We start from the raw sequence: 57,671 nt of genomic DNA on the forward strand, positions 1-57,671 counted from the left end.
GGCGAGGGGCGCGGTTTCATGGCCGGCGCCGACATCAAGGAATACGCCGCGCAGACCGCCGCCGAGTTCGACACGTTCCAGGCTGCCGGGACGCGCATGTATGCGGCGATCGAGAACAACCGCAAGCCGGTGATCGCCGCGGTCAACGGCTTCGCGCTGGGCGGCGGCATGGAGCTGGTGCTGTGCTGCGACATCGTGATCGCCAACCAGTTCGCGAAACTCGGCTTGCCGGAAATCAAGCTCGGGCTGGTCCCCGGCGGTGGCGGCACGCAACGCAGCGTCGCCAAGCTCGGCCGCAACCGCGCCAATCTACTGCTGATGACCGGCGCCATCGTGCCCGCCTCCGAATTCGTAAGCGCCGGACTCGTCAACGAGATCGTCGATGTCGAAAGGCTGATGCCGCGCGCGCTGGAACTAGCCGGAATGATCGCCGCCGAGCCTGCTGCCGCGATCGAAGGCCTGAAGGCCCTGACGGCCCATGCCGTGTCCGGCGATCTGGCCGATGGCCTTGCCATGGAGCGCAACATATTGGGCGGTCTCTACCGCAGCGAAATCGGCCAGCGGCGAGTCAAGGAGTTTGCCGAGAGGAGCGCCGTGAAGAAGGCCGGCTCATGAGTGGTGGCGACGATTATCGCGGCCTCGGCTGTGCGCATGGCGCACTGACCGTGCAGCGGCTCGGCGCTGTGACAGATCGCAGGTCAGTTTCCCTCGTCAAGTCGAACCGGCCCCGCTTCACCGATATCGAGGGGCTGGCGGCGATGGTCGGCCACGGCGACGCGTTCGGCGTCGGCGGCCACCACTTCGCCCGGCTGCCGGTCGCCTTGCTGCGCGCGATCACCAGGTCCGGCGTCAAGGAACTGCGTTACGTTTCCTGGGCTGGCGGCTTGCCGCTCGAGCTGCTGCTCGAGGCGGGCGCGGTGGCGGAAATCGAGCTGTGCTTTTCCAGCCTCGACATCTTCGGGCTGCCGCCGAGGTTCCGCGCGGCGGCCGAGAACGGCGCGATCCCCGTCCGCGACTGGACGGCTCTGGCCATGATCCAGGCGCTGCGGGCGGCTCAGCAGAACCTGCCGTCGATGCCGTTCCAGTTGCCTCAGGGCTCCGACATGCTGGCGCGCGTGCCGGGTGCGGTCGCCAGGCCCGCTCCGCTTGCCGGGACCGATACGGGGTTCGTCCCGCCGCTCAGGCTCGATACGTTTGTCGTCCACGCCCAGCGCGCCGACGAAAGCGGCAATGTCGAGATCATCGGGCCGCGGGCGCTGGACTTCGCCATGGCGGGCGCGTCGCGCCAGGTGCTGGTCACGGTCGAGGAGATCGTTCCGGTCGGAGCGCTGCGGCGGGACGGTCGCCAGAGCATCCTCACGCGCAACCAGGTTTCGGCGATCGCCCTGGCGCCGGGCGGCGCCTATCCAGCCTCGTGCCTGCCGTTCTACGTCACCGACTATCCGGCATTGTCGGAGGCATTCGCGACCAAGGATGCAGCTTTGTCGGAAAAGCTCCGCGTACCAGCGGCCGGCCTGCCGGAACGGCTTCAAAAAGCAGCCAAGGTCACCGCCGAGACGGTCCTTGCGATGCCTGCATTGGCGCAGGACGAGGGGGAAGCATCCGTCGACGAGATCATTGCGGCGCGCATCGCCGCCGAACTCGACAATGAGAGCTTCGCCAGCGCCGGCGCAGTGTCGCCGCTCGCCAATGTCGCCTACCGGCTGGCCAAGGCGACGCACGCGCCGGACATGATCATCGCGACGATGAGCTGCGGCCACCTCGACATCGCGCCGAGTCCAATGGTGCTGTCGCTGATCGAAAGCCTCGATTGCGAGACGGCCGTGGCTCATGCCGGCGGCGACGATACCTATTCGACCTATTACCAGGCGGGGGCGGTGACGCATGAGATCGTCGGCGCGGCGCAGGTCGACCGGCGCGGCGGCGTCAACACCATCGCCTTGCGCAAGCCGAGCGGCGGCCTCATCCGGCTACCCGGGCAGGGCGGCATGGCCGACGTCGCCAACATGCATCGCGACTACCTGCTCTATGTCCCACGTCATTCGGTCCAGTCGCTGGTGGACGCGGTCGAGATCGCAAGTTCCGCCCGCGGGCTGCTGACGCCGGCCGAACGCGAGCCGATGGGCTATCGGACAGGCAAGGCTCTGGTCTTCACCGATCTCTGCGTCTTCCGGCTCGACCAGACATCGCGGGAATTGACCGTCGTCGAGACCATGCCCGGAATCACGCGCCAGCAAATCCGCGATGCAACCGGCTTTGCGGTGACATTCGACGCCGATTGCCACGAGGTGCCGGCGCCCTCCAGCGATACGCTTGCCGTGCTGCGAAACCGCATCGACCCGCTTGGCCTGCGTCGTCTGGAATTCGTCAGCGCCAAGGAGCGCGGCGCGCTGATCGCCGAAATCCTCGCGGCCGACCGCGCGATGGTCGAGCGCTGCATCGCCGCGCAGAGCTCGCCTGCCGCAAGCTGAGGAGCGTTCCATGGCAAAGCCGTTGCTCGACATGTCCGCCGCCCGCGTCTTTTTCGACGGCATCTTCACCAATCCGCGCGTCGCGCATCCGGAGGGCGTGGCGGTCCATCGCGACGGATCGATCTGGTGCGGCACCGAAGCCGGCGATCTGCTGAGGCTGGCGGCCGACGGCGGCTCGGTCGAGCGCATGGGCGGCACCGACGGTTTTCTGCTCGGCATTGCCTTCGACCGTGCCGGCAACTGCTTTGCCTGCGATCTCAGGCATGCCGCGATCTTCCGCTGGGATTCCGCGACAGGTCGCATGACGCGCTTTGCTTCGTCCGGTATCCGCGTGCCCAACTATCCGATCGTCGACGAGGCGAGAGGCTGGCTCTTCGTTTCGGACAGCGTCGGCCAGGACAATCGCTCGGGCATCTTCCGTTACGATCTCAAGACGGGCGAGGGCGGCCTGTGGTTTCAGGAGCCGATGTCGTTCGCCAATGGCATGGCCATGGCGCCGGATGGCAACGGCCTCTACGTGGTGGAAAGCAACGCGTCTTGCGTCAGCTTCGTGCCGATCCTTGGCGATGACAGTGCTGGGGGCCGTGAGGTCGTGGTCGAAGGCGTGCGCAACGTTCCCGATGGTGTCGCCTTCGCTCGCGATGGCTCGCTGCTGATCTCATGCTACGAGCCGAGCCGCATCTACCGCTGGCGAAAGGAGCAAGGTCTCGAAGTGCTGATCGAGGATCCGGCGGCGACGACGCTGGCGCATCCCACCAACGTCGCCTTCAAGGGAGACAAGCTCTACACCGCAAACCTTGGCCGCTGGCACATCACCGAGATCGATCTGGCAGCGATTCCGGGCCTGAGCGGCGCTTAAACCGACAAAGGACAAAAGGCGCTATCGCCAAGGTGAGGGTACCCTTTGGGCAGCCGGCGGGTAGGCTCAGGCGCGCCTCTCCGCTTTTGAGCCCATCGAGCTCACCCCGGCATTGTCGTGTGCGCGCATAAAATTCCGCCCAGATTGGCAACAGGAAATCGGTGCTCGAGCTGGCAAAAGCTCGTCCAAGCGATTCATCTTGGGTGAACCGTCCTACTTGCAAGGCCTCTTGGTCAGCAAGCCGTCCACGGTCATTGGCGCATCTGCCGGCGCCAGCGGAACCGCCGTCGCTTTGCGCCGTCTGTTCAAGCTCATCGGTCAAGCTCAGCCCGCTGCTTCGGTTTCGGCGAAGCAAAGGACAGAAAAAGACTTCTTTTTGCGATCCGGGCCGGATGCTCTCTTACGGGACCTAGAACAAGGCCCGCCTGGGAGGGCGACGCATAACAAGAGAGCGGCTGCCGAAACGACAGCCTGGCATACGCCACTCGAACGAGGTCGATGCCGGTAACAGCCATAGGGGAACCACGATAATGAAGACATTCCGAAATCGCCTGATGACCGCGGTCAGCGCGGGCCTGCTGGGCCTGGGGCTTGCCGCTCCCGCCAACGCCGGCGCCATTCGCCTCGGCATGACCACCTGGGTGGGCTACGGGCCGCTGTTCCTTGCCCGCGACCTTGGCTACTTCAAGGAGGCCGGCGTCGATGTCGACCTGAAAGTCATCGAAGAATCAGCGCTTTACATGGCGGCGGTGGCCGGCGGCGATCTCGACGGCGCCGCCTCCACCGTCGACGAGCTGATGAAGTACCGCTCGGACGAGCTCTGCTTCAAATACGTGGTGGCGCTTGACGACAGCCATGGCGGCGACGGTGTCGTCACGCAGGCCGACGTCAAATCGCTCAAGGATTTGAAAGGCCAGCCCGTCGCCCTGAACGAGGGCTCTGTTTCCGAATTCTGGTTCAACGTGCTCCTGAAAAAGGAAGGCATGACCGAGGACGATGTCAGCGTCACCAACATGACCGCCGACGACGCGGCGACCGCGTTCATCGCCGGCCAGGTTCCCGCCGCCGTGACCTGGGAGCCGCACCTCACCGAAGTCCGCAAGGGCGGAAAGGGCAAGGTGCTGATCGATTCCACGACCACGCCTGGCCTGATCGTCGATGTGATCGCGCTCAAATGCGACCTGATCGAGAAGCACCCCGAGGACGTGAAGGCCCTCATCAAGGGCTATTACAAGGCGGTCGACTACATCAAGGCCAACCCGGAAAAGGCCTATGAGATCATGGCCAAGGGCATTGGCGGCTATCTCGAGAAGCCTGAGGATTTCGCGGCCGGCGCCCAGGGCGTGCGCTATTACGACCGCGCCCGCAACCTGGAGTTCTTCGGCACGCCGGAGAAGAGCGAAGCGTCCGACCTGGTGAACTTCGCGCAGGACATCTGGGGCAAGGCCGGCAAGCTCAAGATGACGATCGACTCGAAGACCATCCTCGACACCGATTTCATCAAGGAACAGTGAGCCTTCGGGATCGTCGGGGTCGGCCCGCCCGGGCCGATCCCGGTTTCTCGAACGCCTGAGCTTCGCGCCTGGGTCGGTTCACCGTTTCACCGAAACGGCGAACCTTTCTATCTCTTGTTTTGACGCAATTCCGAACGGAAAACCGCCCTCACTTTTGGTGGAATTGCTCTAAAATCAACGGAGGCCATCTTATGGCACAAAGGCGGACGGCGTGGACACGCCTGACGACCCCATTCGCCAACATCCCCGCCAGCACGGCAACGACACTCGCGCTGGCGATGTGGGTGGTCGTGATCGGCGGCTGGGCGTTGCTGTCCTATGGCCGCGTGGTGCCGAACATGTTCCTGCCGACGCCCGGAACGGTGCTGCAGACGACCTATCGCATGTCGCTGGACGGCAGCCTCTTCTACCACACTTTGACCAGCGCCAAGGTGGTGCTTCTAGGCTTCATCGTATCCTCATTGATCGCGGTGCCGCTGGGACTGTGGATGGGGACCTACCGGGCGGTGCAGGCGCCGCTGGAGCCGCTGGTCAATTTCATCCGCTACCTGCCGGTAACCTCCTTCGTGCCGCTGTTCATCCTTTGGATCGGCATCGGCATCGAGCAGCGCATCGCGGTCATCTTCTTCGGCACATTCTTCCAGCAGCTGGTGATGATCTCCGACTGCGCGCGCGGCGTGTCCAGGGATCTGGTCAACGCCTCCTACACGTTGGGCACCAAGCGCTCAGAGGCGGTGTGGCACGTCATTTTTCCTGCAGCGCTTCCCTCGATACTCGACACACTTCGCGTCACCATGGGCTGGGCCTGGACATATCTCGTCGTGGCGGAACTCGTCGCGGCGTCGAGCGGCCTCGGCTATATCAGCCTCAAGGCGATGCGTGGCTTCCAGGTCGATGTGATCTTCATGGCGATCGCCGCGATCGGGCTTCTCGGCCTGATCACCGACACGGCATTCCGCATTCTCCGGGCAAGGGTCGCACCATGGGCACCTTGATGTTGAACGCATCCTCGCAAACCGCAGCCGGATCAAGGGTAGTGATGACCGAAACCGTCAAGGCGAACACTCCGGCCGGCACGGCCCATGCGACCGGCGATCCGCATGCGACCGGCACCACGATGGCCATCGAGGACGTGACGCTGCGCTATGGCGACGCCAACGGCGTGCTGGCGCTGGACGATGTGTCGCTGAAGGTGGCGAAGAACGAATTCTGCGTCATCGTCGGCCCTTCGGGATGCGGCAAATCCAGCCTGCTTTATCTCGCCGCCGGCCTCAATGACGCGACCTCCGGCACCATCAAGGTGGACGGCAGGGAGGTGATCGAACCGGGTCCCGACAGAGGGATGGTGTTCCAGAGCTACACCTTGTTTCCCTGGCTCACGGTGCGCGCCAACATCGAATACGGGCCGAAGCGCAAGGGCCTGCCGGCGGAGCAGCGCAAGCAGATCGTCGACCAGTATCTCAACGAGGTCGGCCTGGCACCCTTTGCCGACCACTATCCGGCGCAGCTCTCGGGCGGCATGAAGCAGCGCGTGGCGATCGCCCGCGCGCTCGCCAATGATCCGGCCGTCCTCTTGATGGACGAGCCGTTCGGCGCGCTCGACAGCCAGACGCGCGGCACCATGCAGAAACTGCTGTTGCGGGTCTGGGAGCGGCAGCAGAAAACGGTGCTGTTCGTCACCCACGACATCGACGAGGCGCTGGTGCTCGGCGATCGCGTTCTGGTGATGACGGCCAGGCCCGGCAAGATCAAGGCCGAGATCAAGGTCGACATCCCGCGGCCGCGCTCGATGGACGTGATCCTCGAACCCGACTTCATCGCGCTCAAGCGCCGCATCCTCGGCCTCCTGCACGACGAGATCGACGAGGATCACTAATGCATGTCGCCCAAAACCGCGCGGCGGTTTTGGGCGAACGACATCCATAGACAGAGACCTAAGCGCGTGACGCGCTTCAAGAGCAATCTCAAGCAATCACAAATGGTTGGGGGTAGTCCTGCGTGCAAACGCTGAACTGCCCTCAAACGTCAAAGGCCGAGGCGATCTTCTACGTTTTGGCCGCGATGCGCCGAGCCGAGGATCATCTCCGAAGCCTTCTGCCCGATCATCATGCTTGGCGCGTTGGTGTTGCCGCCGATCAGCTTCGGCATGACCGAGGCATCGGCGATCCGCAGCCCGTCCACGCCGCGCACCTTGAGCGTCGCCGGATCGACGACAGCCATATCGTCGGTTCCCATCTTGCAGGTTCCGACGGGGTGATAAACCGTCAGCGCCTCGGCGCGCAGATAGGCGAGGATCTCGTCGTCGCTGCGGACATCTTTGCCCGGCAGCATCTCCGTGCCGCGCACCGCGTCGAACTCGGGCGAGGCAAAAATCTGGCGCGCGATCTTGATTCCTTCGACAAGCACCATGGCGTCGTCTTCATGCGTGAAGAAGCGGTGGTCGATCAGGACGTCCCGGCGGGAACTGTCGCGCGACAATTTGATCTCGCCCAGGCTTTTCGGCCGAAGCACGCAGGTGTGAATGGCGTAGCCGTGGCCGTATTCGATCAGCCTGCCGCGATGGCTGCGATAGCCCGGCACGAAGTGGAACTGGATGTCGGGAAGGCCGTTCGCGTGCCTGGTCTTCGCGAAGCCGCCGGCTTCGACATAGTTGGTGGTGAGCATACCCTTGCGGCGCGCGAAATACTGGAAGGGTGCCGCCGCCATGCGCGGCAGGTTGGCGATCGACAGGCCGAGCGTCCTGGTGCTCCTGGAGCGCACCGTGATCATGCCGTCGACATGGTCCTGCAGGTTCTTGCCGACGCCGGGCCGGTCGAGCACCGGCGTGATGCCGATCTGCTGCAGCTCAGCCGCCGGACCGATCCCGGAGGCCATCAGGATCTTGGGCGAGTTGATGGCGCCGGCCGAAAGCACGATTTCACGGCTGGCCGAGAGCCTCTTCTGTTGGCCCTCGTGTCGCACGCGCATCCCTATGGCGCGGCCCTCGGCAATGACGAGATCGATCACCTCGCATTCGCTGAGCAATGTCAGGTTCCTGCGATCGAGCACCGGACGCATGAAGGCGCTGAAGCTGCTGAAGCGCTGTCCGCGGTCCTGCGTGACGTTGTAGATTCCGAGGCCGAACTGGCTTTCGGCATTGAAGTCCGCGTTGGCGGGCAGGCCGGCGTTCCTGCCGGCCTTGACGAACATGCTGGAAAGCAGGTTCGGATCGCGCGGATTGTCGACCAGCAATTCGCCGTCGCCGCCATGATAGCGCGGGTCCTGTCCGAGCAGATTGCGCTCCAGTTTCCTGAACACCGGCAGCACGTCGCGATAGGCCCAGCCGGCGCAGCCGAGTCCTGCCCATTCGTCATAGTCATCGGCCGCGCCGCGAATATAGACCATCGAGTTGATCGAGCTCGATCCGCCCAGCGCCTTGCCCCGATTGACCGGAATGCTGCGGTTGTTGAGATGCGGCTGCGGCACGCCGACGAAACAATAATCGTAGCCCGGGTTGCCGTAGAGCGAGAGGATACCCGCCGGCACCTTGACCCGCAGGTTGTTGTCGCTGCCGCCGGCCTCGATCAGGCACACTTTGACCGACGGATCAGCGCTCAGCCGATTGGCGACCACGCAACCGGCCGAACCCGCGCCGACGATGATGTAGTCAAATTCAGCCGCTTCCATCCAACCCTCAAGACGCGGCCTCAAGCCGCGGGTTCGTCCCAGACCGATCTGCCGCCGACGATCGTTTTCAGCACCTTGATGTCCGCGATTCTGTCCGGCCCGACCTGCAGCGGATCATCGGAAAGGACGATGAAGTCGGCGAGCTTTCCCGCCGCCAAACTGCCCTCGTCGTTTTCCCGGTGGCCGGCAAGGGCCGCCCCCAGCGTATAGGCATGAACCGCCTGCGCGACGCTGATCCTCTGCTCAGGGACCCAACCGCCTTCCGGCTGGTGGTCCCGGCTCTGGCGCAACACCGCATTGCGAATGCCGATGAGTGGATTGAGGTCGACGATGGGCCAATCGGTTCCGAAGGCGACGGCGCCGCCGGCCTCCAGGATGGAACGAACAGGAAAGGCCCGCGGAAGAGATCCGGAGCCGACACGCACCTCCCAAAGCCCTTCCATTCCGAGCCATTGGTCTCGTGGATAGATCATGGCGGGCTGGAAGCTGGCTATCGCTCCTATCTCGCTAAAACGCTCGATGTCGCGCGCGGTGGGTATTTCGCAATGCTCCACTCGCGGCCGGCGCTGCCGCGAGCGTTCCCCGTCCGCGGCATAGGCGTCGAGGGCCATTTCGATGGCGCCCGTCCCGATCGCGTGTGTCCAGACCTGAAATCCTTCCTGCTGCGCACGGCTGACGGCCGCGTTGTAGGCGGTCGCCTTCCATAGGCATGTTCCAGTTTCGCCCGGTTTGTCGGCATAGCCCAGAGGCATGAAGCCGGTGTGGGATTCCAGCACGCCGTCCAGGAAGAATTTGATGACGCGCCCGTCGAGAAAATCAGGGTCGAGGTCACCCCTCCATCCGGATACGCGCGCAATCACCTCGTCGAGGTTCGACTCCGGGTTTGCAATGCTCGAAAGCGTGAACCGCAGGCTAAGCTCACCGTTCGCGAATATCTCCGCCAGCAAGGGGACTGCTTCGTCATCCATCCCCGCGCTTTGGACCCGCGACAATCCCAAACGGTTTGCTTCCTTGATGGCGCGAAGCAGCGCCGATCGCATATCGGATTTCGAGGATTGGGGAACCAGGGTTTCAAGCTGGGACCAGGCTCTCTCCTTCAACCATCCGGTCGGCTCGCCGCTCGCGTCTCTCACGATCTCGCCACCTTCCGGGTCGGGCGTGTCCCGTGTGATGCCGGCAAGTTCCAGCGCCTTGCTGTTCACCCAGGCCGCGTGCGCCATGCCGGAGCGGAAGAAAACGGGGCGATCGGCAACAACCTGATCGAGAAGCGATTTGTGGAAGCCGCCTTCGGGGAGATCGGGGTAGCCGTAACTGAATTCGCTGCCCACGATCCATGCGCGGTCGGGATGGGTTTGCGAATAGGCCTTCAACCGGGCGAGGACGTCGCTAAAGGTCTTTGCCTCGCGTAACCGTACTTCATCGAGATATTTGCTCCCCCAGGCAAAATGGACATGGGAGTCGATGAAGGCCGGCATTGCGAACCGACCCTGGAGATCGACGATTTCGGCGTTCGCCGAGGCCTGCGCCCTGACGGAAGACCAAGAGCCGACAGCAACGATGCGGTCGCCGCGAACCAGCATCGCCTCAGCAGCGGGATTCGCCGCATCGACCGTGTATAGCGCGCCGTTTTTATAAAGGGTCTCTCGCGCCATTTCACTCTCAGCGGTCGTCGCTCTGATGCGGTTGACGTAGGGAACCACCAAATCCAAGGCGCAAGAATTATTTTTTCCAGCACCCTTGCTTAGGGTCCGCCTAAGCTTTTCCCGATGTCCGGAGGCGGGATTGGGTGCCCCTCGGCGATCCCGTTCCAGCGTTTAGGGATAAGCTAAGCACTGACACATGAAATCATAATTTTCGCTCCGCCAGCCCGTCACTAAAAGCAAACCGGACCTCCATCGCAGCGGCGAAAGCCCTATCGAAAGAGACGTGGATATGTCGGTTGAGAAGGTAGACACGCTCGTCGTCGGCGGCGGCCAGGCCGGGGTGGCCATGAGCGAGCATCTGAGCAAATGCGGAGTGCCTCATCTCGTGCTCGAACGCGGCCGGATCGCCGAACGCTGGCGCTCGCAGCGGTGGGACTCCCTGGTCGCCAACGGTCCGGCCTGGCATGACCGGTTTCCGGGCATGGAGTTTCCCGTGACTGGTCCCGATGGCTTTCCTTCCAAGGAGGAGGTCGCCGACTATTTCGTCGCCTATGCAAAGCAGATCAACGCGCCGATCCGCTGCGGCGTGGAGGTCAAGCTCGTGCAGAGAAATGTCGGCCGTCCGGGATTTCGCGTCGAGACGTCGCATGGCGTGATCGAAGCCAACAGCATTGTTGCCGCGACCGGACCTTTCCAGGTCCCCGTCATCCCGCCCGTCGTTCCTGCAGATGCCGGCATCCTGCAAATCCACTCCAGCGCCTACCGCAACCCGGCGCAGCTGCCAAAGGGTGCGGTGCTGGTGGTCGGCGCGGGATCCTCGGGCGTGCAGATTGCCGACGAGCTGCAGCGCTCAGGCAGGCACGTCTATCTCTCGGTCGGCCCGCACGATCGCCCGCCGCGCGCCTATCGCGGTCGCGACTTCTGCTGGTGGCTGGGCGTTCTCGGCAAATGGGACTTGGAGACCCCGGGACCCGGCACGGAACATGTCACGATCGCGGTCAGCGGCGCGCGCGGGGGCGAGACGATCGATTTCCGCCGTCTGGCCGCGCAGGGGCTTACGCTCGTCGGCATGACAAAGACGTACCAGGACGGCGTGATGACCTTCGCGCCGGACCTTGCAAAGAACATTGCCCGCGGCGACGCCAATCTGATGTCGCTGCTGGACGAAGCCGACGCCTATGTTGCCCGCAACGGTCTCGACCTTCCGGAAGAACCCGCTCTGCGCAAGATCGACCCTGATCCGGACTGCGTGACCAATCCGATCCGCGAACTCGACCTGGCCGAGGCCGGGGTCGCGACGATCATCTGGGCAACGGGCTTTGCCGTCGATTACAGTTGGCTGAAGGTCGACGCTTTCGACGAGAAGGGCCGGCCAAGGCATCAGCGCGGCGTCTCGGTCGAGCCCGGGATCTACTTCCTGGGACTGCCCTGGCAGTCGCGAAGAGGGTCGAGCTTCATATGGGGCGTCTGGCACGATGCCAAGCATGTGGCCGACCGTATTTCGACGCAGCGCAAATATCTGGCCTATCACGCCGCCGCGACCCGCGAGCCCGTGGACGCCTGACCAAAGCTGCGAGCCCGACCCTTATGGAGACCAAGATGGCGCATACGCGAATTCGCAAATTCAATACCAAGGACACCTATCCCGAGCAGAAGCTCGACAATGATCTCTGCCAGGCGGTCGTCACGCGTGGCGGCCGGACCGTCTATCTGCGTGGGCAGTGTCCGCAGGACCTCGATACGGCCAAGAACATCGACAGCCACGATCCGGTCGAGCAGACCCACAAGGTCATGCAGAACATCAGGCAGCTCATCGAGGAATGCGGCGGCACGATGGAGCATCTGGTGAAGGTGGTTATCTACATCACCGACGTCCGCCACCGCGAAGCCGTCTACCGGACGATGGGCGAGTACATCAAGGGCGTCCATCCGGTTTCCACCGGGCTGGTCGTATCGGCCCTGGCGCGGCCGGAATGGCTGGTCGAGATCGACGGCACCGCCGTCATCCCGGACTGAACGCCATGACCTTTTCCATCGTTGCACGGTGCCGGCGCACGGGCATGTTCGGCGTGGCGGTGTCCTCGTCGTCTCCGGCGGTCGCGGCGCGTTGCGCCTACGCGCAAGCCGGCGTCGGCGCGGTCGCCAGCCAGAACGTCACCGACCCGACGCTCGGGCCACGGGCGCTGGAGTTGATGGCGCGCGGCGCATCGGCCACGGAGGCCGTCGCCATCCTGAAGCGCACGGGCGCTTTTATCGAATACCGGCAGATACTGGCTGTCGACGCCGCGGGCGTCAGCGCGATCCACTCCGGGCCGAAAGCGCTCGGCATCTGGGCCGAGGCGCGCGGCGAGGACGTGGCCTGCGGCGGCAACCTGCTTGCAAACGACGGCATCCCGCGTGCCATGGTCGACGCCTTCCTTGCCTCCGAAGGCGATCTCGGCGATCGGCTGATCGCCACGATGCGCGCCGCGCTCAAAGCAGGCGGCGAAGCGGGGCCTGTCCGCTCCGCCGGCATGAAGCTGGTGCGCGATGTGTCCTGGCCCGTCGCCGACCTGCGTTGTGACTGGACCGAGGACTGCCCGATTGAGCAACTGGCAGGGCTGTGGGACATCTACAAGCCCCAGCTCGATGCCTACGTGACCCGCGCCCTCAACCCATCCGGCGCGCCGAGCTATGGCGTTCCCGGTGACGAGTAGTACCGGCAGTCTGGAGCCAGCATGAGCGAACTCAGCCATAAGGAATGGATCGGCAAGGCGTCCGCGATCCGTTTTCGCGACAAAGCCTTCATCGACGGCAAGGCCGTGCCCGCGCGCTCCGGCCGTACCTTCGCCAGCATCAATCCGGCCACGGGAGCGACGCTCGCCGAGGTCGCTTCCTGCGGAGAAGAAGACATCGATCTGGCCGTCGCCGCTGCCCGGCGCAGCTTCGAGGCCGGCGTATGGTCGCGAATGGCCCCCGCGCATCGCAAGCAGGTGCTGCTCAGGCTGGCGGAGCTGCTGCGCGAGAACCTGCAGGAGCTCGCGCTGCTGGAATCGCTGGATATGGGCAAGCTGGTCAAGGACGCGGCCACCATCGACGTGCCGGGCTCGGCGGCGATCTTCCAGTGGTATGCCGAGGCGATCGACAAGGTCTATGACGAGGTGGCGCCGACCGGCCATGGCGACTTGGCACTGGTACGACGCGAGCCGCTTGGCGTCGTGGGTGCCGTGGTGCCGTGGAATTTCCCGCTCGACATGGCGACCTGGAAATGCGCGCCGGCGCTGGCGGCGGGCAATTCGGTGGTGCTGAAACCGGCCGAGCAATCGCCTTTCTCTGCGCTCAGGCTGGCGGAGCTCGCCATGGAGGCGGGCTTGCCCGCCGGCGTGCTCAATGTGGTGCCCGGCCTCGGCGAGACCGCCGGCCAGGCGCTTGGCCGGCACATGGACGTCGATTGCCTCGCCTTCACCGGGTCCACCGCCGTGGGCAAGCTGTTCCTGCAATATTCCGGCCAGTCGAACATGAAGCAGGTCTGGCTGGAGACTGGCGGCAAGAGCCCCAATCTGGTGTTCGCCGATTGCGCCGACCTGAACGCGGCGGCCGACAGGGCCGCCTTCGGCATCTTCTTCAACCAGGGCCAGGTGTGCTCGGCCAATTCCCGGCTTCTCGTGGAGCGCGGCATCAAGGATGTGCTGGTCGAGAAGCTGGCCGAGCGCGCAGCGGCGACCCAGCCCGGCGACCCGCTCGATCCGGCATCCAGGATGGGGGCGATGGTCGACGCTCGGCACGCCGCGACCGTCATGCGTTTCATCGACGGCGGCAGGAAGTCGGCCCGGCTGGTCACCGGCGGCGGCCGGATCTCGGTCGACGGGCGCGGCAGCTTCGTGCAGCCCACCATCTTCGACAATGTTGCGCCTGAGGATCCGCTTGCCCGCGACGAGATATTCGGCCCGGTGCTTTCGGTCATCGCCTTCGACACCGAAGAGGAGGCGCTTCAGATCGCCAACGACAGCATCTACGGGCTGGCGGCATCGCTTTGGACCGATAGCCTGTCGCGGGCACACCGCATCGCGGAGCGGTTGCGCGTGGGCACGGTTTCGGTGAACACCGTCGATGCGCTGAGCCCGATGACACCCTTCGGCGGCTTCAAGCAGTCCGGCTTCGGTCGCGACCTGTCGCTGCACGCGCTCGACAAATACACGGCGCTGAAGACCACCTGGATCAAGTACTGAGGGCCGTGACCTTGATCACCGGGTGCAAACCGGCAACATAGGACCATGCCGCTCCGTTTCACACTCAGACAGCTCGAATACTTCGTCGCCGTCGGCGAAGCGGGTTCGATTGCCAAGGCGGCCGAGCAGGTCAATGTCTCGCCGCCCTCGATCTCGGCCTCGATCGCCCAGCTCGAAGCGGAGTTCGGCGTCCAGCTCTTCGTGCGCAAGCACTCGCATGCCCTGGCGCTGACTGCAGGCGGACGCCTGTTCCTCAAGGAAGCCGCGCGCCTGCTCAACGACGCCGACGCGCTGCATGACATTGCCGGCGATATCGCGGAAAAAGTGCGCGGACCGCTGGCGATCGGCTGCCTGCTGACCTTCGCGCAGATCGTGCTGCCGGCACTGCGCCGGAAATTCGAGGACGCTTATCCGGATGTGCGCGTCAGGCAGTTCGAGCGCAACCAGGGGCAGTTGTTCGAGATGCTGCAGCGTGGCGAAATAGACGCCGCACTGACCTACGACCTCGAATTGTCGCAGGACATGACCTTCGAGCCGCTGATGCAGTTGCCGGCCTATGTGATGCTGCCGGCCGCGCATCGCCTGGCGGGGAGGGCGGGTATCACGCCCGAGGAACTGGTCGACGAGCCGATGGTGCTGCTCGACCTGCCTTACAGCCGGGAATACTTCCTCTCGGCGTTCCAGGGCCTGCGCCCCAGGATCGTCGAGCGCACCGGCGACATCGCCGTGATGCGCTCGATGGTCGCCAACGGCTTCGGCTACGGCATCGCCAATATGCGGCCGCTCAACACCATGTCGCCGGACGGCAAGCTGCTGGTCTTCGTGCCCTTGCTGGGGGACCTCCGGCCGCTGACCATGGGCATCGCGCTGCCGAACGCCGAGCACCGCACCCTGACGGTGCAGGCCTTCATCGACCATTGCCGCCGCTTCGTGGTCGAGCAAGGCGTTTTCGGCACCGAACGCATCGTCAAGTGAGCGACATCACGGCCAGCCGTCGGCGAGGCGCGACAGCAGCCTCTCCAGCATCTCGTCGCAACGCCGCAGCTGTTCGACGCTGACGAATTCGTCCGGCTTGTGCCCCTGCGCCATCGAGCCCGGTCCGCAGACGACGGCGGGCGTGCCGAGATCGCGGCTGAACAAGCCGCCTTCCGTGCCGAAAGCGACCTTCATGGTGCTATTGGCGCCGGTCAGCGATTTGACGAAGGCGACGGCTTCCGAAGCGGCCGGCGTGTCGAGACCCGGATAGGTGTTGGTGATCTCGATGTCGATCGCCGCTTCGGGCGCGATCGAAGCAGCGTCGGCGGCAATGCGCGCCGCAGCACTGCGCAGCCTGTCGAGAATGCCGGCGGCATCGTCGGCGGCGACGTTGCGGATCTCGAAATCGACCTGGCAAAGGTTGGGCACGATGTTGAGCGCCACGCCGGCATTGATCTTGCCGACATGCACGGTCGTGTAGGGAATGTCGTAGTCGCCGTCGCGAGCGCCGTCGCGGGCCAGCCGATCCTGTTCGTCGCGCAAGGCGCGCACGAAGTCGCAGCCGAGATGGATGGCGTTGAGCGCCAGCGGGGCGAGCGCCGAATGGCCTTCGCGTCCCTTGCAGAGAGCGCGCGCTGCAAGCTTGCCCTTGTGCCCCGTCGCCACCTGCATGTCGGTCGGCTCGCCGACGATGCACAGCAGCGGCCGCTGGGGCGCTGCATTCAGCATTTCGATCAGGTCGCGCACGCCGAGACATCCGACTTCCTCGTCGTAGGAGAGCGCCAGGTGCAAGGGCGTGCGCAGCGCCGTCTTCCGGGCCTTGAGACAGGCCGCGAGAGCTGAGGCCACGAAACCCTTCATGTCCGCCGCGCCGCGCCCGAAAAGCTTGCCGTCGCGCTCGGTCATCGCGAATGGCGGCAGGGTCCAGTTCTGGCCGTCGACGGGAACGACGTCGGTATGGCCGGACAGCATGATGCCGGGCTTGTCGGCCGGTCCGATGGTGGCAAAGAGATTGGCCTTGTGGCCGTCCGCGCTGTGGATGATCTGGCTGGCGATGCCGCTCGCTCCGAGCAACTCCGCCGCATAGCCGATGAGGTCGAGGTTCGAGTCGCGGCTCACCGTCGGGAAGGCGATCAGCTTTTCGAGGATCCTGGTGCTGTCCATATCTCTTGTTCCGTTGCCGCAGCCGGCTGTTTACATCGCGCCGTAGCGGTCCTGAAGTCGCATTTGGCTCAGCCCCGATTCATCGCAGGCTAATCCATGCAAGGGCGATTAGGCGCGTCCTAATCCGCGCAGAAGAAATCCATAGTTTTCCCGCGCCGGCGCCAACTTATGAGTAGTCTCGGCAACTGCGGCAGCGCCAAAGCCGACAGGAAGGAAGCACCATGCGCGACCCACGCTACGACATTCTGTTCGAGCCGATGAAGATCGGGCCGGTGACGGCCAAGAACCGCTTCTACCAGGTCCCCCATTGCAATGGCGGCGGTTATCGCGATCCGTCGGCCGCGGCCGAGATGCGCCGGATGAAATCCGAAGGTGGCTGGGGCGTCATCTTCACCGAGCAGACGGAGATGCACCACACCTCCGAGATCACGCCCTTCATCGAGCTCAGGCTGTGGGACGACGCCGATATCCCGGCCTTGGCCAAGATGGCCAAGGCCATGCACGAGCACGGCGCGCTGGCCGGCGTCCAGCTCGCCTATTCCGGCATCAATGGTCCCAACCTCTATACCAAGGAAGTCCCGCGCGGCCCGTCGCCCCTGCCGATCCGCACCTTCACCAACGATCCGGTGCAAGCCCGCGCTATGGACAGAGAGGATATTCGCGATTTGCGCCGCTGGCATCGCAACGCCTTCAAGCGTGCGAAGCAGGCGGGCTTCGACCTGGTCTGCCTCTACGGCGCGCACGGCTTCGGCATCATCCAGCACTTCCTGTCCACCGCCACCAACCAGCGCAGCGACGAATATGGCGGCTCGCTGGAGAACCGCTCGCGGCTGATGCGCGAGCTGATCGAGGAAGGGCGCGACGCGATCGGCGACACGTGCGGCCTGACGCTCAGGCTGTCGCTGGACGAGATGATCGGCGAGCTTGGCTTTGCCAATTCGGAAGTCCGCGACATGATCGAGATGCATGCCGAGCTGCCTGATCTCTGGGATCTCGCTCACGGCGCCTGGGAGGATTGCTCGGGACCGTCGCGCTTCAAGGAAGAGGCGGCGCAGGAAAGCCTCGTCTCCGGCATCAAGAAGCTGACCTCGAAGCCGGTCGTCGGTGTCGGCCGCTTCACCTCGCCGGATGTCATGGTCAGGATGATCAAGTCGGGCACGCTCGACTTCATCGGCTGCGCCCGCCCGTCGATCGCCGATCCCTTCCTGCCGAGGAAGGTCGAGGAAGGCCGCATCGAGGATATCCGCGAATGCATCGGCTGCAACATCTGCATTACCGGCGACATGACGATGTCGATCTCGCGCTGCACGCAGAACCCGACCTTCATGGAGGAATGGCGCAAGGGCTGGCATCCGGAGCGCATGCAGGCAAAGGGCGACAGCGACAGCGTGCTGATCGTCGGCGCCGGGCCCGCCGGACTGGAGGCCGCCCGAGCGCTCGGCCTGCGCGGCTACCAGGTGGCTTTGGCCGAGGCTGGCACCGAGCTTGGCGGCCGCGTGGCGCGTGAGTGCCTGCTGCCAGGCCTGTCGGCCTGGCGCCGGGTGCGCGACTACCGGCAGTACCAGCTCAGCCAGATGCCGAATGTCGATATCTATTTCGAGAGCCGGCTGTCGGCGGACGACATCCTGTCCTTCGGCTTCCAGAACGTCGCCATCGCCACCGGATCGACCTGGCGGCGCGACGGCGTGGCACGCGCCCATGTCGTGCCGATGCCAATCGACGCCGCCATGCCGATCTACACGCCCGACGATCTGATGGGCGGCAATGTGCCCTCCGGCAACGTCGTGCTGTTCGACGACGACCACTATTACATGGGCGGCGTGCTGGCCGAGCTGATGGCGCGCCAGGGCGCGAAAGTAACCCTGGTGACCCCTTCGGCCTATGTCTCGGACTGGACCCGCAACACGCTGGAGCAGGGGGCCATCCATCGCCGACTGGCGGAGTTGGGGGTCGATATCGTCCTCAACAGGACCGCCACGAGCATCGTTTCGGGCGGCGTCGCGACTGCCTGTGTCTATACCGGCGCGAATGTGGACATGGCCGCCGATGCCGTCGTCCTGGTGACGTCGCGCAATCAGGACGACGCCGTCTGGCACGCGCTGAAAGCCCGGGAAAACGAGTGCGCCAACAATGGCATCCGTTCGGTCAAGGTCATCGGCGATGCGGAAGCGCCGGGGCCGATCGCCTGGGCTACCTATGCCGGCCATCGCTTTGCCCGTGAGCTGGACGAAGCCGATATCGGTGACGCGCTGCCTTTCCGGCGTGAGGTGACGGCGCTGGCGGACGGGTAGCGCCGCTCAACTGGGATTCGGTTCGGAGTTGATCGTTTCTTATTTCGACAAGTAGCTGGAAAAACAAAAACGTCGGCCGTCATGATTTTCCTTGAGGCTGGCGCGCGGATTGATCAGTTTGTCCCCCACTTGCCAGGCGGATAGTCGCGGCGGACAGGGAGAAAAAAGCAATGCGCACCAAAACCAGCATCCGCGTCGTCGGCTGCCACGCCGAGGGCGAGATCGGCGATGTCATCGTGGGCGGCGTGTTGCCGCCCACGGGCCGCACGATGATGGAAAAGATGATCACGATGGAACGCGATCACGACCATATCAGGCGCATGCTGATCTGCGAGCCGCGCGGCAGCGTTGCCCGGCATGTCAATCTCCTGGTGCCCTCGACGCGCGAGGATTGCGCCGCGGGCGCCATCATCATGGAGCCGACCGAATATCCGCCGATGTCCGGCTCCAACACGATCTGCGTCGCCACGGTGTTGCTCGAGACCGGCATGGTGCCGATGCAGGAGCCCGAGACGCGCTTCAAGCTGGATATGCCCGGCGGCGTCATCGAGGTGCGCGCCGAATGCAGCGACGGCAAATGCCTGTCGATCACGCTGCGCAATGCCCCCGCCTTCGCCGAGCGCCTCGATGCCGATATCGAGGTGGAAGGGCTTGGCACGATCAAGGTCGATATTGCCTATGGCGGCATGTTCTACGCGATTGTCGATGCGCCTGCGCTCGGCTTCTCGGTCACCCCCGACGAGGCCCGCGAATTGGCCGTGGCCGGCGAGAAGGTCCGCCGCGCGGCGCGCGAGCAGCTCGATGTCGTGCATCCGCAGTTCGACAATGTGCGCGGTGTGTCGATCGTGCAGTTCGCCATGCCGTTCCAGGGGCCAGGCAACGTCACGCGCAACACCTGCATCGTCTCGCCAGGACGCTCGGACCGCAGCCCGACAGGAACCGGCACCTCGGCCCGCATGGCCGTGCTGCAGGCGCGAGGCCAGATGAAGGCCGGCGAGGTGCTGATCCATGAATCGATCATCGGCTCGCGCTTCACCGGCAAGATCCTCGAACTCACCGAAGTCGCCGGGCGCAAGGCGATCGTGCCGCAGATAACCGGCAGGGCCTGGATCACAGGAGAGCACAATTACTATCTCGATCCAACGGATCCCTATCCGCAAGGCTATGTGCTGTCGGACACCTGGGGCACCTCGACTTCGGTGACGCAATAGAATTTCTTGCAGCGCGCCGGCTCGGATCACTCGAGCGCCCAGACGCTTCCAGCTCTTGGCCGGGGCGTTTGCGCTTGCAGAATGTCAGCGGACCTTGCAGGGAGGCGCCTGCTCTGATTCCCTGCGGTTGGTGGGGGTCGCCTGATTCGTGTGCTTGCTTCGGCTCCGCATGATCGTGCGGCGGAGCCGCAGGTGCCTTCGGTAGAAAGATGAGAACATGACCGCCAAGCCGGAAATCCTGGAGATGAGACCCAAGATCACCGTTGTCGGGGTCGGCGGCGCCGGCGGAAACGCCGTCAACAACATGATCGCCGAAGGGCTGCAGGGCGTCGAGTTCGTCGTCGCCAACACCGACGCCCAGGCGCTCACCATGTCGAAGTCGTCGCGCCTGATCCAACTGGGCGCGCATGTGACCGAGGGGCTGGGCGCCGGGTCCTTGCCCCAGGTCGGGAGCGCTGCCGCGGAAGAATCCATCGACGAGATCATGGATCACCTTGCGGGAACGCATATGTGCTTCATCACCGCCGGCATGGGCGGCGGCACGGGGACGGGTGCGGCGCCCGTGATCGCGCGCGCCGCGCGCGACGCCGGCATCCTGACGGTGGCCGTCGTCACCAAGCCTTTCGTGTTCGAGGGCAAGCGCAGGACGCAGGCGGCCGAGGAAGGCATCGAACGCCTTCGCGAGAGCGCCGATACCGTGATCGTCATCCCGAACCAGAACCTCTTCAGGGTCGCCGACGCCAGGACCACGTTCGCCGACGCCTTCGCCATGGCGGATCGCGTTCTCTACGCGGGTGTAGGCTGCATCACCGATCTCATCGTCAAGGAAGGCCTGATCAATCTCGATTTCGCCGACGTGAAGTCGGTGATGCGGGACATGGGCCGGGCGATGATGGGAACCGGCGAGGCCTCCGGGGAGGGGCGCGCCAAGATCGCGGCCGAGGCGGCGATCGCCAATCCGCTCCTCGATGAAGCTTCCATGTCCGGCGCCAGGGGGCTGCTCGTGTCGATCTGCGGCGGCATGGACATGACGCTGTTCGAGGTCGACGAAGCCGCGACGCGGATACGCGAAGAGGTCGACGCCGATGCCGACATCATCGTCGGCGCCATCTTCGACCAGGCATTGGCGGGAAAGTTCCGTGTGTCCGTCGTCGCGACCGGACTGCGCAAGAGCGCCGACATCGCGCAATTCGAACAGAGGATCGCCTGAGACCACAGGGATCTCGCGGCTGCGCTAGCCCTCGACGGCACGATGCAATCGGCCGGTATCCGTTTCCGGCGGCGAACAATCACGCCCGCATGGAACCCATATCTGTCCAGTTTGGACAAATTCATCGGTCCGTTCGACGGGAGTCGATTTAAGTTCCGGCAGGGAGGAGTAGAACTTAGCGACGATCGATGAAGCGCCGCGCCCCCCGGGAGGACTATCTTGCTCTTTGCCGTCCACTGTCTCGACCATGCCGATGCGCTTGCGCGCCGGCTTGCCAATTACGATGCCCACAAGGCCTATCTTGCCGCCGGATCGGTCGCGACTGTAATCTCCGGGCCGCTGGTCGCTGCGGACGGTGCGACCATGATCGGCTCGCTCTTCGTGTTTTCCGCGGACAGCATCGAAGATGTGAAGGCGTTCAACGCCGCCGACCCGTTCACTGCCGCCAATGTCTGGCAAAGCGTCAGCATCAATCCCTTCCTGCTGCGTGTCGACAATCGCGGCTGACGGGGAGAGGCTCGATGAAAAGCTTCGTCTATAATGGCCAGCCGGCGCGCGTCGTCTTCGGATCTGGCACCATTGCAAGGCTGCCGGAGGAGATCGACCGTCTGGGGCTGAAGCGTGTGCTCGTGTTGGCAACGCCGCCGCAGGAGGCGGACGCGCGGCGTCTGGCCGGATCGCTTGGCGGCACCGCGGCCGGGGTCTATGCCGGGGCGACGATGCATACGCCCGTGTCCGTGACAGAGGACGCGCTGCGGATCGTGGCCGAGCTTCAGGCCGACGGGTTGGTTGCGGTCGGCGGCGGCTCCACGACGGGCCTCGCCAAGGCGATCGCGTTGCGCACCGACCTGCCGCAGATCGTGATGCCGACGACCTATGCCGGCTCGGAAATGACGCCGATCCTCGGCGAGACGAAGGATGGCGCGAAGGTCACCCAATCGAGCCCGCGGGTGCTGCCGGAAGTGGTGATCTACGACGTCGACCTGACGATGACGCTTCCTGCCGCGTTGTCGGGAACAAGCGGCATGAACGCCATCGCCCATGCGGTCGAGGCGCTCTACGCGAGGGAAAGCAACCCGGTGATAGACCTGATGGCGGCCGAGGCCATCGGCGCATTGGCGAGCGCCTTGCCGGTCATCGCCGAGAAGCCGCATGACCGCGATGCGCGCTCCAAGGCGCTTTACGGCGCCTGGCTCTGCGGTATCTGCCTTGGCTCGGTCGGCATGGCGCTGCACCACAAACTTTGCCACACGCTGGGCGGCAGTTTCGACCTGCCGCATGCGGAGACCCATACGATCGTGCTGCCGCATGCGCTGGCCTATAACGCCCCCGCCGTTCCGGCCGTCATGCAAACCCTGCGGGCCGTGCTGAAGACGAACGACCCGGCGACGGCCCTCTACGATCTTGCGGGCCGGATCGGCGCAAGGCGCGCCCTGTCTGAGATAGGCATGCCGCCCGACGGGATCGACACCGCGACGGACCGCGCGCTGGCCAATCCCTACTGGAACCCGCGGGCGCTGGAGCGGGGATCGATCCGGGCTCTTATCGCGCGCGCCTATGCCGGCGAGCCGCCGCAGGCCTGAGAACCCGAACGTCCCTGGAGGAGTTATCGCCATGACAGGCACCGCAGACGCCGCTCGACCGAAGTATCCTTATTTCGAGGAAGAGACCTCGGTCGACGTGGTCAACGCGCGCATGGGGCCGGATGTCGATCCGCGCCTGCGGCAGGTGATGGGCGTGCTGGTGAAACACCTGCACGCAGCCATCAAGGAGATCGAGCCGACGCATGAGGAGTGGCTGCAAGGCATCAAGTTCCTCACCGATGTCGGCAAGATGTGCTCCGACTGGCGGCAGGAATTCATCCTTCTTTCCGATACGCTTGGCGTTTCGATGCTTGTCGACGCGATCAATCACCGGCGTCCGAACGGCGCCACGGAAAACACCATCCTCGGCCCGTTCTACGTGCCCGAAGCCCCGCGCTACGAGCACGGCGCTAACATCTGCCTCGACGGCAAGGGTGAGCCGATGGTGGTGCGCGGTCGCGTGCTCGACACGCAAGGCAAGCCGATCGCCGGCGCGCTGATCGATGTCTGGCAGACCAATGACGACGGCTTCTACGATGTCCAGCAGGAGGACGTCCAGCCCGACTGGAACCTGCGCGGGGTCTTCACCGCCGACGAGAAGGGCGAGTACTGGTATCGTTCGGTCAAGCCGCGCTACTATCCGATCCCGGACGACGGACCGGTCGGAAAGATGCTCGCCGCGCTCGGGCGTCATCCGAACCGGGCGGCGCATGTGCACTACATCGTCAGCGCGCCGGGTTACGATCCCGTCATCACCCACATCTTCGCGCCCGATTGCCGCTACCTTGCCGAGGACGCCGTCTTCGGCGTGAAGGATTCGCTGATCGCGGATTTCACCAAAGTCACCAACCCGGAAAAGGCGCGCGAGCTCGGTTTCGACGCTCCGTTCTGGTCCGTCGAATGGGATTTCGTCCTGGCTCCCAAGACCGCCGGAACTTGAGGCTGGGCGGTTTCGTCCAAATTGGACAAAAGCTGGCGTCGAGTCGCCTGGTCGGCGTATCCTTCCGCGCTGGAAGGAGAATGTTGGGATGAACGATCACGAGTTCCTGCGCGTCTATGATTTCGTGGATCGGCTGCGCAGGCCTTTCCTCGGCGTCACGGATGTCGAGGACGAGGCCGCCTGGCGCATCATCCACTACCTCATGCGCTCGGAGCTCGAAGGCTATCCGGTGACGATCAGCAAGCTCGCGCTGGTCTCCAATCTCCCTCACGGCACCGCGATCCGGCGTATCCAGGGCATGATCGACAGCGGATTGATCGAGAGGCGGGCGGCTTCCGAAACGGCCAAGCGCTTTACGCTTCACCCGACGGCACGCCTCTCGAACCTCGCCATCAATTATGCGGCGGAGACAAAAGCCCTGATCGCCGAGATCGTCGGCGGCCGCAACAATGAGGAGCATGAGGCCGACTATTATTTCGGCGCGCCGCAGCGCGGCAGTCCGATCATTCCACCGATCAACCTTTTGACCAACAGGGTCACGAAAGGCGTCGAGCTGCAGTTCCTGCTGAACGACGACAATTACTTTGCCGCCATGCGCAACACGTGGTCGGACTTCCGCAACAACCTGGCGAGCGCCAAGAGCTTCAAGCTGGTGCACCAGAACGATCTTTACCGGGAGGGCCTGGCGAACGGCGCGCGCACCATCTCGGCCTACGACATGATCGCGATCGACATGCCCTGGCTTGGAGAATTCGCGAGCAAGGGACTTGTCCTGCCGATCGGCGAGGTGATCCGCGAATCCGGCATCAACCCGATGGATTTCCATCCGTCGATCTGGTCGACGACGACCTGGCAGCGCGTCGAATACGGTGTGCCGATCTATTGCACGATAGAGGTGCTGGCCTGCCGGTCGGATCTCTTCGAAAGCGAGGGGCTGCCGCTGCCGCGCACCTTCGACGACGTCATCAGCGCCGGGCGCGCATTCCATAATCCGGCCGCGGAACGCTACGGCATCGCCTGGAACGCGGCGCACCGGCCGCTGGCATCGAGCTTCATGTTCTTCCTCGGCTGCTGCGGCCAGACCGTGCTGTCGATCCGCCGCACGCCGACGGGCTATTCCACCGAAAACCTCGATGCGCAGCATATGCGGCCGCAGGTCGACAGCGAAGCCGGCCTGCTGGCGCTCGACTACATGCATCGCATGCTGGAGATCGCCCAGCCCGGCGCGCTCGAGGCGCATTGGGACGATTCCTGCGCGGTCTTCCTGCGCGGCCAGAGCGCGATGGGCTATGTCTGGACGATGCGCGCCGCCCAGTTCGAGGCCGAAGTCCGTTCCGCCGTCAAGCGCCGCGTCGCCTACGTTCCGCAGCCTTCAGGACCGGGCGGCACCAACACCTCGCCGATCGGCGGGTTCCTGTTGTGCATCCCTTCCAACATCGACCCGAAGCGTCTGCCGCTCGCGGCCGAAGCGCTGGCCTGGATGGCATCGCGCGAGGCCATGAAGGAGCATGTGAAGAACGGCTTTCCCGTCGCGCCGCGTTTCTCGGTCAGCGCGGATCCGGAGGCGATCGGCAGCTCGCAGCTCGTGCGCTTCGTCGGCAGCCTCGCCAACCGCAATCTGCTGCGCAACTGGCAGCGCCCGCCGGTGCCGTTCTACACCGGCATGGAGCGCATCATCGGCGAGGAGGTTCACGACGCGCTTTCCGGCCGCAAATCCGACCGAGCGGCCCTGAAGGACGCCCAGGACCGCATCGAGCGGATCGTTGACCGCGTCGGCTGATTCCGTTTCGTTGCGGCGCGCCTTGAAGCAGTTCAGCGTTTGATAGAATCGCCTGCTGCAACTCCTTGTTTTTGCGCAATTCCAAAGGACAACCGCAGTGCGGTTCTCCTGAAATCTCTTTGTTTTGACGCAATTCCGGCCGGAAACCCGCTCACACTTTTCCGGGAATTGCTTTAGGCGATCGCTCGTATCGAGCCGCCATCCACGCCCCAGACGGAGGAGGTGACGAAGGAGGCGAGATCGGAGGCCAGGAACACGATGACGTTGGCCACTTCCTCCGGCTTGCCGAGGCGGCCGAGCGGCAGCTGGCGCAGCGACATCTCGTGCTCGACGGCCTTCTGCGGCTCCATATTGTGGAACTTGCCCATGGTTTCGGCAAAGCCGCCGGGCTGGGTCCAGAACGGCGTCCAGATTGGGCCGGGAGCCACGGCGTTGATGCGGATGTTGTTGGCGCCTTCGGTGCGCGCCAGCCCCTTGGTCAGGGCGAGCACCGCCGCCTTGGACGCCGAGTAGTCGATCGGAACGCCTTCCGGCTGACGCGCAAGGTCCGAACCGTTGTTGACGATCGCGCCGTGTCCCTGTTTGCGCATGACCGGCAGGACGATGCGCGTCGTGCGGACATAGCTCATGAAGTTGAGCGAGAAGGTCTTGTCCCACTCGGCGTCGGTCAGTTGGTCGAAGGTCCGCACCGCGCCGGCGCCGACATTGTTGACGAGGACATCGACCGTGCCGCCGAAATGGGCGATCGCGGCTGTCACCTTCTTCTCGATATCCTCAGCCGAGGAAAGATCGGCCTTGAACGTCGCGGCCGTGCCGCCGGCAGCCGTGACCGCGGCCGACGTCTCGGCAAGGGCCGCTTCGTCGATGTCGAAAAGCGCCACGCGGCTTGCCTCGCGGCCGAACGCTATCGCCGTTTCGCGGCCGATGCCCTTCGCCGCCCCGGTGATCAGCACCACCTTGCCCTTGAGATTGGTTTCCATTTTGATCCTTCCTATCTTGCGGCGAATTGCGCCATGGTTGTTTCGAACGAGCGTCGCGCCGCCTCTTCGAGCGGCAGCACGCGATGCCTCTTTGAGATCACTTCGACGGAGTAGAAGCCGTCGAAGCCGGTCTTGCGGATCGCGTCGATGAAGGCGGGGGGATTGAGCACGCCCTCGCCACAGAGCCGGCGTTCGTAGATCGTGTCTTCCCAAAGCGTGCCGACGATTTTTTCATCCGCGTCGTCGAGCTCGACCGAGACGACATATTGCTTCGGCACGGTGGCGACGGCCTCGTAAGGGATGCCGCCGCGGCCGACATGCCAGATGTCGAGCAGCAGGCCGCCATTGGCCTTCGCCGCGCCTTCGACGATGGCGCGCGCGGTTTCCAGGGTGCGCACGTTTGAGAACGGCATCACCTCCAGCGCGATCCTGGTTCCGTAACGGGCGGCGTCGTCGCAGATCGCGGCGAAGCTGTCCGTGACCTGCCCAAGGTCGATCGTGTCGGCATCGAATTCCGGCGCGATCTTGACGTCGCGGGCGCCGAGCGCCTCCGCCGCCTCGAAGAGCTCGCGCCGAACCTTGTCCGATGCGGCGCGTAGGGCGCCGGACGCGAACCAGTGGGTGATGAACTCCAGCTCGACATGCGGCATGCCATTGGCGTCGAGGATGCGGCGCATCTCCTTCAGGCCGATCTTCTCGCGCGTCGCCTGCAGATCGGCGTGGATCAGGCCGACGCCCTTGTATCCGGCCCTTGCCGCCGCCTCGACACGCCGGGCGAACGGAAAGGGGCTGATCTCGTTCGGCGCGAACGGATAGACGTCGCCGGAGATGGTCCAGTAGGCGGCGACGAGTTCAATGGATTTGCTCATCATCTTCTCCTCAGACCGAGGCGCCTTCCGACCCCGTGCGGAAATCGAAGCTGGTCGTCAGGCCGCCGTCGGCGATGATCTCGGCGCCATTGAGCGCAGTGGAGGCGTCAGAAAGCAGGAAGAGGCCAGCGCGGGCGACCTCGGCCGGATCGAGGATGCGGCCGGCCGGCTGGCGGTTGGCGCGCGCGGCGAGGAAGCGGTCCGGATCGTTGGCGGATTTCATGTGCCGTTCGAAGAGGCCGGCGAGCATCGGCCCGGGGCTCAGCACGTTCGCGCGTATGCCCTGGCGCGCATGGTCCATCGCAACGGTGCGGGTAAGCTGGCGGACGGCGCCCTTCGAGGCGGCGTAGACGGCAAGCTGCTGCTCGGCGAATGTCGCGTCGATGCTGGCGACCGCCACGATCGGGCCGCCGCCGCGCGCGGTCATCAACGGCAGCATGGCGCGAAAGGCGAGCGCCGTGCCGATGAAATTGACCGACATGGTCCTTTCCATCGCCGCTTTGTCGAATTCGAGGATGGTGCCGACATTCAGCATGGCCGCCGACGTCACGAGGCCAAGCGTTCCAGGATTTTCCCTGGTGATCATGTCCGTGATGCCGGCCCAGGTCGCCTCGTCGGTAACGTCGCCCCGGACATGCGAATAGCGTTGGCTTGCAAGGCTCTCGGGCGCCGGCGCGAGATCGACGCCGATCGTGCGTACGCCGCTTTCGGTCAGCAGCCGGGCAATGTTGGTACCAAGACCAGAAGCCGTTCCGGAGACCACGACAAGGTCCGGCAAGGCGTTGCTAAAGACTGGCTCCGTGGCCATGGGATATTCCTCTTTTCTGACGTCGGGAAGGATGAGGCACGGCGGCGGGCCGCCGTGCCTCGGATGCGGATAATCAGCGGCCGAGCGCGGCGTTGCAGTCGGCGACGTTGGCCTTGGTGATGATCTCGTGCGGCAGGAAGATCTGCTTCTCCACCTTTTTGCCGTCGAGAAGATCGGCGACAGCCTGCGCGGCATATTTGCCGTCGTCGATCGGCGACTGCAGGACGGTGGCGTATTGCGTGCCGTCATTGATCTGGTTGACGCCCTCGATCGAGCAGTTGGAGCCGACCAGGACCAGGCTTGCCGGATCGATGCCGGCGCGCTTGGCGGCGACGATCACGCCGGACATCATGTTGTCGGCCTGCGCATAGACGCCCTTCACGCCTGAGCCGAGCTGGGTGAAGAGGGCGGCGGCGGCGTCCGTCGCCTTGGTCTGGTCCCAGTTGCCGTTCTGTTTGCCGGCCACCTGAATGCCGCTCGCCTTCTTGCCCAGGACATCCTCGAAGCCCTGCGAGCGCTGGATCTGGGGCGGTGTTCCGGGAACGCCCTCGACGATGAAGACCTTGCCGTCGCTGCCGAGCTTCTTGTCGGCGAAACCCTTGATCATGGCTTCGCCGGCGGACTCGCCGTTGCCGATGTCCGACGGGCCGGTGAAGACGTCCCAGAATTGCGAATATTTCTCGTCCGGCCGCGAGTTGGTGATCACCAGCGGAATGCCGGCCTGCTTGATCTTGCGCAGCGACGGCACGATGGCGCTCGCATCCGCGGGCCAGAGCACGATCGCGTCCGGCTTTTGGGCAATCGCCTGGTCGACCTGCGAGGCCTGCTCGGCGGCGTCGTAGTTGTTGATCTTGACCTCGAGATCGATGCCAGCGGCGGCCGCGACCTCCTTGAAGGCGCGCTGGTGCAGGGCGCAATATTCACATTCCTCGGTGACCGTCAGCAGGATCACCTTCGCGCCCTTGGCCGCGGCAAAGGCCATTCCCGGCGCCATCAGCCCTCCGACGACCGTGGTCGCCAGCAAAAGTTTGGTAAGTTTTGCGAAGTTCATTTTGGTTACTCCTCCCGTTTCAAGGTTGCACGTTCCCCCGCACCGCCGATCGGCTCGGCGGCGTTGCAAGGATCCGTCGGTTGTTTCCGCTAGGCGGAATTGGCGGCCCGCGACATTGCGAGCCGTTCGCTCATCCATGCGCCCAACTGACCGTCGAGCAGCACGATCCCCATCAGCACGAGGCCGTTGGCGAAGAGAATCCCCGTCGCCCCCATGCCGATCAGACTCAGTCCATTGTTCATCACCGTCAGGATCAGCGATCCGAGCAGGACATGCGCGGGCGTGCCGGAGCCGCCGCTGAGGGTGACGCCGCCGACGATCGCGGCCGAGACGGCCTGCAGCATCAGCGTGCTGCCGGTGGTCGCCGCGGCGCTGGCGAGGCTCATCGACAGCAGGCTTCCCGCGAGGGCGGCCGTGGCGGCGGAAAGCACGAAGACGATCACCAGCGAGCGGCCGACCCTGGCGCCGCTCGCCGCCGCGACCTGGGGCTTGCTGCCGACGACGCGGATGTCGCGTCCCATCAGCGTGTAGTGCATGAACAGGCCGACGAGCAGGAAGGCGGCAAGCGTCACGACGCTGCGCCAGGAAAGGACGGTCAGCAGCGGATCGTCCAGGACCATGCCGAGGTCGAAATTGTCGGTGCTGATGACCTTGCCGCCGGCGAGCCAGAAAGCGAAGCCGGAGAGCGCCATCATCGAGCCGACCGAGACAACGAGCGACGACACCTTGAAACGGCTGATCACGAAGGCATTGACCAAGCCGACAAGCACGGCGAACGCCAGCGCGGCGACCATGCCATGGACGAGATTGCCGGCGCCGATGACGAGCGTGATCAGGCCGCCCACGGCGACCATCGAGCCGACGCTCAGATCGAACTCGCCGGCAATCATCGTCAGCGACAGGCCAAGCGCGACCATGCCGAGCAGCGCGAAGGATTGCATGAGGGCATAGAGATTGCGGCCGCTGATAAAAGCCGGATTCCAGATCGCGAAGGCGGCGACGAGAGCGGCGAGCAGGACAAGGCGCAGCAGCGTCGCGCCGGAAATCATCTTCGACTTGCGGATCGCGGCCATGGTCTTACCTCCTGAAGCCGAGCGCCAGCGCGCCGAGGATCACCGAGCCGATCACCACCAGGCCCTTGACGATGAGCTGGATCTCCAGCGACAGGCCCTTGAGCAAAAGGATGTTGGAGATCATCGCCAGGAACACGGCGCCGATCGCCGCGTCGAGGATCCGGCCTTGGCCGCCCTTGATCGCCACGCCACCGACGAGCACGGCGGCGATCGCGTCGAAATCCAGCCCCGCGCCGAGCTTGAGGTTGCCCTGCGCCGCCTGCGAGCCATAGAGCGCGCCGGCAAAGGCCGCAGCCATGGCTGCAAACATGTAGGCGAGCACCAAAGTACGGCCGACGCGCAGGCCGGTGAAGCTGGCGGCCTTCGGGTTCAGCCCGATCAGGCGAAGCTCCCGGCCGAAGCGGGTCCGCTCGACGATGAAGCTCAGCACGATCGCCGCCAACAGGAAGAGCAGGATCTGGTTGGGCAGGCCGAGGGTCCGCCCGACCCCGAGCCAGCTCGCGTCTCCCTGGCCCACGACCGTCAGGCCGCCGGAATAGAACGAGCCGGCGCCGGTGATGATCGAAGCCATCGCTATCGTGGTGATGATCGGATTGGTGCGGAACAGGCCGACGGCGATACCCTGGGCCAACCCGAACAGCCCGCCGATCAGGACCACCAGGATCACGCTCGCGAACAGGCCGAAATGCAGGAAGGATGCAAAGAGAATGGTTGAGACGGCGGCCGTCGCGCCCATCGACAGCATGAAGAGATTGCCGGAAAGCGTGATCAGCGCCATGCCGACCGCGGCGATGCCGACCGCGGACGTGGAGTACATGATCGCCGACACATTGGCGCCGGAGGAAAAGCCGGGAATGGTGAATGTTGCCCACAAGGCGAACAGCACCGTGGCTGCCCACACCGCGGTGGACTGGATGCGCTCCGGCCGCATCAGGCTGGCGCCGAGCGCCGCCGCGTCGAATCCGACCAAGGCCCTGCCTCCGCTCCTTACATTGCCGTTGATGCTCATGCCGCCCTCCCGATGTCCGGACCGCGAACGACGTCGCCCAGGATGGAATCCATGGTCGTCTCCTCGACCGGCAGATCGCGAACGATCTCGCCGCGGAAGACTGTGATCACGCGCTGCGACAGCTCCCGGATCTCTTCCAGGTCCGTCGAAAAGAACAGGACGACCAACCCCTCACGGGCGAGCGCCTGGATCTCGCGGTAGATCTCGGTGCGGGCGCCGACATCGACGCCGCGTGTCGGCTCGTTGAGCACCAGGATCCTGGGCGAGAGCGCGACCGACTTGGCGATAGCCACTTTCTGCTGGTTGCCGCCCGAAAGCGTCGACGCCGCAGCCGGCAGCCGGCGGACGTCGATCTGGAACCGGCGGGCAAGCTCGCCCGCCTGCCTGCGCGCATCGGCAAGCGTCAGCACGCCGAAGCGGTTGAGGCGGTCAAGGATCGCCGCTGTGAGGTTGACCTCGATGGGGGCTCCGAGGAAGAGGCTCTTGCCGGCGCGGTCCTCCGAGACATAGGCGATACCGGCACGGCCCGCCGCCGCAATCGAAGTGACCTCGACCGGAGAGCCGTCGACCCTGATCGTGCCGGCATAACGCCGCTCCAGGCCTGCCAGCGTTTCGACCAGCGCATTGGCGCCGGAGCCCAACTGACCGATGACGCCGACGATCTCGCCGGCGCGGAAGGCAAGATCGACGGGGCGGTATTTTCCCGCGACGCCAAGTCCCGCAAGCTCGATCACCGTCGCCGCCTCGGGCCCGGCCCGGTCGCGCGTCGCATGCGCCGAGGTTACCTCGCGACCGATCATCTCGGCGACGAGCTCGTCATTGGTCCATTGCGCGGTCGGTTTCGTCAGGATGCGCTGTCCGTTCCGGAACACGGTCGTGCGATCGGTGAGGGCGAAGATCTCCGGCAGGCGATGGCTGATATAGACGACGGCCGTTCCCTTGGCGCGCAGCCAGCGCACCGTCGCGAAGACCCGCTGGATCTCGGCGTCGGAAAGGCTCGCGGTCGGTTCGTCGAGGATGAGCACGCGCGCTCCGCGCATCACGGCGCGGCAGATTTCGAGGAGCTGCTGCTCGGCGATCGACAGGGTTCCGGCCTCGAGGTTGAGCGGAATATCGGACAGCCCGAGCTGATCCAGCGTCTCGCGTGCACGCGCCCTGTAGCGGGCGCGGATGTAGAGCTGGGAGATATCGGGGTCGCCGAGAAGCACATTGTCCAGCACGGACAGATGCGGAATGATCGACAACTCCTGATAGACGACGGAAACGAGCTTCGGGTTGGTAAGCTCGCCGGGCCGCAGCAAATGCCCGCCGACGCGGATCTCGCCCTCGTCAGGCGGCATGAGGCCGGCAATCATACGCACCAGCGTGCTCTTGCCGGCGCCGTTCTCGCCGCAAAGAGCATGAATCTCGCCGGCGTGAAGATCGAAGTCGATGCCTTTCAGCGCGTGGATCCCGCCGAACGACTTGCGCAAGTTCGTGACCGTGAGAACGGCTTGCATAGCTCGTGAAACCTCCCAACACCGCGCCTCCGAGCGGTGCCAAAAGGCTTAAACGACAAGTTCGCCGGGGGTCGCGGGTAAATGGTCCATACTGGACTTTCTGTCCTGCCGGCGCATCGTTACCGCGCGGGCTATGTGCAGCACTCCTTCCCGGAGCAACCGATGAAGCTGATCCGCGCGAGCTGACGAGCAGGTTTACGGAGCGTCTTCTTAGTCGGTCTGGATCCAGACCGACTTGGTCTCCAGATACTCGTGCAGATGCTCGACGCCGCCCTCGCGCCCGTAGCCGGACATCTTCATGCCGCCGAACGGCACGGCCGGATCGATGGCGTGATACATGTTGACCCAGACCGAGCCGGCCTTGACGCGACGCGCGAGCTTGTGCGCGGTGCCGAGATTGGTCGTGAAGATGCCGGCCGCGAGACCGTAAGGCGTAGCGTTGGCGCGCGCGACGACCTCATCCAGCGTGTCGAAGGGCATGGCCAAGATGACCGGCCCGAAGATCTCTTCCCGCGCGATGGTCATCTTGTCCGACACCGCGCCGAAGACGGTCGGCGCGATGAAGTTGCCGCCGTCATAGAGCTCGCCCGTCAGCCTTGAGCCGCCGGCGACCAGCCTGGCGCCTTCGTCGTTGCCGGCCTTGATGTAGCCTTCCACCTTGCCGGCCTGCCTCGCATTGATCAGCGGCCCGATCTCGGTTTCCGCCTCGATGCCATGGCCGATGCGCAGCTTGCCGGCGAACTCGGCGACCCGGCGCACGAATTCGTCATGGATCTCGCGCGCAACGAACAGGCGTGAGCCGGCAATGCAGATCTGGCCGGAATGCACGAACACCGCCATCGCCGCGACCGGCACGGCCTTGTCGATATCGGCGTCGCGGCAGACGATGATCGGCGACTTGCCGCCAAGCTCCAGCGAAACACGCTTCAGGTTGACGACAGCGGCGCGAGCGATGGCCTGGCCGGTCAGCGTCGAGCCGGTGAAGACGATCTTGGCGACGTCGGGATGCCCGGCAAGCCGCGCGCCGGCCTCGGCGCCGGTTCCGGTGACGATGTTGACGACACCGTCGGGCACGCCGGCTTCCTGCATCAGCTTCGCGATCAGGAGCGGCGTCAGCGATGCATCCTCCGACGGCTTCAGCACGATGGTGCAGCCGGTGGCCAGAGCCGGCGCGATCTTCCAGATCGAGGCGGCGGTCGGCGCATTCCAGGGGATGATCGCCCCGACGACGCCGACAGGCTCGCGACGGGTGAAGGTGACGATCTCGCCGGGGATCGAATTGTCGATCGCCTCGCCATGCAGCGCGGTCGCCATGCCGCCATAGAAGCGCAGCATGCCGATGACCCGGCGCCGGTTGGCCAGCGTGCGGGTGATCGGCAACCCCATATCGAGCGTGTCGGAGACGCTGAGCTCTTCCCAATGCTTCTCGAACAAGTCGGCGATCCGCAGAAGCAGGCATTGCCGCTCGTAAGGCGAGAATTTCGACCAGGGGCCTTCGAAGGCCGCGCGCGCCGCGGCCACCGCCGCGTCGATGTCGGCGGCCGACCCGCGCGGCACGGTTGCCAGCACTTCGCCCGTCGCCGGGTTCAGCGCCTGCATCTCCTGGCCGGATTGCGCCGCGACCCATTTGCCGCCGATGAACATCGGCCGGAATTCGCCATGGTAGAGCGCGGTGGCCTTCGCCCTCGGGTCGAAATTCAGGGTCATCGTCTCGTCCTCACGATTCCGACGCGACTATTACTCCCGCTGCCGGCGACCTCAAACAAGGAAAGCCAAAAGGCGTTCAGATAATCGGAACGCGTGTCTTCTCCGTCGGCAGTGCATCGACAATGGAGAGCTTTGCGGCGAAGCCCGATCTGGCCGCCTCCGGTATTGGGCGGCTCCCGGTGGCACAGGCCTGTGTTGGTCCGGCAGGCTAACCGGCGCCGGCCTCTTCCATCGCCCGACAGTTTTGCAAGGTGCAAGGTTGCGCCAGGCCCGGCCGGCAGTTATGCCGGTCGTTATTTCCAGACGAAAGGCAGAACCGATGAAGGTCGTTTCCACCTCCAAATCGCATGGCGGCATCCAGGGCGTCTATTCCCACGCTTCCGAGGTCTGCGCCTGCGACATGACCTTCGCCGCCTTCGTGCCGCCCCAGGCCAAGGACGGGCCGCTCCCGGTCCTGTGATACCTGTCGGGCCTCGTCTGCACGCATGCCAACGTCATGGACAAGGGCGAGTACCGGCGGCTGGCATCCGAGCTTGGGCTCGCCATCGTGTGTCCCGACACCAGCCCACGTGGCGCCGACGTTCCCGACGAGAAGGACAATTGGCAGTTCGGCTGCGGCGCCGGCTTCTACCTCGACGCGACGCAGGAGCCTTATGCGAAAAACTATCGCATGTATTCCTACATCACCGAGGAGCTGCCGGCGCTGATTGCCGCCAACTTTCCGGTCGACATGGCACGCCAGGCCATCTTCGGCCATTCGATGGGCGGACATGGCGCGCTGACGATCGCGTTCAAGAATCCGCAACGCTACCGGAGCTGCTCGGCCTTCGCGCCGATCGCGCAACCCTCGACGGCTGGCTGGTCCCGGCCGGCCTTCGAAAAATATCTCGGGCTGGACGAGAAGAGCTGGCGCGCCTACGACACGACCCTTCTGATCGAGGATGGGAAGCATTTTCCAGAATTCCTGGTCGACCAGGGCACCGCTGACGGCTTCCTGGAGGATGGTCTTCGGCCATGGCTGCTCGACGAAGCGTGCAAGAAGGCAGGGATCGATCTCACCCTGCGCATGCAGGACGGCTACGACCATTCCTACAATTTCATCTCGACTTTCATGGACGATCACCTGAAGTGGCATGCCGCGCGGCTTGCGTGATTGTCGTCCGTAAAATGCGCGCCCGGCCACCGCACGGTCTATTCCGCGTCAGCCATGGCTGACAATCGGGCATTCACCTTCTGGTGAGCGCGAGAATTTCCGGCGGAACATTCGTCTTTTCGCGCTGTTACATCCAAGCAGCAGCGCGGAAAGGAGCTTCCGCATGGACAACCCGCGATCCACGGCAAGCATAGCCGGCCATCCCATCCACCCCATGCTCGTCACCATCCCGATCGCCTGTTTCGTCGGGACGTTGCTCACCGATATCGTCTATTGGCAGACAGCCGAAATGACCTGGGCCAATTTTTCGGCCTGGCTCCTGACCGCGGGCGTCATTGTCGCCATTCTGGCGGCCATCGCAGGGCTTACGGACTTTCTTGGGGACCGCAGGATACGCGCTCAGCCGACCGCATGGCTGCACATGGCGGGTAACCTCATCGTGCTCGTGCTGTCCTTCTTCAACATGCTCGTCCACACGCGCGACGCCTGGACGTCGGTCGTGCCGACCGGGCTGATCTTGTCGGCGCTGGTGGTGATCATCCTCATCTTCACGGGCTGGCTCGGCTGGGCGCTGGTCTATCGCCATCATGTAGGAGTGGCCGATGAGACGACTTGACAGCGCAATCCAATGGACGACCGCGGCGCTTTGCTGCGCATTGGCCCTGGGCGTTGCCGGCTGCAGCGACGACAACACCGACCCGAACGCGCAGATCGGCCCAAATCCGAAACTGCCGGAGATAAATCAATACCTGTTCCCGCCGATGCATCTGGCCTCGGTGGTCGGCTGGAAAAACGATGAAAAGCCGACCGTCGCGCAAGGCCTGCAGATCGAGGCGATGGCCAAGGGGCTTCAGCATCCGCGCTCGCTTTACGTGCTGCCCAATGGCGACATCCTGGTGGTGGAATCGAAGGCGCCGAACGAAGCATCGGTCAAGCGGCCGAAGGACATCGTCATGGGTTTGGTCGAAAGCTGGGTCACCTCCGGCGGCGACACCGGCCCGAGCAACCGCATCACGCTCTTGCGCGACACCAATGGCGACGGCAAGCCGGATTACCAGGGCGTGTTCCTCGACCATCTCAATTCGCCCTTCGGCGTGGCGCTGGTCGGCAACGATCTCTATGTCGCCAACACGGACGCGATCGTGCGCTACCCCTATCAACCGGGCGACACAAAGATCACGGCGCCGGGCAAGGTGTTGACGGAACTGCCGGGCGGGCCGATCGATCACCACTGGACGAAGAGCTTGGTCGCAAGCCCTGACGGTTCGCTGCTCTATGTCGGCGTCGGCTCGAACTCCAACATTACCGAGAACGGCATCCAGGCCGAGAAGGACCGCGCCGCGATCTGGGAGGTCGACCGCGCCACCGGCCGCTGGCGCATTTTCGCCAGCGGGCTGCGCAACCCCAACGGACTGTCATTCGAGCCTCAGAGCAAGGCGCTTTGGACCGTTGTCAATGAGCGCGACGAACTCGGGCCCAACCTCGTGCCGGATTACATGACATCGGTGAAGGACGGCGCCTTCTATGGCTGGCCTTATAGCTATTACGGCCAACATGTCGATCCGCGCGTGATGCCGCAGCGGCCGGACATGGTGGCCAAGGCCATCCCGCCGGATTACGCGCTGAGCTCGCATGTCGCGCCCCTCGGCCTTGCCTTCTATACCGCGAACAACCTGCCGCAATCCTACCGCGGCGGCGCCTTTGTCGGCGAACATGGCAGTTGGGACCGCTCCCGCTTCAATGGCTACAAGGTCGTTTTCGTGCCGTTCAGCGGCGGGCATCCGAACGGCATGGCGCAGGACGTCGTCACCGGCTTCCTCGACGACAAGGGCGAAGCCAGGGGTCGTCCGGTCGGCGTTGCCGTCGACAAATCCGGCGCGCTGCTCATTGCCGACGATGTCGGCAACACGGTGTGGCGGGTGACCGCGGCGGCGCCCGGTTCCACGTAAAAACCAGGTTCAATCCCCCGACATCGAGCGGGCCATGTCGAGAAAGGCGCGCACCAGCTTGCCGCCGCTGCGTTCGCGCAGGCAGATCAGCGCTTCGTCCATCAGCGTCTCCGGCGCGTCGATCGTGATCGGCACCAGCCGCGAGTCGTGGCCGAACTCGGCCGCCGAGACGAAACCGACGCCGGCTCCGGAGGCGACGATCTCGCGCACGGCCTCACGGCCTTCCGCTTCGATGGCGGGCTTCAGCTCGACATTCGAAGCCGTGGCGAGATCTTCCAGCTTCTTGCGCGTTTTCGAACCGCGTTCGCGCGTCACGAGCGGCTCCTGCGCGAGTTGTCCGAGCGTCAGCGATTTCCTGCCCGACAGCGGGTGATCGGCGGACACGAAGGCGATGATCGGCGTCGAGTTGAGCTTGAGCATCTCGAAATCGCGCCCCGCCGGCATTTCGCCGAGAACGCCTATATCGGCTTCGTAACTGTAAAGGCTGCTGATCACCGTCTCGGTATTGCCGGAGCGCAAGGACACCCGGACGCCGGGATAGCGGGCGCGAAAGGCGCCAAGGATATGCAGCAGATGGTGCGCCGCGTCGGCAACGATGCGCAACGTGCCGGAGCGCAACGCGCGCGATTCGGTCAAAAGTTCGAGCGCCTGCTGCTCGGTCTCGAACATGCGGTGGGTGATCTCGAGCAGCCTCTGGCCCTGCGTGGTCAGCGTGACCTGCTTCTTGTTCCGGTTGAACAGGAGCACGTCATACTCTTCCTCGAGCTTGCGCACCTGGTCCGAAATCGCCGGCTGGGTCAGGAAGAGCGCTTCCGCGGCGCGCGAGAAGCCGCCGGAAATGGCCACCTGATGAAATGCTCTGAGCTGGACATAACGCATCCGCGTGGTTCCCGTACTGGCTGAGGCCAGGTCGTTATCATCAACCAGATCGATACATCAATACAAAATAACGATTTTACAAATATGTCGTGCCCGTCGAGAATGACTGTCATATTCCGATGACAGGATCGAAGTGGGAGGGCAGCATGCTCGCTGAGACGAAATTTGCGGCGGCCAAGCCGCTGGATGCGCCGGCACTGGGCGAACCTTATCTGCTGACGCCCGGCCCGCTCACCACGGCTTACGCCGTGAAGCAGGCGATGCTGCGCGACTGGGGGTCCTGGGACGCCGATTTCCGCGCCATGACCGCCGAGCTTCGCCGCCGCCTGCTGGCGCTCACTGGCGACAACCGTGACGAGTTCGACTGCGTGCCGATGCAGGGCAGCGGATCGTTCTGCGTCGAAGCCATGCTCGGTTCGTTCGTTCCCAGGGATGGCAAGTTGCTGGTTTTAGCCAATGGCGCCTACGGGCTGCGCGCGGCGCAAACCATGCAGTATATCGGCCGCGCCTACACGCTGATCGACAAGGGCGACTATCTGCCGCCGCGCGGCGAAGAGGTCGCGGCGGCTCTCGAGGCCGACCCCGCCATCACCCATGTCATCGCCATCCATTGCGAGACCAGTTCCGGCATCCTCAACCCGATCGCCGAGATATCGGAGGCCGTCTATGCCAGCGGCCGCAAGCTGCTGGTCGATTCCATGAGCGCGTTCGGCGCCATCCCGCTCGACGTCAATGAAATCCGCTACGAAGCGATGGTGTCGTCGGCCAACAAATGCATCGAGGGCGTGCCGGGTTTCGGCTTCGTCATCGCCCGCAAGAGCGAACTGGAGGCAGCCAAGGGGCGCAGCCATTCGCTGTCGCTCGACATCCATGCGCAATGGGCGAACATGAACAAGACCGGGCAGTGGCGCTACACGCCGCCGACGCATGTCGTCGCGGCCTTTCTCGAGGCGCTGCGCCTGCACGAAGCGGAAGGCGGCGTCGCCGGCCGGGGCGCGCGCTATACGCTGAACCGCGACGTCATGGTGGCCGGCATGCGCGCCCTCGGTTTCGAGACGTTGCTCAAGGATCGCTGGCTGTCGCCGATCATCGTCACCTTCTTCAACCCTGCGCATCCGAACTTCGCCTTCGACAGGTTCTACGAACTGATGAAGGACAAGGGCTTCATCATCTATCCGGGCAAGCTCACGGTGGTGGACTCCTTCCGCATCGGCTGCATCGGCCAGATGGACCAGCATGTCATGCGCCGTGTGGTCGAAGCAGCCGCGCAATCGCTGAACGAAATGGGCGTCGACACCGCCGCACCGTCACCTGCCGCAATCGCCGAGCGCGCCAAGCTCGCCGCCTGAAAGGTCCTTGAGATGAACCAGATGTCTCCCGTCAACGTCGCGGCGAACGGCCGTTCCTATCCCTGGCCGCGCGTGCCGGCTATCGCCATCTGCCTTGACGGCTGCGAGCCGGCCTATCTCGACGAGGCTATTCATGCCGGGCTGATGCCGGCGCTGGAAAGGATCAAGAAGAAGGGCACGGTGCGTTTTGCCCATTCGGTAATCCCGAGCTTCACCAACCCCAACAATCTGTCGATCGCTACGGGCCGGCCGCCTTCCGTGCACGGCATCTGCGGCAACTACCTCTACAACCCGGAGACGGGCGAGGAGGTGATGATGAACGACCCGAAGTTCCTGCGCGCGCCGACGGTGTTCCAGGCCTTCTACGATGCAGGCGCCAAGGTGGCGGTGGTGACAGCCAAGGACAAGCTCAGGGCGCTGCTCGGCAAGGGACTGAAGTTCGACGACGGCCGGGCGATGTGCTTCTCGGCCGAGAAGTCCGACACCACGACGAAGGCCGAGCACGGCATCGACAACGCGTCGAAGCATTTCGGCCTGCCCGTGCCCGAGGTCTATTCCGCGGAGCTTTCGGAATTCGTCTTCGCCGCCGGCGTGCAACTGCTGGAGGAATTCCGGCCGGACGTGATGTATCTCACCACCACCGACTACGTGCAGCACAAATACGCGCCGGGCGTGCCCCAGGCCAACGCCTTCTACGAGATGTTCGACAAATATCTGTCGCAGCTGGATGCGCTGGGCGCGGCGATCGTCGTCACCGCCGACCACGGCATGAAGCCCAAGCACCATGCCGACGGCTCGCCCAACGTGGTCTATGTGCAAGACCTTCTCGACGAATGGCTGGGCAAGGACGCCGCCCGTGTCATCCTGCCGATCACCGACCCCTATGTCGTGCATCATGGGGCGCTGGGCTCCTTCGCCACTGCCTACCTTCCCAAAGGCGCGGACCGCGAGGCGGTGATGGAAAAGCTGCGCAAGGTCGAGGACATCATCCTGGTGCTCGGCCGCGACGAAGGCTGCGCCCGCTTCGAACTGCCCGAGGACCGCATGGGCGACATCATCCTGATCTCGGGCGAGAACAAGACGATCGGCACGTCCGAACACCGGCACAATCTGGCCGCGCTCGACGAGCCGTTGCGCTCGCATGGCGGGCTGACCGAGCAGGAGGTGCCCTTCATCGTCAACCGCGTGCTGCCGGATTTGCCGAACGAGCCCGTGCTGCGCAACTTCGATGCGTTTTACTACGCGACGACGGCGGCCGCGCTGGGTTGAAGTTGAGCGTGGCGGTCGACCCCCACTCCGCCGAGCTTCGCTCGGCACCTCTCCCCCGATCGACGGTGGAGAGGAAAGGCGCCCAGTCGATTAGGCGGCGCTTTGGGCTGGAGGGTTTGGACTGCCAAGGATCAAGCGCCGACGCCGATTAATTTCCTCTCCCCGTCGAGCGGGGAGAGGTGGCCCGAAGGGCCGGAGCGGGGGTCGACCCCGCGACGTATCCAAGACTGGAACCAACCCATGACCCAACTCGATCCCGCCATCAAAGTCCGCCACGAACCGATGCGCATCGCCGGCGAGAAGGTCGACGCCGATCGCAGGCTGGAGGTACGCTTCCCCTGGAACGATACCGTCATCGGGACGGTGCCCGCGGGCGGGGCGGAGCATGCCAGGCGCGCCTTCGAGATCGCGGCTGCCTACCAGCCGAAGCTGACGCGCTACGAGCGGCAGAAGATACTGCTCAAGACGGCCGATCTGCTCAATTCCCGCAAGGACGAGCTGTCGGACCTCATCACGCTGGAGCTCGGCATCTCCAAGCAGGACTCGCTCTACGAGGTCGGTCGCGCGTTTGACGTTTTTACGCTCAGCGGTCAGTTGGCCATCCAGGACGACGGGCAGATATTTTCCTGCGATCTCACCCCGCATGGCAAGCAGCGCAAGATCTTCACCATCCGCGAGCCGCTCAACGCGATCTCGGCGATCACCCCGTTCAACCATCCGCTCAACATGGTGTCGCACAAGGTGGCGCCGGCGATCGCCACCAACAATTGCGTGGTGGTCAAGCCGACCGAGCTGACCCCGATCACCGCGCTGATGCTGGCCGACATCCTCTACGAGGCCGGCCTGCCGCCCGAAATGCTTTCGGTCGTCACCGGCTGGCCCGCCGATATCGGCGACGAGATGATCGCCAACCCCAATATCGACCTCATCACCTTCACCGGCGGCGTGCCGGTCGGCAAGATGATCGCGTCGAAGGCCGGCTACAAGCGCCAGGTGCTGGAGCTCGGCGGCAACGATCCGCTGATCATCCTCAACGATCTTTCGGACGAGGATCTGGAGAAGGCCGCCGAGCTGGCTGTCGCGGGCGCCACCAAGAATTCCGGCCAGCGCTGCACTGCGGTGAAGCGCATCCTGGTGCAGGAAAGGGTTGCCGACCGTTTCGTGCCGATGGTGTTGGAGCGTGCCAAGGCGATCCGCTTCGGCGATCCGCGCGACCCGGCAACGCAGCTCGGCACGGTGGTGCACGAGAAGGCTGCGGCGCTGTTCGAAAGCCGTGTCCACATGGCGGCCGAGCAAGGCGCCGAAGTGCTCTACAATCCGGGTCGCAAGGGCGCGCTGCTGCCGCCGATCGTCGTCGACCGCGTGCCGCACCAGTCCGAGCTGGTGATGGAGGAAACTTTTGGGCCGATCGTGCCGATCGTGCGCGCGCCGGACGACGACGAGGCGCTGATCGCGCTATCGAATTCGACTGCTTTCGGCCTGTCGTCGGGCGTCTGCACCAACGACTTCCGCCGCATGCAGAAATACATCACCGGCTTGAAGGTCGGCACCGTCAACATCTGGGAAGTGCCGGGATACCGCATCGAGATGAGCCCGTTCGGCGGCATCAAGGATTCGGGCAACGGCTACAAGGAAGGCGTCATCGAGGCGATGAAGAGCTACACCAACGTCAAGACCTTCTCCTTGCCTTGGTAGCTGCCGTGGCTGATACCTTCGATCTCGCGGTTGTCGGCTCCGGCATCATAGGGCTCGCCCATGCGCTTGCCGCCGCCCGGCGTGGTTTGCGTGTCGTCGTTATCGATCGCGACCAGAAGGCGAATGGCGCCTCGATCCGCAATTTCGGCCTCGTCGTCGTGACCGGGCAGGAGCCAGGGCCGTCGCGCCGGCTAGCCGAGCGCAGCCGTGCGATCTGGCTCGAGCTCGCGAACGAGGCGGGGATCGAGATCCTGCATCGCGGCAAGCTGATCGCCGCGCAGCGGCCGGAAGCGCTCGCGCTGCTCGAAACCTTCAAGTCCGGCGAGCATGGCGGCGAATGCAAGCTTCTGACCGCGCGTGAGGCGGTCGCGCAGCAAGCCGGCCTTGACGAGAAGGCGATAATCGGCGGGCTCTACAGCCCGTTAGAGTTGCGCGTGGAGTCACGCGATGTGCTGCCGCGACTGGCATCGTTCCTGGCTGAGAAGCATGGCGTCGTGTTCCGCACCGGCGTGTCGGTGACCGAGGTCGCTCCGCCCTTCGTGGAGACCAGCGCGGGACGAGTTCAGGCCGAAAAGGTTGTCATCTGTCCCGGCGACGATTTTTCGTCGCTCTATCCGGAGCTGATCGGCAAGCACGGCGTACAGCGCTGCAAGCTGCAGATGCTGCGCCTAGCTGATCCCGGCTTCCGGCTTTCGTCGGCCCTGATGTCCGATCTCAGCCTGCTGCGCTACGGCGGTTTCGCCGGTCTGCCGGAGGCCGGCGCGCTGCGGGAGAAATTGAGCGAGGAACGGGGGCCCGCGCTGGCCAACGGCGTTCATCTGATCGTCGTGCAGAGCGCGGACGGTTCGCTGGTCGTCGGCGACTCCCATCATTATGGGCTCACGCTTGATCCGTTCGGATCGGAAGCCGTCGACCAATTGATCCTCGATGAGTTCAAGACATTGTTTGGCACGGTGCCGAACGTGCTTGCGCGCTGGACGGGATATTACGCTTCGGCCAAGAATGCCGTGCTGCGCGACACCCCGCATGAAGACGTGCGGTTGGTGATCGTTACCAGCGGCACCGGCGCCAGCACCGGCTTCGGGCTTGGCGAGGAGACCATAACGGAGTTGTTCGGCCAATGACGCTCGTCCATACCGAAGGCGAATCCAACAAGGCCGCCGCCCGACAGGAGTGGAGCGCGAGGCAGAGCCACGCGCCTTCGCAGGAGCTTTTGCGCCGCGACGCCGACGCCTTCCTGCACCAGAGCCTTTCCAGCCCCTGCGTCTCGGCCATCGCCAAGGCCGAAGGCATCTGGATCGAGGACACGGCGGGACGCCGTTACATGGATTTCCACGGCAACAGCGTCCACCATATCGGCTACGGCCATCCGCGGCTCAAGGAAGCGATCGCCAAGCAGATGGATGAATTGCCGTTCTCGCCGCGCCGTTTCACCTGCGAGCCGGCAGTCGAGCTTGCCGAGACGCTCGGCAAGCTCGCGCCGGGGGACCTTGGCAAGGTGCTGTTCACGACCGGCGGGTCGGACGCGATCGAGGTCTCGCTGAAGCTGGCGCGCGCGGCGACCGGCCGGTTCAAGACGCTCTCCTTCTGGGATGCTTTTCACGGCGCCGGCTTCGGCGCTTCCAGCGTTGGCGGCGAGGCGACTTTCCGCTCCGGCATCGCCGGGCCGCTTTTGCCCGGCGCCGAGCATGTCGCGCCCTGGGCGCCGCACAATTGCGCCTATGGGACTAAGTCGCTGGAGGATTCCGCCCGCGCCTGCGCCAGCATGATCGCTTACGTATTGGGGCGCGAGGGCGACTTCGCTGCCTTCATCGCCGAGCCGATGCGCGCGACGCCGCTGGTGCCGGCGCCTGGCTTCTGGAAGGCAGTGCGCGAGGCCTGCGACCGGCACGGCACGCTGTTGATCTTCGACGAAATCCCGACCGGCCTCGGCAAGACCGGAAAATTCTTCGCCTCCGAGCATGACGGTGTGACGCCCGACATCATCGTGCTCGGCAAGTCGCTCGGCGGCGGCATCCTGCCGATCGCCTCTGTGATCGCGCGGCGCGATCTCGATGTCGCCGGCGACTATGCGATCGGCCACTATACGCATGAGAAGAATCCCGTCACCGCGCGCGCCGCGCTGACCACCATCGCCATCATTCGCGAGGAAGGCCTGGTCGAGCGCTCGGCCGAACTTGGCGCCCATGCGCTGGCGCGTATGAACGACCTCATGCGGCGCTCGCCATTCGTCGGCGACGTCAGGGGCAGGGGGCTGATGTTCGGCGTCGAGATGGTCGAGGACAAGGCGAGCCGCGCGCCGGCACACGCGCTTGCCGAGCGGATCTATTATCGCTGCCTCGACCAAGGGCTGAGCTTCAAGATCAGCCAGGGCAATGTGCTGACGCTGTCGCCGCCGCTGGTGATCGCGCGCGCCGATCTCGACCGGGCGCTCGACATCGTCGAGGCCGCCGTGCTGGCGGCCTGAACCCGATGAAGGCTGTCCGCACCGACAGGGAGCTCGAGTGCCCGGAGATCGATGCGGGTCTGAGGGCGCGCGGCGTCGAGCTGATGACGTTGCCGGACGGAATTCCGGAAGCCGAGCTGATGGCGGCGGTCGCCGACGCCGACCTCATCCTGATGTGCTACACGCCGATCACCGCGCGCGTCATCGACGCCGCGCGAAACCTCAAGGGCATCGTCAAATACGGCGTCGGCATCGATGCCATCGACATCCAGGCGGCGATGCGGCGCGGCATTCCGGTCGTCAATGTTCCCGAATATGCCGAGGAGACGGTGGCCGAGGGCGCTTTCGCGTTGATGATCGCGCTGGCGAAACGGCTGCCGGCGATTACGGCCGCTGTTTCGCGCGACGGCTGGATCTGGCCCGAGCAGCGCTGGCTCGGATGCGACATCTCCGGATCGACGATTGGCCTAGTCGGCTGCGGCAAGATCGGCCGCAGCATGGCGCGCATGGCGGGGCAGGGGTTTCGGGCGCGGGTGCTCGGCTTCGATCCGGGCATCGACGCTGCGACGATGCAAGATGCGGGGATCGAGAAGATCGACGATTTGCATGCCATGCTCGGCGCCTGCGATTTCGTGTCGATCCACTGCGTCCTGAACGAGCAGACACGCGGCCTGATCGGCGGCCGAGAACTCGCCTGTATGAAGCCTTCGGCCATTCTCATCAACGTCTCGCGCGGGGCGCTGATCGACGAGGCAGCGCTTGCCGAAGCGATCGTTGCCGGACGCATCGCCGGAGCCGGGCTCGACGTCTACTCGCTGGAGCCGCTGGCCAGGTCCGGCCATCCGATGAGCGCGCTTTTCGATCGCGACAATGTGATCCTGTTTCCGCACCTGACCTTCTTCACGCATGAGGCGATGCGCCGGCTTGAGGATGACACTTTGGCCCGCTGTTTCGAGCTGCTCGAAGGTCGGCCGGTAACGATCCGCTCGCGCGACCCGCGCTTGCGCGCGCAGACGACGGGCGTCGAATTTCGCTGAAGAATCCGTCATTTCCGTGAGGTATCGCAACCAGGAGTGCAGGAGAACACGCCTGCAACGGCCATGCGACAGTTCCGTGACAAATATCAGCAGGGACTTGCCTGTCATAAAATAAATAGATTTTACTTATCGATCGGCGACCCTCAAAGTTGACACAACGACGACATGCACCAGCGCTACTGAGCCTTTAGCGGGCCGACCAACGCCATCACGAGTGCGTCGCAGATTGTGCCTTTCAATCAAAGGGGAACTGACCATGAAATCGCGAAATCTCACCGTAGCTCTGGCCTTTACCGCGGCACTGTTGGGCTCGTCGGCGCTCGTCGCGCCGGCCTTCGCCGACGGCGTTGTCACCATCTACTCGGCCGATGGCCTGCATGACGGCAATGGCAGCTGGTACGAGACCGAGTTCGCCGCCTTCACCAAGGCCACCGGGATCACCGTGCAGTATATCGAGGGCGGTTCGGGCGGCGTCGTCGAACGCGTCGCCAAGGAGAAGTCGAACCCGCAGGCCGACGTTCTCGTCACGCTGCCGCCCTTCATCCAGCGTGCCGCAGCCGACGGCTTGCTGCAGGATTTCAAGCCCGAAGGCTCCGACCAGATCGATGGCGGCACCGACAAGTACCGGCCTCTGGTCAACAACTACATGAACTTCATCTACAACAGCGCCGTGCTGTCGGAAGCACCGAAGAGCTACAACGACCTGCTCGATCCGAAATTCAAGGGCAAGATCCAGTATTCGACGCCCGGCCAGGCCGGCGACGGTACCGCCGTCATGCTTGAGATCATCCATGCCTTCGGCGGCGAGGACGCCGGCTTCGAATTCATGAAGAAGCTGCAGGACAACAATGTCGGCCCGTCCGCCTCGACCGGCAAGCTGACCGCGCTGGTCAACAAGGGCGAACTGCATGTCGCCAATGGCGACCTGCAGATGAACATGTCGCAGATGGCCGACAATCCGAACATCAAGGTGTTCTGGCCCGCGGGCCCGGACGGTACCCGCTCCACCTTCGCGCTGCCCTATGAGATCGGCCTGGTCACCGGCGCGCCCAATTCCGACAATGGCAAGAAGCTGATCGAGTTCCTGCTTTCCAAGGAAGCGCAGTCGACGGTAAGCTCGGTCGCGCTCGGCATGCCGGCCCGCAAGGACGTGAAGCCGGACGACACCAATTTCGCCAAGGCGCAGGAGGCGATGAAGGGCGTGACCATCTGGGCGCCGAACTGGGACGATGCGCTCACCAAGCTGCCCGACTACGTCAAGAAGTGGAACGAAGCGACGGGAAGTTGATCTCCTGGTGAGCAAATCCGGAGGAGCAACCATGTCGGTGCCCGCTTTCACGGGAAGCAATGTCATGGACGTCGACGCCGCGAAAATTCGCGGCGCCGGCTCCAACGTTCACTTCGACAAGGTCAGCGTCGCCTATGGCGGGCATGTCGTGCTGCATCCGCTGACGCTCGACATCGCGCCGGGCGAGATCCTGGCGATGATCGGGCCCTCCGGCTCCGGCAAGACGACGGCGCTCCGGGCCGTCGCCGGTTTCGTCAGGCCGGCCAGCGGCCGCATCCGTATCGGCCCCACCGACGTGACCGATCTCCCGCCCTATGAGCGCGGGCTCGGCATGGTGGTGCAGAACTACGCGTTGTTTCCGCATATGCGGGTCGAAGACAACGTCGCCTTTGGTCTGAGAGCCCAAGGCGCCGACAAGGCGCTGGTTGCCGAGCGCGTCAAGGACTCGCTTGCGACCGTCGGCATGTCAGGCTTTGCCAAGCGCTATCCACGGGAGCTTTCCGGCGGCCAGCAGCAGCGTGTCGCCATTGCGCGGGCGCTTGCGGTCAGGCCGCGCGTGCTCCTGCTCGATGAGCCGCTTTCGGCGCTCGACGCGCAGATCAGGCGCAACATGGTCGAGGAGATCGCCAAGCTGCATCGCGACCTGCCTGGACTGACGATCCTCTATGTCACCCACGACCAGACCGAAGCGCTGACGCTTGCCGACAAGATCGCCATCATGCGCGACGGAAGGGTGTCTTCGCACGGCCCGACGGCGGAACTATACCGCCGGCCGCCGAACCGCTTCACGGCCGAGTTCCTCGGCCGCGCCAATCTTTTGCCGGTGACCGTCGCGGAAGGAGCCGACGGGCCGAAGGGGTTCGCCAAGGCCAAGCTCGGCGATGCCGTGCTTGCTGGCGCGGGACGCAGCGAGAAGCCCGGCGACAAAACCTTGCTCTGCATCAGGCCGCAGCATCTGAGCCTCACCGGCGACGAGGAACACACCAACCGGATCGTCGGCACACTGAAGGAAGTGCACTGGCAGGGCGAACTCACCCATCTGGTGCTCGATGTCGACGGCACGCCGGTGCGCGTCTCGGCGACAAGGCTGCCGGTGAGCCTGCCGGAGCGCGGCTCGGCAATGCCGCTGTTCTTCACGCCCGGCGACACCTCGCTCGTTCCGGAAGACGTCCGTGGCTGACGCGGCCGTCCTTGCCGCGCCGATAACCAGAAAGGTGCCCGGCCGGCTCTGGATCGTGCCGCCGGCGGCGCTGCTGGCGCTGCTGTTCTTCTATCCGCTGGTGCTGATCGTTCAGCAGGCTTTTACCGACGACAGCGGCATGGCCAATGTCGCCGAATTCGTGCGTGTGCTGCATGCGCGCTTCTTCCTCAACGCGCTCATCAACACCATCACCATTTCGGTCGCCGCGACGGCCGGATGCCTGATCGTCGGGCTGGTGCTGGGATTGATCCTCGCCTTCGTGCCGTTTCCCGGCAGCGGCATGATCGCCCGGCTGATCGACACCTTCATCGCCTTGCCGACCTTCCTGGTGACGCTTGCCTTCACCTTCCTCTACGGCTCGGCCGGCATGCTCAACGCCGGGCTGATGGAAGTGTTCTCGCTGCAGGCGCCGCCCGTCAACTTCCTCTACTCGACCTGGGGCGTGGTCCTGGCCGAGGTCACCGTCTACTCGCCCTTCGTGCTGCGTCCGCTGCTCGCCGCGTTTTCGCTGGTCGATCGCGGGCAGATCGAAGCTGCGAGCGTGCTTGGCGCGCGGCCGTTCCGCATCGTTCGCCAGGTCATTCTGCCGGCGGCCGTGCCGGCGCTGATTGCCGGCGGCAGCCTCTGCCTTTTGTTGACGGTCAACGAATTCGGCATCGTTCTGTTCATCGGCGCCAAGGGCGTCATCACTTTGCCGCTGCTCATCTACAGCAAGGCCATCCAGGAATCGGCCTATCAGGTCGCCTGCATCATCGCCCTCATCAACATCGCGCTGTCGCTGGGGCTGTTCGGCCTCTACCGGTTCACCGCCGGCCGGCTGGGAGCATAAAGATGCTGGTCTGGTCGCGCCCCGGTCGCATGCTGATCTGGTCAGTCTTCGCGCTGCTGTTCGGCGTGCTGTTTCTTGCGCCACTGGCGGTGATCCTGCTCTCCAGCCTGGCCGACCAGTGGAACGGCGTGCTGCCGAACGGATTCACGGTCGAGCACTATACCGACGTGGCGCAAGGCGCCGCGTGGAAGGCGGTGAAGACGAGCTTCGTCACCGGCTTCCTGGCCAGCGCACTGGCGCTGGTCAGCGGCACCTGGGCAGCGCTTGCGCTGCGTATCCAGGACGCCACTCTGGCCAAGGTGCTCGGCGTGCTCTTCTTCATCCCCAGCGCCGTGCCTTCGGTGTCCGTAGGCCTCGGCCTGCTGGTGGCCTTCAGCCACCCGCCGCTGCTCCTCAACGGCACGATCGCCATCGTCATGGTCGCACATTTCGTGCTGATCTCAGCCTTCACCTTCGGCAATGTCTCAGCCGGGCTGGCGCGGCTCTCGCCCGATTTCGAACAGGTGGCGTCGAGCCTCGGCGCCCGTCCGGCCTACCGGCTTTGGTATGTGACGCTGCCCTTGCTGGCGCCCTACCTGGTTGCCGCCTTCGGCCTGAGCTTCGCGCTGTCGATGGGCGAGCTCGGCGCCACCGTCATGGTCTATCCGCCGGGCTGGGTGACGCTGCCGGTCTCGATCTTCAGCCTGACCGATCGCGGCGATGTCTTCGCGGGCGCGGCGCTGACGATGGTGCTCGTCGCCGTGACGCTGCTGCTGCTGCTCGGCCTCGAGCGGCTGACCGGACGCCAGACGCGATAGCGTTTTGTTTCGACGCAATTCCGGACGGAAGGCTACGGCGAAGCCGCCGAGCCTGACCGGGTCACACTTTTCCCGGAATTGCTTTTAGCACACCGGCTTCTGCAGCACGTCGAACTGCGGATTGGTTTCCGAAAAGATCGGCAAGGCCGCGGCGCCGAGGACGGAGGTGTCCTTTCCCGCGGCGCCCACCACGACGCGTGGCGCGACGCGGGCCCTGGTCGAGCTCACCGAGAGATGGAGCGGTTCGAGCCGGCCGGCCAGCGCCTCGATCACAGGCAGCGGCATGAAGCCGCCGAGCACGATGGTCTCGGGATCGAGCGCCATTTCCAGGATATCGATCGCCTGCCGGAGCGGATCGACCGCCTCGGCGAGCCAGGCTTCGAACCGGCTGTCGCCCTTTGCCAAGAGCTCTTCCAGCAGGTCGGGAGAGGCATGGTCGGGATCCGGTAGGTCGAGCTTGTCATAGGCAGCGCGCAGCGAGACGTAGCGCTCGAGGCAGCCGCGCTTGCCGCAATCGCAGGGCAGACCGCCCGGCTTGACGATGATGTGGCCGATCTCGCCGGCATTGTGGCGAGAGCCCTTGTAGAGATGGCCGTCGAGGAAAAGGCCGGCGCCGAGGCCCGTGCCGATGAAGAGATAGACAAAGCTGCCAAGCTTGCGTGCAACGCCATAAAGCCGCTCGCCGATGGCCGCCGCCGTGGCGTCGTTCTCGACGGTGACGGTGATGCCCGTGAGCCGTTCCAGTTCGTCGGCCACCGGAAAGTCGTGCCAGCCCGGAAGGGCCGTCGGGCCGACCGACGTTATGCCTTCGACGCCGAACGGCCCGGGCATCGCCATGCCGGCGCCAAGCAGTCTTGTCCGGTCCAGTCGGCAGGTTGCGATCAGGTCGCTTGAGATCGCGGCGAGCAGGGGCATGGCCTCAGTGGGAGTCGGCCGGTCGACATGCCTCTCGATGCGTGCGCGCATGGTGCCGGAAAGATCTGTGACGACGCCGACGGCTAGCTGATGGTCGAGCTGCAGGCCGATCGAATAACCGCCATCCGGATTGATGGAGTAGGGAACGGCAGGCTGGCCGCGCGCGCCTTTGAGCGTTGCTTCAGGACGCAGCAGCCCGGCCACTTCCAATTCCTCGACGATATTGGAGATGGTCTGCGACGACAGCGCCGTCAGCCTCGCGATCGCCGCCCGCGACAGCGCGCCGTTGACGCGGATCGCTTCGATCACAACGCGCCGATTGTGCGATTTCGCCTGCTCGAGATTTGTGCCGGAGATGGCTTTTTTGAGGGTCATGCGGTCGTTACCAGTCACGGAAACTGTAGATTGCTAATTTAGAAAATCAAGTTGATTTAATTATACTGACGCTGAGCAATTGGCAAAGGCTTGGGCCAACCCGTAGGCTTGCATTGCGACGTCGGAATTTGGTGGTGGTGAACACGCTGGCGCGGCGTGGTCGCAAGTCCTGAGTCTAGATTGTTTTACGCAATTCCGGACGGAAAACCGCTTCGCACTTTTTCCTGGAATTGCTCTAACCCGCGACCATTTGGGCAGGAACGATCTCGCGGCTGATGCATTTTGCTTCGCGTCAGCAGTCGAGGGACCCGATGCGCATAGCCCATGTCGCGCCGCTCTACGAATCCGTGCCGCCGAAACTTTATGGCGGCACCGAGCGGATCGTCTTCTACATCACCGAAGCACTGGTCGGGCTCGGGCATGACGTGACGCTGTTCGCGAGCGGCGACAGCGAGACATCGGCGCGGCTGGTGCCAGGTCGCGACCAGGCGATCCGCCTCGACGCGCGGCCGAAGAAATCGGAGATCGCCGCGCATCTGGCTATGCTCGCCGATGTGCGCGAGCGCGCCGGCGAGTTCGACGTCATCCATTTCCATCTCAGCCACTTCCTGCATTTTCCATTCTTCGAGGAGATCGCGGGACGGACCGTGACGACGCCGCATGGCCGGCTCGACTACGTCGATCTGGCGCCGGCCTACCAACGTTTCCCGCGTTTCCCGATGATCTCGATTTCACACAGCCAGAAGCGCGGCCTGCCGGATGCGAATTGGCTCGCCACGATCCATCACGGACTGCCGCTCAATGCCTATCAGCCGACTTATCAGCCGCAAGCGGAAGAGCCGTATCTGGCTTTCCTCGGACGCCTGTCCCGCGACAAGCGGCCGGACCGCGCCATCGAGATCGCGGGGCGGTCCGGATTGAAGTTGAAGCTGGCGGCCAAGATCGGCGACGACGACCGCGCTTATTTCCGCGACAACATCGAGGCGCTCATCGACGGCGACCGCATCGACTATGTCGGCGAGATCACGGAAAACGAGAAGGCCAGGTTTCTCGGCAACGCGGCAGGTCTCCTGTTCCCCATCGACTGGCCGGAGCCGTTCGGGCTCGTCGCGATCGAGGCCATGGCCTGCGGCACCCCGGTGATCGCCTGGAACAACGGTGCCCTGCCGGAGATCGTCGACAATGGCGTCACCGGCTTCGTCGTGGATAATGTCGGCGATGCGGTCGCATCGATGCCGGCGCTTCTCGAACTCGACCGGCGGCAGGTGAGGGCAGTCTTCGAGACAAGGTTCTCGGCGACAAGAATGGCGTGCGACTACCTTTCTGCCTATATGCGTCTGACCGGCGTGCCGGAGGCCAAGGCCTCCTGACCTTGACTGCCTGGAGCCGGATGATTTCAGGTCTGTTCGACCTGAAATCTGAATCCGGCTCTAAATCAAAGAGATAGAGCATGATGTCGTCCGAAAACCGCTTCACACTTTTCGGCATCATCATGCTCTAGGGCGGGGCAACCAAAGAGGTGACGAATGACGGAGCTCGACGAGCGCAAGCTCGATCCTGCCGTGGCCCTTTCCTCACTTGACGAGACGGCGCCGCGCGAACCGCACCGGCTTTTTGCGCTCAAGCAGGGCGACTGCTTCGCCGTCGCCGACGCCTATGGTGACATCAGGGGCGCCGGCGACGGCTTCTTCCGCGATGATACGCGCGTGCTGTCCGAATTCCGGCTGACCATCGGCGGCAGGCAGATGTCGCTTCTCGGCGCCTCGCTCAGCCAGGACAATGTGCTGTTCACATCGAACCTGACCAACCTGCCGATCCAAAGTGCCGTCGGCCGCGATATCCCGCAGGGCGCGATCCATATCGAGCGTGTCAGGCTGATCTGGCAGGACAGGCTGTTCGAGCGCATCACGCTTTCCAACTACAGTCGCGAGCATTCCACCATCACCGCCTCGCTGCATTTCGCCGCCGACTTTCGCGACATGTTCGAGGTGCGCGGCTCGACCCGGGTGAAGCGGGGCACCACGCATATCGCCAAGACCGACAAGACCTCGGTCCTGCTCGGCTATGACGGCCTCGACGGTCTGCCGCGGCTTTCCGCGATCTCCTTTTCGCAGGCGCCCGACCAGCTGAGCGACAATCGCGCCGATTTCCTCATCGCGGTGACCAAGCGCAGTCAAAAGGTGCTTTATGTCGAGGTCGGCCCCGCGATCGCAGATGCGCCCGATCGCGACCGCTTCCGCGCCGCGGCGGCACGCGCGCGGTTCGGCATGCGCGCCAAGCGAAGGCACGGCGCCACGGTGCACAGTTCGGGGCGCGTGTTCAACGATTGGGTCGAGCGCGCCCGCGCCGATGTGGCTCTGCTCACCACCGAGCTTTCGACCGGGCCCTATCCCTATGCCGGCATCCCGTGGTTTTCGACCGCGTTCGGCCGCGACGGCGTGATCTCGAGCCTGCAGATGCTTTGGCTCAATCCCGGACTGGCGCGCGGTGTGTTGGCTTTTCTCGCCGAGCACCAGGCGACGGAGACCTCGCCTTTCAGCGATTCCCAGCCCGGCAAGATCATGCATGAGACGCGCAAGGGCGAGATGGCGGCGCTGCGCGAGCTTCCGTTCGGCCGCTATTACGGCGGTGTCGACACCACGCCGCTTTATATCCATCTGGCGTCGGCCTATGCCGACCGCACCGGCGACATGGCCTTCATCGACAAGCTTTGGCCCTCGCTCAAAGCCGCCGCCGAGTGGACGGAGGAGGCGAGCCGGGCCACCGGTTTCGTCACCTACCAGCGCGCCGCCGAGTCCGGTCTCGCCAACCAGGGCTGGAAGGACAGTTTCGATTCGGTCTTCCACGCCGACGGCCGCATCCCCAAGGGGCCGATCGCGCTGGTCGAGGTGCAGGGTTATGTCTTTGCTGCTTTCCGCGGCCTGGCGGCGCTCGCGCGCCGCCGCGGCGAATATGCGGACGCCGAGCATTGGGAAAACCGGGCCGAGGAAATGCGGGTCGCCGTGGAACGCGATTTCTGGCTGGACGACCTGAATTTCTACGCACTGGCCATCGATGGCGAGGGCCAGCCCTGCAAGGTTCGAACAACAAATGCCGGGCACCTGCTTTTCGTCGGGCTGCCGCAGCCCGAGCGCGCCAGGCTGGTCGCCGACCAGTTGCTGTCGGCCTCCTTCCATTCCGGCTGGGGGCTGCGGACGCTCGCCGACGATGCGGTGTTCTTCAATCCAATGTCCTACCACAACGGCTCTATCTGGCCGCATGACACCGCGCTTTGCGGCGTGGGGCTGGCGCGTTACGGCGAGCGCGACAGCGTGGTACGACTGATGAGCGGCACGTTCGAGTCGGCCGTGCATTTCAACATGCGGCTGCCGGAACTGTTCTGCGGCTTCACACGCGCCCCCGGCGAGGCGCCGATCGCCTATCCCGTCGCCTGCCTGCCGCAGGCCTGGTCGGCGGGCTCTACCTTCATGCTGATGCAGGCCTGCCTCGGCCTGGAGATCGACGGCTGGGAAGGCGAACTGCACGTCACGCGGCCAAGGCTGCCGATCGGCATCGACACGCTCACGCTCCGGCATCTCTCGGTCGGCGACAAGGCGGTCGATCTCACCTTCCAGCGGGTCGGCGACCGCGTCGTGGCCTTCCTTTCAGATCGTCATGAAGGCCAGGTGCCGCTTATCGTGCGGACTTAGAAGAAGGCCTCGCAAGTCCGCGTTCAACAATCGAAAAATGTCGGAACCCATGGCCGGTTTGTGCGTTGCACACCCTGAACCGGTTCACCGGTCCGCAGCCGGCAAGAATGAAAAACAAAGAGCGGACAGCCGGAGGCAACCTGGCACTTCAATGACACAATATGGCGTCGACCTGCTTTTGGTCCTTATTCTCGCGAGCCTCGGACTTTCCGCTCTGGCGATCTTCATTTCAGTTTCTCGGCATCGGCGCCAGCACGCTCGCGCCTCAGTTCCACCAGGCGATGATGTTGCGTCCGAGGCCGCGCGCAAGGTGCTGCGCGAGTTCGAGAAGAACGGCCAGTCGGTGGATGCGGCTCTCGTGAGCTGGTCGCCGGAGACCTTGCGCAAGATCCTTGCCGAGGACCTGCCGGATGCGCAGGTCATCGTCGTCTCCAACCGTGAGCCGTATATCCACAACGAGTGCAAGGACGGCGAAGTCGAATTGGTGGTGCCGGCGAGCGGATTGGTTTCCGCGCTGGAGCCGATCACGCGCGCATGCGCCGGAACCTGGATCGCCTATGGCGGCGGCAGCGCCGACCGGACCGTGGTCGACGGAAACGACCGCGTGCAAGTGCCGCCTGGCCATCCCTCCTACACGCTGCGCCGGGTCTGGCTGAGCGACGACGAATATCAAGGCTACTATCTCGGCTTCGCCAATGAGGGCCTGTGGCCGCTCTGCCATATCGCGTTCACGCGGCCGATCTTTCGCGAGTCGGACTGGGAGGCCTATGAGGCCGTCAACCGCAAATTCGCCGAGACGGTGGTTGCCGAGGCGCGCAACGAGCGGCCGATCGTGCTGGTCCAGGACTACCACTTCGCGCTCTTGCCGCGCATGATCCGTGAGCGGCTGCCCGAGGCGATCGTCATCACCTTCTGGCATATCCCTTGGCCGAATTCGGAAGTATTCAGCATCTGCCCCTGGCGCGAACGCATCCTGGACGGACTGCTCGGCAGTTCGATCGTGGGCTTCCACACCCAGTTCCACGCCAACAACTTCACCGAGAGCGTCGACCGCTTCATGGAAAGCCGCATTGAGCGAGCCGATGCCGCCATTTCCTACGGCGGCCAGGTGACGCTGGTGCATTCCTATCCGATCTCGATCGAATGGCCGGTCGAGCTCCTGAAAGCCCTGCCCAGCGTCGAGGAATGCCGGGCGCGCGTGCGCAAGCGGTTCAGAATTCCAGCCGGCGCCAAGCTTTGCGTCGGCGTCGAGCGTCTCGATTACACCAAAGGCATCCTCGATCGCTTCCATGCGCTTGAGGAACTGCTCATTCGCCATCCTGAAATGGTGGGTAAAGTCGTATTCCTGCAGATCGCGGCTCCGAGCCGGGGCACGTTGCCGGCCTACAAGCAGCTGTATGAGGAATGCCTGCGCTGTGCCGACGAGCTCAACCAGCGCTACGGCAATGAATCCTACCGGCCGGTGGTCATGGTGGCCGAACATCATTCGCAGGCCGCGGTCTATGAACTCTATCGCGCGGCCGACATCTGCCTGGTCACCAGCCTGCATGACGGCATGAACCTCGTGGCCAAGGAGTTCGTGGCTTCGCGCGACGACGAGCAGGGCGTGCTTTTGCTCAGCACCTTCGCCGGCGCCTCGCGCGAGCTGCTGGAGGCGCTGATCGTCAATCCTTACGATGCGGCGATGATGAGCGAGGCGATGCTGCAAGCGCTGACCATGGGGCCAGACGAGCAGCGTGAGCGCATGCGGCGCATGCGCGAGATCGTGCGTGACAACAATGTCTATCGCTGGGCCGGCAGCATGCTGCTCGACGCGGCGCGGCTGAGGAAGCGCGGCGACCTCGACAGGGTCACCGCCTTATACGACCGGCCGGCAGGTCCCACCGGCGACAATGTCGTCTCCATGTTCGAACGCAAACAGGCAGTCGGATTCCGATGAACATCCAGGCAGACCTTACCCCACCGCTTCCCGAAGGCCGGTGGGCGCTTTTCCTCGACATCGACGGCACCTTGCTGGAGCATGCGGCGCATCCCGACGCCGTCTCGGTCAGCGAGGAGTTGCGCATTCTCCTGGAGAGGATCGAGCGGCGGCTCGACGGTGCGCTCGCCTTCATCACCGGTCGCTCGATAGCAGCCGTCGACCATCTGTTCGACCCGTTGAAACTGCGGATCGCCGGCCTCTATGGGCTGGAACACAGGCTCGCGCCGGACGGAAAGATCGAAGCCGCCGACGAGCCGGCGGATATGGCGGCGCTTGCCGACGAGATCGAACTCGAGCTGGCGAGCAAG

At 64.5% G+C, this 57,671-nt stretch carries 47 protein-coding genes and 1 pseudogene (2 of these 48 running past the window's edge); 35 read left to right on the forward strand and 13 right to left on the reverse strand.

Annotation, left to right across the window (positions count from 1 at the left end; translation table 11 throughout):
* From FJ957_RS03535 to FJ957_RS03560, 6 genes are all read left to right on the forward strand, one after another.
* On the forward strand, positions 1-615 hold the 3' portion of the coding sequence (locus FJ957_RS03535; RefSeq protein ID WP_140828591.1) for an enoyl-CoA hydratase/isomerase family protein. It extends 168 nt beyond the left edge of the window; 615 of the gene's 783 nt are visible here — the last part of the coding sequence; its start codon lies beyond the left edge, outside the window; its stop codon occupies positions 613-615.
* Positions 612-2,471 carry a CoA-transferase gene (locus tag FJ957_RS03540; RefSeq protein WP_181180487.1) on the forward strand — a complete coding sequence of 620 codons (1,860 nt, stop codon included), beginning with the start codon at positions 612-614 and terminating at the stop codon, positions 2,469-2,471. The genes FJ957_RS03535 and FJ957_RS03540 overlap by 4 nt, the downstream gene beginning before the upstream one ends.
* 10 nt (positions 2,472-2,481) lie before the next feature.
* Positions 2,482-3,330, forward strand: a complete 849-nt coding sequence (locus FJ957_RS03545) for an SMP-30/gluconolactonase/LRE family protein (protein ID WP_140828593.1) — start codon at positions 2,482-2,484, stop codon at positions 3,328-3,330.
* Between the two features lie 530 nt (positions 3,331-3,860).
* Complete coding sequence (locus FJ957_RS03550) at positions 3,861-4,844, forward strand: ABC transporter substrate-binding protein (RefSeq protein WP_140828595.1); 984 nt, start codon at positions 3,861-3,863, stop codon at positions 4,842-4,844.
* A 191-nt stretch (positions 4,845-5,035) separates the two neighbouring features.
* Positions 5,036-5,839 carry an ABC transporter permease gene (locus tag FJ957_RS03555; protein ID WP_140828597.1) on the forward strand — a complete coding sequence of 268 codons (804 nt, stop codon included), beginning with the start codon at positions 5,036-5,038 and terminating at the stop codon, positions 5,837-5,839.
* A 122-nt stretch (positions 5,840-5,961) separates the two neighbouring features.
* Positions 5,962-6,720 carry an ABC transporter ATP-binding protein gene (locus tag FJ957_RS03560; RefSeq protein WP_210239423.1) on the forward strand — a complete coding sequence of 253 codons (759 nt, stop codon included), beginning with the start codon at positions 5,962-5,964 and terminating at the stop codon, positions 6,718-6,720.
* Positions 6,721-6,869: 149 nt separating this feature from the next.
* On the opposite strand, the gene FJ957_RS03565 is transcribed toward FJ957_RS03560, so the two are convergent.
* Positions 6,870-8,510 (reverse strand): GMC family oxidoreductase N-terminal domain-containing protein, encoded by a 1,641-nt coding sequence (locus FJ957_RS03565; protein WP_140828600.1) that lies wholly within the window; start codon positions 8,508-8,510, stop codon positions 6,870-6,872.
* A 20-nt stretch (positions 8,511-8,530) separates the two neighbouring features.
* Positions 8,531-10,162: an amidohydrolase gene (locus tag FJ957_RS03570; protein WP_140828602.1), complete on the reverse strand. Its 1,632-nt coding sequence runs from the start codon at positions 10,160-10,162 to the stop codon at positions 8,531-8,533.
* 280 nt (positions 10,163-10,442) lie between these two features.
* On the opposite strand from FJ957_RS03570, the gene FJ957_RS03575 reads away from it, so the two are divergent.
* The 5 genes from FJ957_RS03575 to FJ957_RS03595 are packed head-to-tail and all read left to right on the forward strand — an operon-like array spanning position 10,443 to position 15,336.
* Positions 10,443-11,717: an NAD(P)/FAD-dependent oxidoreductase gene (locus FJ957_RS03575; RefSeq protein WP_140828604.1), complete on the forward strand. Its 1,275-nt coding sequence runs from the start codon at positions 10,443-10,445 to the stop codon at positions 11,715-11,717.
* 35 nt (positions 11,718-11,752) lie between these two features.
* Positions 11,753-12,169: a RidA family protein gene (locus FJ957_RS03580; RefSeq protein ID WP_140640275.1), complete on the forward strand. Its 417-nt coding sequence runs from the start codon at positions 11,753-11,755 to the stop codon at positions 12,167-12,169.
* Positions 12,170-12,174: 5 nt separating this feature from the next.
* Positions 12,175-12,849 carry a DUF1028 domain-containing protein gene (locus FJ957_RS03585; RefSeq protein WP_140828607.1) on the forward strand — a complete coding sequence of 225 codons (675 nt, stop codon included), beginning with the start codon at positions 12,175-12,177 and terminating at the stop codon, positions 12,847-12,849.
* Between the two features lie 21 nt (positions 12,850-12,870).
* Complete coding sequence (locus FJ957_RS03590; protein ID WP_140828610.1) at positions 12,871-14,361, forward strand: aldehyde dehydrogenase; 1,491 nt, start codon at positions 12,871-12,873, stop codon at positions 14,359-14,361.
* Positions 14,362-14,406: 45 nt separating this feature from the next.
* Complete coding sequence (locus tag FJ957_RS03595) at positions 14,407-15,336, forward strand: LysR family transcriptional regulator (protein WP_140783571.1); 930 nt, start codon at positions 14,407-14,409, stop codon at positions 15,334-15,336.
* A gap of 6 nt (positions 15,337-15,342) precedes the next feature.
* Here the strand turns inward: FJ957_RS03595 and argE are convergent, their stop codons facing one another.
* Positions 15,343-16,500 carry an acetylornithine deacetylase gene (gene argE, locus FJ957_RS03600; RefSeq protein ID WP_140828611.1) on the reverse strand — a complete coding sequence of 386 codons (1,158 nt, stop codon included), beginning with the start codon at positions 16,498-16,500 and terminating at the stop codon, positions 15,343-15,345.
* A gap of 221 nt (positions 16,501-16,721) precedes the next feature.
* Between argE and FJ957_RS03605 the strand changes: the two genes are divergently transcribed.
* The 7 genes from FJ957_RS03605 to FJ957_RS03635 all read left to right on the forward strand — a co-directional run bounded on the left by FJ957_RS03605 (position 16,722) and on the right by FJ957_RS03635 (position 25,515).
* Complete coding sequence (locus FJ957_RS03605) at positions 16,722-18,791, forward strand: NAD(P)-binding protein (RefSeq protein ID WP_140828613.1); 2,070 nt, start codon at positions 16,722-16,724, stop codon at positions 18,789-18,791.
* 170 nt (positions 18,792-18,961) lie between these two features.
* On the forward strand, positions 18,962-20,002 hold the full coding sequence (locus FJ957_RS03610; protein ID WP_140828615.1) for a proline racemase family protein: 1,041 nt from the start codon (positions 18,962-18,964) through the stop codon (positions 20,000-20,002).
* Between the two features lie 217 nt (positions 20,003-20,219).
* Complete coding sequence (gene ftsZ, locus FJ957_RS03615) at positions 20,220-21,212, forward strand: cell division protein FtsZ (protein ID WP_040996104.1); 993 nt, start codon at positions 20,220-20,222, stop codon at positions 21,210-21,212.
* A gap of 219 nt (positions 21,213-21,431) precedes the next feature.
* Positions 21,432-21,719 (forward strand): YciI family protein, encoded by a 288-nt coding sequence (locus FJ957_RS03620; protein WP_140828617.1) that lies wholly within the window; start codon positions 21,432-21,434, stop codon positions 21,717-21,719.
* Positions 21,720-21,733: 14 nt separating this feature from the next.
* Positions 21,734-22,795 (forward strand): maleylacetate reductase, encoded by a 1,062-nt coding sequence (locus tag FJ957_RS03625; protein ID WP_140828619.1) that lies wholly within the window; start codon positions 21,734-21,736, stop codon positions 22,793-22,795.
* Positions 22,796-22,826: 31 nt separating this feature from the next.
* Positions 22,827-23,735 carry an intradiol ring-cleavage dioxygenase gene (locus tag FJ957_RS03630; RefSeq protein ID WP_140828621.1) on the forward strand — a complete coding sequence of 303 codons (909 nt, stop codon included), beginning with the start codon at positions 22,827-22,829 and terminating at the stop codon, positions 23,733-23,735.
* An 88-nt stretch (positions 23,736-23,823) separates the two neighbouring features.
* On the forward strand, positions 23,824-25,515 hold the full coding sequence (locus FJ957_RS03635; protein ID WP_140828623.1) for an extracellular solute-binding protein: 1,692 nt from the start codon (positions 23,824-23,826) through the stop codon (positions 25,513-25,515).
* Between the two features lie 173 nt (positions 25,516-25,688).
* Here FJ957_RS03635 and FJ957_RS03640 read toward each other — a convergent pair whose 3' ends face one another.
* From FJ957_RS03640 to FJ957_RS03675, 8 genes are all read right to left on the reverse strand, one after another.
* Positions 25,689-26,495, reverse strand: coding sequence for an SDR family oxidoreductase (locus FJ957_RS03640; RefSeq protein ID WP_140828625.1), 807 nt, complete (start codon positions 26,493-26,495; stop codon positions 25,689-25,691).
* Positions 26,496-26,506: 11 nt separating this feature from the next.
* Positions 26,507-27,364, reverse strand: coding sequence for a sugar phosphate isomerase/epimerase family protein (locus FJ957_RS03645; protein ID WP_140828627.1), 858 nt, complete (start codon positions 27,362-27,364; stop codon positions 26,507-26,509).
* Between the two features lie 10 nt (positions 27,365-27,374).
* Positions 27,375-28,172, reverse strand: coding sequence for an SDR family oxidoreductase (locus tag FJ957_RS03650; RefSeq protein WP_181180488.1), 798 nt, complete (start codon positions 28,170-28,172; stop codon positions 27,375-27,377).
* 73 nt (positions 28,173-28,245) lie between these two features.
* Positions 28,246-29,223, reverse strand: coding sequence for a sugar ABC transporter substrate-binding protein (locus FJ957_RS03655; RefSeq protein ID WP_140828630.1), 978 nt, complete (start codon positions 29,221-29,223; stop codon positions 28,246-28,248).
* An 89-nt stretch (positions 29,224-29,312) separates the two neighbouring features.
* A complete protein-coding gene (locus FJ957_RS03660; RefSeq protein WP_140828632.1) occupies positions 29,313-30,296 on the reverse strand; it encodes an ABC transporter permease in 984 nt (327 codons plus the stop codon).
* Positions 30,297-30,300: 4 nt separating this feature from the next.
* Positions 30,301-31,305, reverse strand: coding sequence for an ABC transporter permease (locus FJ957_RS03665; RefSeq protein WP_246685762.1), 1,005 nt, complete (start codon positions 31,303-31,305; stop codon positions 30,301-30,303).
* Positions 31,302-32,804 (reverse strand): sugar ABC transporter ATP-binding protein, encoded by a 1,503-nt coding sequence (locus FJ957_RS03670; RefSeq protein ID WP_140828634.1) that lies wholly within the window; start codon positions 32,802-32,804, stop codon positions 31,302-31,304. The genes FJ957_RS03665 and FJ957_RS03670 overlap by 4 nt, the downstream gene beginning before the upstream one ends.
* 210 nt (positions 32,805-33,014) lie before the next feature.
* Positions 33,015-34,511, reverse strand: coding sequence for an aldehyde dehydrogenase family protein (locus tag FJ957_RS03675; RefSeq protein WP_140828636.1), 1,497 nt, complete (start codon positions 34,509-34,511; stop codon positions 33,015-33,017).
* A 319-nt stretch (positions 34,512-34,830) separates the two neighbouring features.
* Here FJ957_RS03675 and fghA point away from each other — a divergent pair.
* The 3 genes and pseudogenes from fghA (at position 34,831) to FJ957_RS03690 (ending at position 37,613) form a co-directional block, all read left to right on the forward strand.
* A pseudogene (gene fghA, locus FJ957_RS03680) lies at positions 34,831-35,664 on the forward strand (S-formylglutathione hydrolase).
* 163 nt (positions 35,665-35,827) lie between these two features.
* Positions 35,828-36,280: a DUF2231 domain-containing protein gene (locus FJ957_RS03685; protein ID WP_140828638.1), complete on the forward strand. Its 453-nt coding sequence runs from the start codon at positions 35,828-35,830 to the stop codon at positions 36,278-36,280.
* Positions 36,267-37,613: a sorbosone dehydrogenase family protein gene (locus FJ957_RS03690; RefSeq protein WP_140828641.1), complete on the forward strand. Its 1,347-nt coding sequence runs from the start codon at positions 36,267-36,269 to the stop codon at positions 37,611-37,613. Before FJ957_RS03685 ends, FJ957_RS03690 begins: the two co-directional genes overlap by 14 nt.
* 9 nt (positions 37,614-37,622) lie before the next feature.
* On the opposite strand, the gene FJ957_RS03695 is transcribed toward FJ957_RS03690, so the two are convergent.
* Complete coding sequence (locus FJ957_RS03695) at positions 37,623-38,492, reverse strand: LysR substrate-binding domain-containing protein (protein WP_140828643.1); 870 nt, start codon at positions 38,490-38,492, stop codon at positions 37,623-37,625.
* Positions 38,493-38,638: 146 nt separating this feature from the next.
* On the opposite strand from FJ957_RS03695, the gene FJ957_RS03700 reads away from it, so the two are divergent.
* The 10 genes from FJ957_RS03700 (at position 38,639) to FJ957_RS03745 (ending at position 50,403) form a co-directional block, all read left to right on the forward strand.
* Positions 38,639-39,841 carry a 2-aminoethylphosphonate--pyruvate transaminase gene (locus FJ957_RS03700; protein WP_140828645.1) on the forward strand — a complete coding sequence of 401 codons (1,203 nt, stop codon included), beginning with the start codon at positions 38,639-38,641 and terminating at the stop codon, positions 39,839-39,841.
* 12 nt (positions 39,842-39,853) lie between these two features.
* Positions 39,854-41,110, forward strand: coding sequence for a phosphonoacetate hydrolase (phnA, locus tag FJ957_RS03705; RefSeq protein ID WP_140828647.1), 1,257 nt, complete (start codon positions 39,854-39,856; stop codon positions 41,108-41,110).
* A gap of 240 nt (positions 41,111-41,350) precedes the next feature.
* Positions 41,351-42,805 (forward strand): phosphonoacetaldehyde dehydrogenase, encoded by a 1,455-nt coding sequence (gene phnY / locus FJ957_RS03710; RefSeq protein ID WP_140828650.1) that lies wholly within the window; start codon positions 41,351-41,353, stop codon positions 42,803-42,805.
* A gap of 5 nt (positions 42,806-42,810) precedes the next feature.
* On the forward strand, positions 42,811-43,929 hold the full coding sequence (locus FJ957_RS03715) for a TIGR03364 family FAD-dependent oxidoreductase (protein WP_140828653.1): 1,119 nt from the start codon (positions 42,811-42,813) through the stop codon (positions 43,927-43,929).
* A complete protein-coding gene (locus FJ957_RS03720; RefSeq protein ID WP_140828655.1) occupies positions 43,926-45,272 on the forward strand; it encodes an aspartate aminotransferase family protein in 1,347 nt (448 codons plus the stop codon). The genes FJ957_RS03715 and FJ957_RS03720 overlap by 4 nt, the downstream gene beginning before the upstream one ends.
* A 5-nt stretch (positions 45,273-45,277) precedes the next feature.
* Positions 45,278-46,288 (forward strand): NAD(P)-dependent oxidoreductase, encoded by a 1,011-nt coding sequence (locus FJ957_RS03725; RefSeq protein WP_140828658.1) that lies wholly within the window; start codon positions 45,278-45,280, stop codon positions 46,286-46,288.
* 256 nt (positions 46,289-46,544) lie between these two features.
* On the forward strand, positions 46,545-47,576 hold the full coding sequence (locus FJ957_RS03730) for a 2-aminoethylphosphonate ABC transporter substrate-binding protein (protein WP_140828660.1): 1,032 nt from the start codon (positions 46,545-46,547) through the stop codon (positions 47,574-47,576).
* Between the two features lie 31 nt (positions 47,577-47,607).
* Positions 47,608-48,756: an ATP-binding cassette domain-containing protein gene (locus FJ957_RS03735; RefSeq protein WP_140828662.1), complete on the forward strand. Its 1,149-nt coding sequence runs from the start codon at positions 47,608-47,610 to the stop codon at positions 48,754-48,756.
* Positions 48,749-49,606 carry a 2-aminoethylphosphonate ABC transporter permease subunit gene (locus FJ957_RS03740; RefSeq protein ID WP_140828664.1) on the forward strand — a complete coding sequence of 286 codons (858 nt, stop codon included), beginning with the start codon at positions 48,749-48,751 and terminating at the stop codon, positions 49,604-49,606. Before FJ957_RS03735 ends, FJ957_RS03740 begins: the two co-directional genes overlap by 8 nt.
* A 2-nt stretch (positions 49,607-49,608) precedes the next feature.
* A complete protein-coding gene (locus FJ957_RS03745; protein WP_140828666.1) occupies positions 49,609-50,403 on the forward strand; it encodes an ABC transporter permease subunit in 795 nt (264 codons plus the stop codon).
* An 84-nt stretch (positions 50,404-50,487) separates the two neighbouring features.
* Here the strand turns inward: FJ957_RS03745 and FJ957_RS03750 are convergent, their stop codons facing one another.
* On the reverse strand, positions 50,488-51,693 hold the full coding sequence (locus tag FJ957_RS03750) for an ROK family transcriptional regulator (protein WP_140828668.1): 1,206 nt from the start codon (positions 51,691-51,693) through the stop codon (positions 50,488-50,490).
* Between the two features lie 311 nt (positions 51,694-52,004).
* Between FJ957_RS03750 and FJ957_RS03755 the strand changes: the two genes are divergently transcribed.
* The 4 genes from FJ957_RS03755 to otsB form a co-directional block, all read left to right on the forward strand.
* Positions 52,005-53,063: a glycosyltransferase family 4 protein gene (locus FJ957_RS03755; RefSeq protein WP_140828670.1), complete on the forward strand. Its 1,059-nt coding sequence runs from the start codon at positions 52,005-52,007 to the stop codon at positions 53,061-53,063.
* A 156-nt stretch (positions 53,064-53,219) separates the two neighbouring features.
* A complete protein-coding gene (locus FJ957_RS03760) occupies positions 53,220-55,382 on the forward strand; it encodes an amylo-alpha-1,6-glucosidase (RefSeq protein WP_140828672.1) in 2,163 nt (720 codons plus the stop codon).
* A 151-nt stretch (positions 55,383-55,533) separates the two neighbouring features.
* Positions 55,534-57,321 carry a trehalose-6-phosphate synthase gene (locus tag FJ957_RS03765; RefSeq protein WP_140828674.1) on the forward strand — a complete coding sequence of 596 codons (1,788 nt, stop codon included), beginning with the start codon at positions 55,534-55,536 and terminating at the stop codon, positions 57,319-57,321.
* A protein-coding gene (gene otsB / locus FJ957_RS03770; protein WP_140828676.1) for a trehalose-phosphatase crosses the window boundary here: on the forward strand, positions 57,318-57,671 show its 5' end (the start). It continues 426 nt past the right edge of the window; the window shows 354 of its 780 coding nt (coding positions 1-354); the start codon lies at positions 57,318-57,320; its stop codon lies off the right edge, out of view. Before FJ957_RS03765 ends, otsB begins: the two co-directional genes overlap by 4 nt.

The organism is Mesorhizobium sp. B2-4-6 (assembly GCF_006442775.1).
Lineage (GTDB): Bacteria > Pseudomonadota > Alphaproteobacteria > Rhizobiales > Rhizobiaceae > Mesorhizobium.

What these genes read in the sequence shown, in the direction of transcription:
- FJ957_RS03540 (WP_181180487.1), top strand. Translation starts at nt 612, where the DNA reads ATGAGTGGTGGCGACGATTATCGCGGCCTCGGCTGTGCGCATGGCGCA.
- FJ957_RS03545 (WP_140828593.1), top strand. Translation starts at nt 2,482, where the DNA reads ATGGCAAAGCCGTTGCTCGACATGTCCGCCGCCCGCGTCTTTTTCGAC.
- FJ957_RS03550 (WP_140828595.1), top strand. Translation starts at nt 3,861, where the DNA reads ATGAAGACATTCCGAAATCGCCTGATGACCGCGGTCAGCGCGGGCCTG.
- FJ957_RS03555 (WP_140828597.1), top strand. Translation starts at nt 5,036, where the DNA reads ATGGCACAAAGGCGGACGGCGTGGACACGCCTGACGACCCCATTCGCC.
- FJ957_RS03560 (WP_210239423.1), top strand. Translation starts at nt 5,962, where the DNA reads ATGGCCATCGAGGACGTGACGCTGCGCTATGGCGACGCCAACGGCGTG.
- FJ957_RS03565 (WP_140828600.1), bottom strand. Translation starts at nt 8,510, where the DNA reads ATGGAAGCGGCTGAATTTGACTACATCATCGTCGGCGCGGGTTCGGCC.
- FJ957_RS03570 (WP_140828602.1), bottom strand. Translation starts at nt 10,162, where the DNA reads ATGGCGCGAGAGACCCTTTATAAAAACGGCGCGCTATACACGGTCGAT.
- FJ957_RS03575 (WP_140828604.1), top strand. Translation starts at nt 10,443, where the DNA reads ATGTCGGTTGAGAAGGTAGACACGCTCGTCGTCGGCGGCGGCCAGGCC.
- FJ957_RS03580 (WP_140640275.1), top strand. Translation starts at nt 11,753, where the DNA reads ATGGCGCATACGCGAATTCGCAAATTCAATACCAAGGACACCTATCCC.
- FJ957_RS03585 (WP_140828607.1), top strand. Translation starts at nt 12,175, where the DNA reads ATGACCTTTTCCATCGTTGCACGGTGCCGGCGCACGGGCATGTTCGGC.
- FJ957_RS03590 (WP_140828610.1), top strand. Translation starts at nt 12,871, where the DNA reads ATGAGCGAACTCAGCCATAAGGAATGGATCGGCAAGGCGTCCGCGATC.
- FJ957_RS03595 (WP_140783571.1), top strand. Translation starts at nt 14,407, where the DNA reads ATGCCGCTCCGTTTCACACTCAGACAGCTCGAATACTTCGTCGCCGTC.
- argE (WP_140828611.1), bottom strand. Translation starts at nt 16,500, where the DNA reads ATGGACAGCACCAGGATCCTCGAAAAGCTGATCGCCTTCCCGACGGTG.
- FJ957_RS03605 (WP_140828613.1), top strand. Translation starts at nt 16,722, where the DNA reads ATGCGCGACCCACGCTACGACATTCTGTTCGAGCCGATGAAGATCGGG.
- FJ957_RS03610 (WP_140828615.1), top strand. Translation starts at nt 18,962, where the DNA reads ATGCGCACCAAAACCAGCATCCGCGTCGTCGGCTGCCACGCCGAGGGC.
- ftsZ (WP_040996104.1), top strand. Translation starts at nt 20,220, where the DNA reads ATGACCGCCAAGCCGGAAATCCTGGAGATGAGACCCAAGATCACCGTT.
- FJ957_RS03625 (WP_140828619.1), top strand. Translation starts at nt 21,734, where the DNA reads ATGAAAAGCTTCGTCTATAATGGCCAGCCGGCGCGCGTCGTCTTCGGA.
- FJ957_RS03630 (WP_140828621.1), top strand. Translation starts at nt 22,827, where the DNA reads ATGACAGGCACCGCAGACGCCGCTCGACCGAAGTATCCTTATTTCGAG.
- FJ957_RS03635 (WP_140828623.1), top strand. Translation starts at nt 23,824, where the DNA reads ATGAACGATCACGAGTTCCTGCGCGTCTATGATTTCGTGGATCGGCTG.
- FJ957_RS03640 (WP_140828625.1), bottom strand. Translation starts at nt 26,495, where the DNA reads ATGGAAACCAATCTCAAGGGCAAGGTGGTGCTGATCACCGGGGCGGCG.
- FJ957_RS03645 (WP_140828627.1), bottom strand. Translation starts at nt 27,364, where the DNA reads ATGAGCAAATCCATTGAACTCGTCGCCGCCTACTGGACCATCTCCGGC.
- FJ957_RS03650 (WP_181180488.1), bottom strand. Translation starts at nt 28,172, where the DNA reads ATGGCCACGGAGCCAGTCTTTAGCAACGCCTTGCCGGACCTTGTCGTG.
- FJ957_RS03655 (WP_140828630.1), bottom strand. Translation starts at nt 29,223, where the DNA reads ATGAACTTCGCAAAACTTACCAAACTTTTGCTGGCGACCACGGTCGTC.
- FJ957_RS03660 (WP_140828632.1), bottom strand. Translation starts at nt 30,296, where the DNA reads ATGGCCGCGATCCGCAAGTCGAAGATGATTTCCGGCGCGACGCTGCTG.
- FJ957_RS03665 (WP_246685762.1), bottom strand. Translation starts at nt 31,305, where the DNA reads ATGAGCATCAACGGCAATGTAAGGAGCGGAGGCAGGGCCTTGGTCGGA.
- FJ957_RS03670 (WP_140828634.1), bottom strand. Translation starts at nt 32,804, where the DNA reads ATGCAAGCCGTTCTCACGGTCACGAACTTGCGCAAGTCGTTCGGCGGG.
- FJ957_RS03675 (WP_140828636.1), bottom strand. Translation starts at nt 34,511, where the DNA reads ATGACCCTGAATTTCGACCCGAGGGCGAAGGCCACCGCGCTCTACCAT.
- FJ957_RS03685 (WP_140828638.1), top strand. Translation starts at nt 35,828, where the DNA reads ATGGACAACCCGCGATCCACGGCAAGCATAGCCGGCCATCCCATCCAC.
- FJ957_RS03690 (WP_140828641.1), top strand. Translation starts at nt 36,267, where the DNA reads ATGAGACGACTTGACAGCGCAATCCAATGGACGACCGCGGCGCTTTGC.
- FJ957_RS03695 (WP_140828643.1), bottom strand. Translation starts at nt 38,492, where the DNA reads ATGCGTTATGTCCAGCTCAGAGCATTTCATCAGGTGGCCATTTCCGGC.
- FJ957_RS03700 (WP_140828645.1), top strand. Translation starts at nt 38,639, where the DNA reads ATGCTCGCTGAGACGAAATTTGCGGCGGCCAAGCCGCTGGATGCGCCG.
- phnA (WP_140828647.1), top strand. Translation starts at nt 39,854, where the DNA reads ATGAACCAGATGTCTCCCGTCAACGTCGCGGCGAACGGCCGTTCCTAT.
- phnY (WP_140828650.1), top strand. Translation starts at nt 41,351, where the DNA reads ATGACCCAACTCGATCCCGCCATCAAAGTCCGCCACGAACCGATGCGC.
- FJ957_RS03720 (WP_140828655.1), top strand. Translation starts at nt 43,926, where the DNA reads ATGACGCTCGTCCATACCGAAGGCGAATCCAACAAGGCCGCCGCCCGA.
- FJ957_RS03725 (WP_140828658.1), top strand. Translation starts at nt 45,278, where the DNA reads ATGAAGGCTGTCCGCACCGACAGGGAGCTCGAGTGCCCGGAGATCGAT.
- FJ957_RS03730 (WP_140828660.1), top strand. Translation starts at nt 46,545, where the DNA reads ATGAAATCGCGAAATCTCACCGTAGCTCTGGCCTTTACCGCGGCACTG.
- FJ957_RS03735 (WP_140828662.1), top strand. Translation starts at nt 47,608, where the DNA reads ATGTCGGTGCCCGCTTTCACGGGAAGCAATGTCATGGACGTCGACGCC.
- FJ957_RS03745 (WP_140828666.1), top strand. Translation starts at nt 49,609, where the DNA reads ATGCTGGTCTGGTCGCGCCCCGGTCGCATGCTGATCTGGTCAGTCTTC.
- FJ957_RS03750 (WP_140828668.1), bottom strand. Translation starts at nt 51,693, where the DNA reads ATGACCCTCAAAAAAGCCATCTCCGGCACAAATCTCGAGCAGGCGAAA.
- FJ957_RS03755 (WP_140828670.1), top strand. Translation starts at nt 52,005, where the DNA reads ATGCGCATAGCCCATGTCGCGCCGCTCTACGAATCCGTGCCGCCGAAA.
- FJ957_RS03760 (WP_140828672.1), top strand. Translation starts at nt 53,220, where the DNA reads ATGACGGAGCTCGACGAGCGCAAGCTCGATCCTGCCGTGGCCCTTTCC.
- FJ957_RS03765 (WP_140828674.1), top strand. Translation starts at nt 55,534, where the DNA reads ATGACACAATATGGCGTCGACCTGCTTTTGGTCCTTATTCTCGCGAGC.